Raw genomic sequence first — 43,474 nt, 5'->3', positions numbered from 1 at the left:
TTAGCCGCGCATAATTTACTGGAAGGGCGTAACTACACCACTGGTGCCGGCCTTAATAAGAAGTTCAGCGACGGTAACTTCCTGGATCAGAAAGTGGTTATTGACGGTAACTTTATCAGTGGTAAAGGTTTAGGAGTGAGCTTCGAGTTTGCTGTTACTGTGGCTAAAATGCTCCTGTCTGACAATCAAGAGAAAGTCGACTGGCAGGCGGATCATATCTATTTTGATCACTGGCCACTGTAGTCACTGCTAGTATAAATTATATCGAGAAGCCCTGTTTACAGGGTTTTTTTAGTGCAGCTAAGTTTTTTGCCTGGTTAATAAATCGAACTGTTATGGTGAACTTCAGGCGCCTCTTTCAGGAAACGGCTTTCCGCTAAGATCCGCCTTATGCTTAGATATCGCTTCAAGCAGAAAACGCATGCATATTCGCACACGTTCTGTTTCTGGGCTGCCGTATCGCATTTAAAGATATGGAGGACAGCGGGGTATTGATGGGTTTCATAATGCTGCAGAGCAGTGAATATGCTGATCAATTGTACAGCTTAAAAGGCAATGACCACTTACAGATTTATTTAGACTGGTACTTTTGAACTTAAAGGACCAGGCCGCAGTAATATCAGGGGAGTTATTGACACTGATCTGGTTTTAGGCTGTTGTTAACAGGACAAAAAGTTTAACGGAAGGCATCAATGCCTTCCGTTAATTTTTAAGCAGATTTAAATCGCTACAGGAGTCTGGTGATCTAATATTTCACCGTTAGTATCTTTTAAAAGAGGATAGTAGCCGTCTTTAAACAGCCAGTTGTCTTCTGACCAGTTGAGTATAACTTTATACCAGTCCGACGTTTTGAGATCGTCAGATGATACGCTGTCAGCCGGCTCTCCTACTATGTCACCATGATGTTTTTTATCCTCATTGTAATAACTGTTAAAATTACTGTATTTTGAAAGAGGCAGTGCTCTGTCTGCTCTCATATTGATGGATGAAAAGCTGCTTTCAAAAACTGCGCTTGATATTGAATAGGTAGCAAGGCCGCCCGCAATATTTTTATCACTGTCCGGACTGCCTGTGATAGTTCCTGCCGCGTAAGAGTTTGACGCCGCCACATTGTCATTCAGGTTTATAGTGCCTATTAAGCCTGAACCCCGCGCATTTTGGCGGATGTTAATAGTGATTTGGCCTGCATAGGTATTTTCTATTCTCGGGCTGAATGAAATTCCGACTAAACCAGCTGCTGTGGAAGCTTGTGTATCTGTAGGAGTTAACAGCATCCTTGTGCTGAATGAGTTGATTACACTGCTGTTTTCACTTGCCTGACCGACTAGTCCGCCTATTGACTGAGCGTTTTTAATTTCACCGGTTGCACTGCTGTTTATTATATTGCCTTTTAGTGAGCCGACTAACCCGCCTGCCTGTGATCCTGCACCTGCACTAATTTTTATATCTGCATGACTATTAGCGATAGTTCCTTCTAATTGACCTGCTATGCCTCCGTATGGTGCTACATCACCTTCATGATTATGAGCTGTTAATATGCCGGAAACTTCTGCCTTAATTATTTTCCCATCCGCACTTGGAGTGAGTATTCCAGATAAAAAATAGGCCTCTATCTGCGCACTGTTTATGGTTAAATTTTTGATTATTGAATCTTTGTGCAGTCGATAGAAAATCCCGCCTTCCCACTCAGATCTTTGATATAAATTGTTAATAGAGTAGCCGTTACCGTCTAATGTTCCGCTGAATTCTTCCTGTTCATCTTTGATACTGTCAAAGCCGTTTTCTCCATAAGTTGTTTCCAGGCTGCTACCGTGATCTTCATGGTCTGGGTTGGTTGCTGAACAGTCAATATCATTTTTTAGGCGGTAATTTTCATTTAACGGCCATGTGTCGCTGTGAGATGCTCCCGGGTAGTCTGCACCTTTACCGATACTTTCTAAATCTTTACAGGATGTTATTTCAATAACCGGCTCTGTAATCACGCAGCTTGTTCCATCATAAGAATATTGATTAACGCCTGTAAATGTTACGTTTTCTGCACATATTAAGTATTTTTGTCTTTCTATGTCGAATACTCCCACTTTAGAAATAAGATCTCCCTCTTGAATATTTACGGAGCTGGATTGAAGGTATCCATCCTCCGATGTGTAATTATGAAACAGTCCGCTGGCTATAGCTGGATTGACACTGTCAGCTGCTATACCGCTCATTATTTCTGATTGAAAGGCACCATGAATAAGAGAGGTACTGTTATTTACAATATGGATGCTTGAATCTGTTTCCGCGGCTGCAGGAAAGGAAAGTAAAGGGGCTGCGAACATAGTGATAAATAGTATTTTTTTCATGTTTTTCCTATTATTTATGTTGTGAATACGGATCTAAATCCAGATATTAAAACTCCCGGGAAAATTTATTTTATTCAAAGCTTTGAAATCATTTATAAACAGCCTGTAAAATACACAGTAACTGTTCATAAACTAAGCGCATAATACAAAGCAGGATAAGAAATAAAAGTGAAAAAAAGTGAAAAAAAAGTGAAATTTAATGAAAAAATATGATTTTCAAGGATGATGGTTAAGGCATAAGTGCTTGAAATGTAATGTTTTTAAGCTTTTGTCCTGGCTTAATTCTCTGTCCAGCACCTAAAATACAGGGGGCCAGCCGAACGTGCAGTAAGCCATAACTACGGCGAAACACATTGTGGGAATGATTCAGATTTTTTTAGTGTGCAGATCAGTCACACACCATTTCAGTGCTTGATCAACAATATCTGGACCCTCTGAAGACTTAACAATAACCTGCGGATAAGCCGCCAGATCGTTTTCAGTCACATTTTCAGTACTTTTTAAAGGTAGCTGTTTAGAAATAAGCTGCGAAATACTAATGCTGTCGATCTGTTTATAATCAATCGCTTTGCTGCGGCTGGGCGCTTGGAAATTCCTGTTTTAAGGGGATTAATAAGGCGGTAATTTTATCTAACGGAAAACTTGAGCTTACACCCAGCCTTAGCCTTTTTTCATTTACTCCTTTCATTTTATTAACAAAAGCTTCAAATTCACCGGCCTGCTTTAACAGACGGCGGATCTGTATGATAAAAGTGTTGGCGGTCAATACCAGTAAGGATAAACCTGATTATCTTGTCGCTATATTGTAAATGTATAGTGGCAGTACAGCGCGGCAGGTTGAGGTCTTTATTCAGTCAGCAGTCTCTGCCTGCCGCCTAAAATACAGGGTTTCCAGCCGAACAGGCTGTAAGCCATAATAACGGCATAACACACTGCGGGAATGATTAAGGAAATAACCAGACTGCTGCTGTCGGCCAGCAGCGCCTGCATAATCGGCAGAACGGCGCCGCCGACACCAGCCATCACCAGCATACCGGAAGCTTGAGCAGTACTTTCCCCGAGCTTGTCCAGAGCAATAGAAAATATCACCGGATACATAATTGAGTTACACAGACCCACTGCAATCAGTGCCCAGCCGCCAGAGATACCCGGAGAAACAACAGCATAAAGTATCAGACCTGCAGCGGTAAGTGCATTAATAAACAGTACTTTACGGGAGCAGATATAGCGAAACAGCAGCGGGCCCAGCAGCCGTCCGGTCATTGCTCCTGCCCAGTATAATGCCACCATTTTAGCACCTGTCTGCGTCGTATAATTACTCTGTTCATTGAGGTAACTAAGCAGGAAACTGCCTATGCTGACCTCTGCACCGGTATAGCAGAAGATGGTCAGCATACCGAGCAGCAGATGACGGTAGCGCCATGCCGGAACTGTTTTTTGTTTCTGTTTTACTGATATCTGCTGCGGCTCCGGCAAAAAGCTTATTTTCATAATAATTATCAGCAGTATTATAACGGCTGCCGTTACCAGATAGGGACCTTGTACCAGTTCAGCTTTTACCTGTGCAGACAGATCTACTGCTGAAAACAGTACCAGGGCACCTATATAGGGGGCTATGGTTGTTCCCAGAGAATTGATACCGGAAGCCATGGTCAGCCGGGAAGATGCTGTTCGCCTGTCTCCCAGCGCCACTGCATAGGGGGTAGCAACAACCTGCAGAGCGGCGACGCCCATCGCGGTGATCAGCACAGCCAGCAGCACCAGCGGGTAGGAAAAAGCGGCTGCTGCCGGATAAAAAGCCAGTGCACCGGCTGCTGTTAAGGTCAGTCCGAAAAGCAGGGTGTTTTTATAACCTATTGAGTGCATTAGTTTTACGGTGGGCAGGCTGATCAGCAGAGGACTTGATGAGAATACTGCCTGAATAAGCATAGATTCGGTGTAGCTAAGCTGAAATACCTGCTGCAGATGAGGGATTAAAACGCTGTTCAGTGAGGTCAGAAATCCCCAGATAAAAAAGACTGAGCTTAATAGTGTCAGGGCGGCTGTCGTCCGGCTCTGCGGATGATATGAATTAGACGAAGGCATTTTAAGCTTCCTTTGATAGTGATTGATTATCTGTATTAGGGGCGGCTTGAAGCAAGGATAGGAATAAAATATAGAGCCTGAATGACGACTGAATAAATTTCAGCCGTCACTATTTTTTGTGTTTATTCTTTTGTTAAATCAGAGAGCTTCTGCTGTATCTGCTGCGTATTTCTCTTCCAGATTCTGCTGAACTTTATCTAACTCGTGATCATTAAGGAGGTAGAATTTGATATAGATAAAGTAAGAGATTAGACAAAGTAAAGCGGGGGCCAGATATATCAGTTGTAGAGATTGTACTGTATCCGCTGTCTGCTCCTGGTTGGGTATATAGCTGATCATGGTCAGACTGATGCCGATCAGAAAACCGGTTAAAGCGCCGGAACATTTACTGATCAGAGTATGTACAGAGTAAGAGACGCTTTCAGAGCGGATACCCATTTTCATATCACCATAATCAACGGTGTCGGCAACCATCAGCAGTATCATCAGCCAGTAAATCGCATTAGAAATTCCGCCGCTTATGCCTGCCATTGACACAAGAATTTTAGATTCAGGCGCATAATTGGCGACCAGGTAGAGCATGGCTGCGGAGATAACCGGCAGCAGCAGAGAGACAGAAAATACAAATTTTCTGCCGAACTGCTCCATCAGTTTTGGGAAAACCAGTAGGGAACCTGTGCCGAAGATACCAGCCCAAAGCATATAGGTAGTAAACAGGCTCTGGTCTCCCAGCACATAAGTGTAGAAGTACAGATTCAGCCCGCCGGTCATATTAGCGGCAATGTTGTAAAGCAGGGCAAGTGAAAGCAGTACAATAAACTGATCATTTTTGAAAATTAATCTAAGGGCATCTTTTATCTTTAACGGTTTAGCTGTTTTGCTGTTTTCTTCAAAGGACTGTTCAGTCCAGATACAGGTAACGGTGGCGCTGATAATAGCCAGTACGCCGCTGATTACTGCAAACAGCATGAAACCTTGACCGTCATCACCAGCTCCAAGCTTACTGACCGCCATAACACCTACGCCGCTGGCAATATAATTTGCTAATGAAGCTAACAGTCTCGGGTAAGGCATCAGTCTTTCGCGTTCGCCTTTATCCAGGGTTATGGTCGGAATCAATGACCAGAAAGGGGCGTCCAGCAGTGTATAAGTCATACCCCAGCCGACATAGGTGATAACAATAAAAATAAGCTGTTCTGTGCCGGAGAATAGGTGTGCTGAAAACAGCGCAACAATAAACAGTGCATTAAGAATATTACCGATAAAAATCCAGGGTTTATATTTGCCCCAGCGTGATTTCGTTTTAGTAACCAGATAACCCAGCAGCGGATCGTTTATTGTGTCCCAGATCCGCGCACCAAGGAAAACAGAACCTATAAATGCCGCTGAAACGCCAACAACATCTGTGTAGTAAAAAAACAGAAACGTATTGACTACCACTAAGCCGAAATCTTTACCAAACCCGCCGAAACCAAAGGCCAGCTTTGTCGGCATGGCAACTTTATCTTTTCTAATCATTGCACTCATTACTATTCTCCAGATCATATTTACCCAGCTGATAAATATGTTTGATTTAAAATCATTAATTTTAAAAGCCGGATAAGTACTCTTAATTTATCTGGCTTTACTGCGGGCAGAATTATTTACGCAGCACGATATAACCGGATTTGGGCATTTCAATTTCATTGAGCCCTTTATCCAGATTCAAAGCTTGCTCTCTAACCATATTACCCAGGCAGTCATAGGTAAGTGCCCCGGCAGAAACCGCCTGTGGCAGTTTGACAAACAGGCTGTTTTCCATGGCGCCGTTTATCAGAATAACTTCCTGTTCATCACTGTTGAAAATTTCACTGACCATACGGGCGTGTACCGTCACTACTTTTCTATTACCCAGCTGGCTTTCAATAAGCGGATACTGCATTTCCGGATAAGAAGATTTCAGTTTACCTTTAAGCAGCAGATCTCGGTTGTTTCGCCAGAATCCAAGCCAGTGTCTGCTCATATGCAGATGCTCAGAAGACAGCTCTTTCATATCTAGAGAGAGCTGCGGCACCGAAAACAGAGTGTTAATAAAATGCAGACTGGCACTTTCAGCTGAGTCTTCATTTGACCAGATAAACATATCGGAATGTACGGCGGTATTCCCCGAGAACATACGCAGATCCATAATACTCATACGGTTCATGATGGAATCATTCGGGCAGTCATGTACACGGAAGATATTGCCGTACTTACGGATCATCGGACCGATGTAAGTCTGACGAAACTCAATCATAATTTCCGGGTTAATGCGGGTCAGAGACTCCCGTATACCCATCATCAAAAGGTCTACAGCCTGCGGCAGCGATTCGGTATCACGCGCCGGATCGGGACTAAGTGCTGTCCCTTCGGCCATCGACATATTAAATTCATCAATAAAATCAAGTTTCAGGCCATCGAGGTTATAATCTGCCACAACACGTCGATAGGTATCAATCAGATACCTGCGTGCTTCAGGGTAACGGGGGTCTAGAGTACCGCATTCATGCTCTTCGGTGTAAAACAGCAGATTATCTTTGAATTCATCCCAGATTCTGCTGCCCTTGCCTATAAACGGCACACTTAACCACAGGATATATTTCATGCCCATTGCCTGAACACGCTCTACGTGGCCGCGCATATCCGGGAAACGGCTTTCTGCGACCTGCCAGTCACCGCAGAATTTATAGCCGCGGTTGTTATCATCTGTCTGCCAGCCGTCATCAAGAATAATTGTTTTACAGCCGATTTCTGAGGAAAGACGGCACTGATCTTCAATCTCCTGCTGTGATAAATTCTGGTGGAAGCTGTACCAGCTGGAGTAGGCCGGTTCAAGTGCCGCTTGTGGAACAGCCATCTGCTGATTATTAAACAGCTGTTCATACCAGCTGGACATATCTTCAATCGCTTCATAATAGGGAACTGCTCTTAGATCCAGGCGAAGCGTCCCCTTATATTCTGTGCGCTGCACCGAAGGGCTGCTGAATAAACGCATGCGGATGCGTCCTACACGTTCCTCTTCATAGGCTCCAGCATGAATTTTTACGGATTCATTGGCATCGGACAGGGCATAAGAAAGACGGTTTTCACCATCCTGACTGTAGAAACTGCCCACGGGAGCCGCCTTGCTGATCAGGCTGTCATAATGAGGCCACCATTCAGGTATGCCCTTATTACGAATAGATTTCGGATTGCCGTTCGGGCAGGGAGTCCAGCAGGAATGCATATTCACAAACGGAAAATGCACATCAAGAACAGCTTCTGGAAAAGTAACCGCCTCTGTTGAGGTGATTGTGAAGTCAATAAACACAACTTCATTCTCTCTGCGCTCGCTGAGTGTTACCTCTAGAGGGGTCTCTGCCGTTCCGGCCTGCAGATGAACGGATAACTGACCGGTATTGAGTAATTGTTTCATATGTAACATCCTTTGCGTTTAATTTGATTAGTGATGTTTGTTCGTTCAGGGAAGAATATTCGGCACTCACGAACAGCTGTTCGCCATAATACCCCCGAACAGCTGTTCGGGGCGACCTCTGTTTACCTGAAATGACAATATAATTAACAAACTGCGACGCCGGTCAAATATTAGCCGGGATGCTTTTGTGGAAGTGCTTAATAGGCGGTTTAGAGAGAGTAGAGAAAGGCCTGTGCTGAATTTAAAATGTATTTTTATGAAAAAGCATGACTTCTTCTTTTATGTTCTTCAGGTAAGTATTTTAACCAATAGTTCATGAGTTTATATAGTGCAGGCGTTGTTGAGGCGGGATGTTGTTTCGCTTTATCCGATGGTAGAATAAATTTTTACTCCTTTTGCAGATACTTTTTATGACTAACCCGAAAACGATCAACAGCGCTCAAATTGCTAAACTGGCTGGTGTCTCGAGAAGCACTGTCTCTAAAGTTGTTAATAACTATCCGGATATCCCGGAAGAAACCAAGAACAAAGTGCGTTCGGTAATGGATAAACACGGTTATACACCGAATGCAGCCGCTCAGGTACTTAAGGGCAAAGCGCAAAGTGTAGTGGCGCTTTATATCTATGCTTCCGAAACCGATACAGAAACGGATTCTTTATGCCGTCTTGGTTCTCCCTATGTGATGGGGGTTATTTCCAACTTCATTATGGCGGCCAGTCAGTGTGGATATCGTATGATGGTCGAGCTGCTGGTGCATGGAGAGGATGAGCAGGAAATTAAAGGCAGTATTAAGAAGTCATTCGAATCCAAAAGTATCACAGCCGCTGTTTTTCTAGGGCTGCCGGATACGGTTACTTTTATCGACCAGCTGGTTGCGGAGAATTTTCCCGTTGCCGTTATTGACCGGGATGTTGATCAAAGCCGAACGGCTGTAAATATATATACAAACGACAGTCAGGGCGCTTATCAAGCAGCGCATCATCTGCATAAACAAGGTTTTGAATCTATCTGTTTTATCGGCGGTGATCCGGATAAACGCTCTGCGCGTATGAGAGAAGAGGGCTACTGCCGGGCAATGCAGGAGTGCGGCGCTGTACCTTTTGTAATACCCGGACATTTTTCCGAGCTGTCCGGTGCTCATGCAGCTGAGCAGATTGCTGATATGTCTCCCAGACCGGAAGCCGTTGTCTGTGCCTCCGATGCCGTGGCCTACGGCCTTATCAGAAGACTGCGTGAAATCGATGCGCAGTATCTGGATATGCTTGGTATTGTCGGCTTTGATGACACCTATTTTAATGACTTCCAGCATCCGCCTTTATCTTCCTTAAAAGTGGATTTTGCAGCTATGGCCCGCAGTACGATAAGTGCACTGCTGGATCCGGAACATAATAAATCTGTTCCGGTGCCTGTCGAACTGGTGGTCAGAGCTTCGAGTTTGTGCAGACATTAAATTCAGCCGAAGTTTCAGGCAGCATAAACTACCGGGTAATCGGCCTGCGGGTGTTTAGAGACTAAGGTCTGCTGACCGTATACGGCTTTGATCATAGTTTCATTAAGCGCCTGCCAGGGGGTACCGTCCGCCTGAATTTTTCCTTCATTAAGTACAATGATGCGGTCTGAATACTGGGCCGCCAGATTTAAATCATGCAGTACCACTATCACAGCCGCTCCGGCATCGGCCATTTCCCGGGCAATATTTAAAGTATTATGCTGGTGACAGAGATCCAGTGCCGAAGTCGGTTCATCGAGCATTAAAATAGTCTGCTTAGACTGACTGATCTGGGTTAATACCCGCGCTAGATGCACGCGCTGTTTCTCACCGCCGGAAAGCGACGGGTATAAACGTTCACTAAGATGACTGATCCCGGTTTTATCCATTTTTTCAGACAGAACTGACTGCGCCTGCTGCGGAGCCAGACCCAGAGGCAGTAAACCTAATGCCGCTACTTCTTTTACGGTAAAGGCAAAACTTAAAGTGCTCTGCTGCGGCAGTACTCCTAAATATCCGGCCAGTTTCTGTTTCGGCCACTCTCTCTGTGCTGTGCCGAAATAATGGATACTGCTCTGCGGGCTTTTATCATAAGCTGTTTCGCCGCATAATATTTTTAACAAGCTGCTCTTACCGGCACCGTTGGGGCCTAATAAGGTGGTTACCTGACCTGTGTGTATGGTTAATGACAGATCATCTAATAACTGTTTTCCACCGAGGTTTAAGAAAAGATGTTCACAGGAAACGGCTGCTGAGCTGCTGTTGATGGTTGTCATAATTACATTCTTCCGCGTTGAGTAAACAGTAAATAGATGAAAAATGGCGCGCCGATCATAGCGGTTACAATGCCTACCGGCAGTTCGGCCGGAGTGACAACAACCCGTGCGACCATGTCGGCGGCGGTTAATAACAGCGCGCCCAGTAGAGCGGCCAGCGGCAGCAGGCGGCGATGATCCGGCCCGCATAACATTCTGCCGAGGTGAGGGATAATTAAACCGATAAAACCGATCACTCCGGAGATACTGACCGTAATACCGACACCGGCAGCCGCCAGTATGATCATGGTTCTTTTTAATTTCTGAGTATCAATGCCTAAATGTCCAGCTTCTGCCTCGCCTAACAGCAGGGCGTTTAAACCTTTGGCGTGATACATAAAAATAATGAACAGCAGCAGCAGAGTGACGGCTGCCAGCAGGATACTTGGCCAGGTAGCACCGGCTAAGGAGCCCATGGACCACAGGGATAAATCACGAAGCATCTGATCATCGGCAATAAAGCTTAAGTAACCGATAGCCGCCCCGGAGAGTGCACTGACTGCCACACCGGCGAGCAGCATTACCGAAACAGATGTACCAAATTTGCTGGTGCCCAGTGAATACACCAGAATAGTGGTTAATGCGCCGCCGAGAAAAGCAAAGAAAGGCACTGCTGCAATATTCATTAATAACGGGTAAGACGCGCCGATACCGGCAAAAGCGACAATTGCTAAGGATGCGCCTAATGCGGCACCCGCGGAAACACCGATAATTCCAGGCTCTGCAAGGGGGTTACGGAATAAGCCCTGCATTACCGCACCGCTTAAGGCGAGAATAGCTCCGACTATCATACACAATAAGGTGCGCGGCAGGCGTATCTGATGGATAACCATCTGAATATGCTCCGGCAGATCCGATGCCCAGGGAGATAAACCGGTAAAGCTGTCGCGCATTGAAATCGCCATCGGGCCGATCACAATGGAGGAGGCCGCTGTGAGGGTTAATATAACCAGGCCCAGTATGATTAACAAAGATAAAGGTAAACGACGTAACAGCATAAAATACTCAGTCAAAGAAAGTGAATGTAAAAACTACGGGTATAAAAACGCATTTAGACGTTTTGCTTCATCCAGGCTTAATAAACCTAAACCGCCGATCAGCGCGCTGCCGTTAATGGTCATCACTGCTCTATTTTTACCCGCCGGAGTCGCCGCTAGCATCGGCACTGCCGCAATAATCGCATCAATATCACCAATCTGCTCGGCACTGCGCTGACTAACGATAACAGCATCGGGCTGCATCTTGACCAGGGATTCCATCGCTAAGGGTTTATATGCATTAAGCTGCTCAGATGCCGGATTAATCGCGCCTGCCAGAGCGATAATTTCGTCGGGGGTTGTTTCACTGCCGGCGACATTTGCAGGTCTGCCTTCATGAATCAGCAGAAACAGTACCTTCTTTTTATCCTGCTCTTGTGGTTGATTAGCCTGAAGCGATGCAACCGTTTGATTTATTTCTTCTTTAAGCTGTGTACTGCGATCTTCGCTGCTGGTGATCTGAGCCAGCTGATCGACACGTTTTAATAACCCGGCAACCGTGGCTTCGGTATTAATAATATCTACACTGATACCGGACTGCTTTAACAGGCGCAGCGTTGACTCCGGCCCCATCTCATCGGAGCCGATTAAGCGTGTTGGTTTCAGGCTGATTAAACCTTCGGCGGAAAGCTGGCGGTGATAACCGACTTTCGGTAGGGCTTGCCCCTCTGGAAGATGACTGGTGACATCAACAGCAACTAAACTTTTCTGTGCATCCAGTGCATAAATCAGTTCCGTGACTGAACCGCCCGCGCTGATAATACGCTGCTGTGCGTAGGAAAAAGGGCTGCTGAAAGCGAGTATCGTACCCAGCAGCAGCGTAAATGCTTTAATTGTTGTCATGATCTGTTTTCCTCTTCAATTAATATTTGTGTTGCTTGAATGTTGTTTTCCTGCAGAAAAGCGAATAATTTCACCATATGCTGAATGTGTGCCGTTTTGTCGGAAGCAATCACAATATCCGGCTGCTTCTTATCTTTAACTGCTGTTAATAATGCGCGGGTGAACTCCGGCCACTGTGCAAATGATTCGCCCTGTACGGCCCAGTAGGGCGGCTGCGAGAGAATATTAATACTGACCGAGTTATCACTGAGTGCCGTGTCGGCCTGTACATCAGAAGTCGGCAGCTGTACCTCTAATGACTGTAGTTTAATGCTCGCGGTCAGCAGCAGAAACACCATGACAATAAAAATAATATCCAGCAGCGGGGTGAGATCTGGTTTAATTTCATCTTCTGTATAGGAAGGAGTAATGCGGATCATAACTGTGACCCTGCCTGTTCTCCGCACACGGTCGGCTGCAGCACGTTTTTTTTATCAGCGGCTGTTTCTGTGAGGGTGATGCCTTCCATCCATAAATTACAATAATTAAGTGAGTGTTCTAATTTACTGATAACTTTATCTGCCCATAACCCCAGAAGCTGTGCGCCGGAGATAGCCGGTAAGGCGACAATTAATCCAGCGGCTGTAGTACGCATAGCAATACCGAGGCCGTCGGCAAGATCATTAGGGGTTATTGAACCACTGCTCTGAGCAACCGCCTTAAACATTTCGATTAAACCAATAACAGTACCCAATAAACCAATTAACGGGCTTAATACGCCGATTAGGGCTAATAGTTTTAAACCGGTGCGAAGCTGCTGACGTTTCTGCTGCAGCCACATACCGGCTGCATCTTCGCGCAGCGGTTTCTGGAAACGACGATGTCTGATCAGCATCAATACACCGCGGCTCATTAATGCACGGCGCCCGCTTAAGTCAGCCGCCAGTTTATTTAACTGCTGTTCATCGGCCGCATTTGTTTCGCCCAGCAGCTGGTGAATGTTCTGCGGCCCGAGGCGGGTAAAGAGCAGAAGCTGCACAAAACGCTCCAGCAGCAGGGTAAGGGTAATTGCGGAGCATATTAATAACGGCCAGCTCATTAATCCGAGCTGTTGTTGTAGATTAGTGATAGTTTCCATGGTTAATCCAGTTTAAATCTAATAGGAACAAAAACGCGCTGAGCAATGGCTTGACCATTGATCTTATGTGGTGAAAACTTCCATTTTTCAATGGCTTGTAAAGCCGCTGCATCAAGCATTTTGGTGCCCGATGAATCCTTTAGGGTTAATTTAATCTGTCTGCCTTTTTCATCTAACCACACCTCATAGGTGACTGTGCCTTCGATACCTTTACGTTTAGCCAGACGCGGATAGCGCGGCGCAGAAGGTGGGGACTGAAAACGCGGCTTTTCTACCAGCAGTGGTTTATCCGTGGCGCCGGAAGGTGCCGGCTCACTTGCCTGTTTAGTCTGCTGAAGTTTCTCTTCAGGTTCAGCTTTGACTGTTTCGACAGGCTGTGCTTTTTCTTTGTTTTTAACGGGCTTTGCTGCAGGTTCCGCTGTTTTCTGCTTAGCTGCTTTTTGTTTGGTTTTTTTCTTTTCAACGGCTTTTTTCCTGGTCACTTTTTTTTCTGAAACTTTTTTCTGCGGTTTTTCGACTGCCGGTTTTTTATCTGACGTTTGAGCTGTTTTAGTTTCGGTGCTTGCTGGTTTCAGCGCTGTAAAATTTACAGACACTGCTGTTGAAGTTGTGCCGAGAGGCATTGCATAAGCTTTGTTTTCTGCAGCCGACCAGAACATTGCTGTGTGCACAATCAGCGACAAAGTTCCGGCAATAAAATAGCGTTGAAGATTCATAATCGGCTTCCTATGAGTATTATGTCTAAATCGCAGTGATTATCACTTAGTTTTCCAATGATATCAATTATCATTTGCATTCTCTTTTTCCTGTCGCTATGATTTGCCTCGAAAATCACATCAAAAGAAGTGACAACATGAAAAATAAACTCAACATTAAGCACTTCAATGAAGACATAACAGGTATCAGTACACCGTCTCCATTACAGTTTGCTTTCTGCAGAAAAAAATCAGCACATGCAGGAGGCCGTGCTGCAGTAATTCCCAAGGAAGAGCAGATCAGTCGTTTTGAACAAGCGTTAAAGCGGCCTGCGGATAAAGCGCAGCAGAGATGTTTATATATCCATATTCCGTTTTGCCGTGTGCGCTGTACCTATTGTAATTTTTTCCAGCATGCCGCCAGCAAAACTATGATTGCAGATTATTTTGCAGCCCTGCTTAAAGAAATCAAATGGAAAGCGCAGCAGCCATGGACACAGTCAGCTCCTTTTCAGGCTGTTTATGTAGGCGGCGGCACCCCGACCGACTTGTCTGCTGAGCAGCTGCTTATTCTAGGCAAAACCGTGCGCAGTTATTTCCCGTTAACTCCGGATTGTGAAATCACTTTAGAAGGGCGCATTAACCGTTTTGATGACCGCCTCTTTGAGAATGCATTGGAAGGCGGATTTAACCGTTTTTCATTTGGTGTACAGAGTTTTAATACTAAGGTGCGCCGTTCCGCAAAACGCTTAGATGATCGTGAGCCTTTAATGTCTCGTCTGCAGGAGTTAAGTGCGCTTAATGCCACGCCGATCGTTATTGATCTGTTATACGGTTTACCCTATCAGACTATGGATATCTGGAAGCAGGATCTTGAGGATTTTCTAGAATCCGGCGTGCATGGCGTGGATCTTTATCAGCTGGTGGAGCTTGGCGGTATGCCGATGCAGAGCATGGTTGAAAAAGGCACCTTACCAGCGCCGGCTGATACCGCAGCGAAAGCAAAAATGTTTGAGTACGGCGTGCATTTTATGCGTAAACACCATATTAAACGCCTGAGTGTCGGGCACTGGGCGACCAGCAACCGTGAACGCAGCATTTATAACAGTCTGGCTAAAACGACAGCCGCTGTACTGCCGCTCGGCTGCGGTGCCGGTGGTAATGTTAACGGCCTTGCTGTTATGCAGGACCGCACCCTGGAAAATTACCTTAAATCGATTGAAAGGCAGCAGCACTCAGTGGCTATGTTGAGTCTGCAGTCAGCGGATAGCGCTGTGCATAAAGAGATAACTGCCGCTTTTGATCGCGGTGTTGTATCCCGTGCTGCACTGCTGCAGGTGAGTGGCTCAGATCTCTTTGAATACTGCCTGCCGCTGTTTGAGGAGTGGCAGAGTAAAGGCCTTGTGGAAATTCAGCAGGACTATCTAACCCTGACGTTAGCGGGGCAGTTCTGGGCGGTGACACTGGCGCAGAATTTAATCACGGTACTATCCAATAATACTAATAATAAACAGCAGCATGCGGCTGCTTAAAGCGGAGAATAAAATGTCTACAGCAATGTTAAAAGAGCAGGTACAAGCGGTACTGGAACGTGAGCCGGCTTTGTTACCCAGTGCGGTTGCGGCTGAACTGCAGGTAAGCGAAGCACAAGTCGTTTTTGCTTTGCCGAAAGCAATGGCGGTTAGAGTTGACGGATCTTTTTGTGAGCAGCTGTTAACTGAGCTTGCCGGCTGGGGACCTGTGACGACAATTGTGCACTCATGCGCCTCTATTTTTGAGGTGAAAGCGCCTTTTCCAAAGGGTAAAAACGCACGTGGTTATTACAACCTGATGGGCAGAGAAGGACAGCTTCACGGTCATTTACGTATTGATCTAGTGACCGATATTGCGCTGGTCAGCAAACCTTTTATGGGCAGTGAAAGTCATTACCTGGGATTCTTTACCGAACAGGGCGAATCGATTTTCAAAGTTTACCTGGGGCGTGACGAAAAACGTCAGCTTTTCCCTGAGCAGCTTGAAAAATTTGCACAGTTAAAAACACAATACGGAGAATAATAATAATGAATGCTGAAATCAAAAAAGAGCGCCTGCAGAACCGTTTAGGGCCTGAAATTAAAGAGTTTCGTGAAAGTAAAAAAACACTGCAGCTGGCAACAGTATGTAAAGACGGCAAGCCGAATGTGAGTTATGCGCCGTTTATTGCTTTAGAAGATGGTTATTACGTACTGATTTCTGAAATTGCACGTCATACCCGTAACCTGCAGGAAAATCCGCAGGCTTCACTAATGCTGATTGAAGATGAAGAAAACGCCAAAACTATTTTTGCACGTACACGTTTAACTTTTGATGTTGATGCGCAGATGATCGACCGTGAATCAGCTAAGTGGAACCAGGCAATTCCGATAATGAAAGAGTCTCTAGGTGAAATTATTGACAGTTTAAGCGGATTAGAAGATTTTAAACTGATTCAGCTGAAACCAAAGAATGGTTTATTTGTTAAAGGTTTTGGCAAGGCTTATCAGGTAAGCGACAATGATTTAGTAGACTTTGTACATCTTGATAAAGGCCATACAAAAGTTGATAAGAAAACAGCATAAATAGATAAACTGATCACCTGCCTCTGCCGGTTTTATCTGCCGGCAGTTTATTTCCCTGCTTAGTTTTCTGCGCACCTGGAAATACCCTGCTCCTGCTTTCAAGGCTTTTATTTAGAGAAGAAATGGAGGAATTAACAGCCTTTCGCTAGACTTAATGTAACGGGCTGTCTGCATTAATTAGCCGTTCATAAATTATGCCGGGGTAAAGGATTAAAAATCCCTGAAAGTGCTGTTTCTTTTCTTCTCAGTGACCCTATTAATTCTGACAGATGCTTCTCTTAACTCCTCTAGAGCAGATGAGTCGAGCCCTGCCGTTAAGCTGGTATTCAGCATGCCGGATAACGACGGCATTTTGATCTCTTATATGGATGAGGTCTTTATAGAACTGAGCAGACGAACAGGAAAAGTGCTGCCGAAGAAAAGGGCGCTTCATGATGCCAATCGAAGCGTATTAGACGGTGTCGGTATTAGGATAAAAGGTCTGTAGTCAAAATTCCCTAACTTAGCCATGGTTGCTGTACCGGTAATTACCGTACAGCACACTCTTTTTGCCAAAGATCCCGAAATTATCAGTTCTGTCTCGGATCTGGACACGCTTATAAAGCATGCTCAGTTAAAAGGTTATACCGTTGCATATCTGCACGGCAGTAAGAAGGCTGAGCAGGAAATATCAACACTGCCTGCCGAAAACAAACGATACTTTCATCAGCCGCAGAGAATATTTCGCCTGATAGAGTTAGGGAAAGTCGGCGTGTATGTTGCCGGCCCCGCAATCAGCAATCGTGTTATTCTCAACAGACTATTTGCAGATACAGGCATACAGGAAGTGGCGGTGATTTCTGAGTTTGAATTATTTCCCTATGTACATAAGAAAAACATCGCTTATATTCCGCAGCTGGATCAGGCTTTGCGCTCAATGACAGAAGATGGAACACTGCAGAGAATCAGGCAGATTATAGAAATGGAATAATCTGCTGAACAGATCATGTATCTGAAACGGATATGAGTTGATGTAGGACATTTTCTCCAGCTGGATAAAAGAAAGCACCGGCGTGTCTACGTTCAGTGCTTTGTATATAGAGTCGTAATCAGCTTAGTTAGAGCATGCCTAAGCAGCATTAAGCTCGTTGATTAGAGTTATTAATCAATATGAGCCTCTATAGCCCATCAGATTTTTATTTCCAATTTGCGAAGCTATAGGCTCTTAATTCGTTATATTAATTTGAATGCATCATTCTCTGTTGAGCTTAATAAGATGGAAACTCTCCTATTCGCAAATGAGTACAGCCAAATGGAACGAGCTTTAAGTTTTGTTCGTTCTCTTCTGTTTCTGGATTATGAGGGACAGGAGCCGCTGCAGCTCCCTGCATTTGCCACTGAGGAACTATTTTTCCTTTTACCTTTAATATTACAGGAGGGTGCAGACTACTAAATGGAGTATTCTGATCAATCATCTTTTCAGTTGTATCAAAAATGCTCTGAGTAGAAATAGCATAGTTCCATGGTGAGAGTGCTGTTATTTCATAGTCACAATGAGGAAACTCTCGATAAGGCTTATCTTGGTTTATCTGCTCTCTTTTTTCTTTAATAGGGAGAGCGTAAACCAGAGGACCGTGTTCAAAACTGACTGCGCCGTTAAGTCTGTCTTTAACATTTACTTTACTTGTAAACTTAACTGCAACAACGCACTCTAGATGCCACTCTTGCTCTATTTTAAAGTACTCACCAACTACGATATTTTCTGCAGGCTCCCCATTAATAGTAACTGCAGCTTCTTGTACCCATTCAGGTATGCGTAGATAAAAAGGAAATTGATTCGGCTTTTCACTGCTAATCTTAAAATGAAGGTCATGCTTAAATGGGTAGTCAGTGATTAATTCGACAGATGTATGAACACCTCCCACCTCTGAGCTTAGCGCTGAAGGTGCAAAAGCAACGGCAGCTAAACCACCATCTTCAGTAGCCATCCATAAGTTTGCTGCAAATTTAGGCCAGCCTTGATGATAGTTAGAAGTACAACAGCCGAAATGTGGCTCTAAGCCGTATATATTTGCATCGGGATCATTCGTGCACCACGGCATAGATTCATCAACCTTGCAGGCAACCTGGTTGACTTGTTGATCATACTGATGTGCCCACATGTCTCGAGTAAAGGCTGCCGGTAATGCATTAAAGGCAATTTTCTCTAATCTATCAGAGTATTTTACGTCTCCATAAACTTGTACAAGGTGCTCAAGAGAATACATATATTCAACTATTGCACATAGCTCCGTACCTCGAGTCGGTTCTTTACCTGCTAAACACTCATCGCCGCTAAATGTACCGACAGCCGTGCCGTGATACTTGTCAAGTAAAGATATCATGTGGTCGACAGTTTCTTGGTTTGAAGACTGGCTAGAGTTTCTTGATGTAAGAGCATAAGCTTTAACTGCCATTGCATTATTTACAACATGACTCATGAAGTTCCAGCCATTTTTTTTCGTTGCTTTGGTCATTGGCCATGATTTGAAAAATTTATCCCAGCCAAACCCTTGAGCTTCTAACTTTGTGGCAAGATCCAACAGCCAAGACTCGGGTTGTTTTTCATACAACCAGAAGATAGGAATGAGAGCCTCAAACCACCTTGCTTGACCCCAGTCAAATAGCGGAACCCAGTTGATCGATTCGTCAATCTTGCGCAGCCCTTTTTTAACTGCTATAACAGCTCTTGGATCTGCAGTTATCTGATGGTACTGCACAAGCATTTTTAGCGCTAAAAATTGAGCCCAGATATCATAACCTTCTTTTGCTTCTGGATTAGAAACGTTAGACTCTTTAGGGCCAAGCCAGCCGTCTTCATGCTGGTTTTCAATAATATAGCCCATATATTTTCTGACTTTTTCGCATAAAACTTCTGATTTTAGTAAATAAGCCAGCGGCATTATACCATCAAGCCAGTACGGGCCTCGCTCCCAGCCTTCTGCGTCACCGCCAAACCATGCGCTGTCTTTTATATCTGGCCAGAATTCATCTAAATGGCCGCTTAATCCTGATGCTTGAATTTCCAGCTGTCTGTTTAACCAACCTTTAGGTGTGATGTTCTGTAAAGGAAACGGGGTAAATTTTAATGTTTGAACTTGTTTCATCGTATTATTTCCTCTTAGACAGTTTGCGTAGTCATGCTGTTTGTTTGCTTTTTTTCATCTTTGAACAAGACAATAAATAACACTGTTACAACAGCGCTGTAAGCTGCGAATGACAGCATAATACCCTGCCAGTCTCTCACCCCATTATGAGTGAAGAAATTATCAATCAACCAGCCGCTGGCAACGCTGCCGATAATGGCACCTAAACCTACGACCATCACCTGGAATAAGCCCTGGGCACTTGAGCGTATAGCCGGATCGGCTTCTTTTTCGATAAACAGGGAGCCGGAAAGATTAAAGAAATCAAAGGCCATGCCCCAGATAATCATAGAGCCAATAATTAGAAATAAGCCGTCTGCTGGATTGCCGTAAGCAAGAAGTAGCCAGCGGAATACCCATGCCACCATACTTATGATCATTACTTTTCTAATACCCCATTTTTTCAATACAAATGGAATTACCAGAATAAAGAGCATTTCAGACATCTGTCCTAAAGAAACTATAACTGCAGGGAATTTAAGAATGATTGAGTCTGCATATTCTTCTATACGGCCAAAATCATGAATATAAGCGGCAGCATACGCGTTACTAAGCTGCATACACACACCTAGCAACATAGCAAATATAAGAAATACTCCAGTACGATATTCCTTGAACAGCTTCAGTGCATCCAGACCTAATATGCTTCCTACGGTTAGTTTTGCTGAGGAGTTTAGCGGGGTGCATTTAGGCAGGGTTAAAGCTAAGAGTGCCGCCATTAATGACGAAAATGCCGAAATATAAAATTGCCATGCCGACGTTTCCAGTCCCGATAGACTAGTACACCACATACCAGCCGCGAAGCCGATGGTTCCCCATACACGCAATGGTGGATATTCCTTAATGATATCCATACCGGCATCTTCCATCGTTCTATAGGAGATAGAGTAAGCTAGCGAAATAGTGGGCATATAGAAACACATATTGACCAGCATCACCCAAAAAAGCATATCAGCGCTGTCAATCATAGGCACTGCCAGCATACACAATGCACACGCCAAATGCAGCAGGCTGTAAAGACGTTCAGCATTAATCCATCTATCGGCTATAGCCCCTATTAATGGAGGCATAAATAATGCGGAAATGCCTATTGTTGAAAATACGGCAGAAAACTCAGATGCCGACCAGCCTTTTGTATTAAAAGCGTAAGCCCCGATAGTGATTAACCATGAACCCCAGGCAATAAACTGCAGAAACTGCATCTGCCCTATTTTTAACTTCAATTTCATCGTGTTTTTCCTCAAAGTTGATAAGTGATATGTTGTACGTACAAAGATGCTTGTTAATTTATTAGTAATATTATTAGTAAATAAATTATTGGGCAATCAGCTTAGTTCACATATATGGCACTGCTCACAATAATTGCCAGCTTACTGAGGTCGCCGTTGAGTTAGATAATTGAGTTTATTCGCATGTTTTTGTTTGATATCAATAGGATAGTAGGTTGTTATTGGAAGCCACTTAGTTATAGGGAAAGTGGTATGAAATAATATGTACGCTGATGCTGTTGGGGTAGGATAATACTAAGCTAATAAAAAAGGAGCCGGGTACGGCAGGAGCTTTGGTTGTCTTAATAGCGCAAGATCAGCTGTTTGATGACTGCTAGTCAGCTGATCATTTATTAGGATAGGTTCTGATTTGTGCGCGCCTGAGTTCTGCTTCGTTAGGTATCGGTATGATTTTTAATCGAAGAACGACGCACAATCAACTCACCTTCAACCTTACGTTTCATTGAAAGTAACGGCTGATTTTCTAGCAATGTTAATAATGATTCGACTGCCTGCCTGCCCATTTCTAAGTAAGGCGAATCAACAGATGTTAAATCTGGAGAGACTTCTAAGGCGAGCTCTTTATTATCATATCCGACTACTGCAATGTCGTTTGGGATATGGAGCCCTCGTTCGATAACTGCTTGATAGCATCCCAGTGCCATATAATCACTACTGCAAAATATCGCTTTTGGAGGTGTGTTTAAATCAAGAAGCTTAAGAGTTTGCTGGTAAGCCTCCTTTAATGACCAGTTTGCTTCGAGTACATACTCATCATTTAAGGAAATATCAGCATCCAATAGTGCTTGCCGGTAGCCCTTGATACGCTGTTCGGTTGCCCACATCCAGCTTTCGCCTGTTAATATAGCAATACGACGATAACCTTGTTCAATAAGATGTTTTGTCGCTTTGTAGGCTCCAATTATATCTGCTGGCAGTATACTTGGAGCCTGCAGGTTACTTTCATTGGTGCAATTAAGCAGTACACATGGGAGGTGAGTGTTAACCCTTTGCTGTTCTAAAATACGAGTCATGCTCGACGCATAAATTAAGCCTACATATTCGTTATTATTAATTTCTTCTTCTATTTTACTCGCCAGCATTTTGTCATGGCCGTAATTAAAGATCACTAAAACGTAGTCATTTGCCCAGGCTTCCTCTCGACATGCATTAATCGCACTAATAAACGGGTCATAACCAATAACCCAGTTAACCACCATTGCAATTTTCTTTGTTCCACTGCTTGCATGAATTACTTTTTTATTTCGGTAACCTAGTGACTCCGCAGTATCTAGCACTTTCTTTCGTGTCACATCTGTTATTTTGATTGAAGTTGATCCGTTTAGAACTAACGAAACTGTTGACTGGGAAACCCCAACAGCAGCCGCTATATCACTCATTGTAACTTTTTTACTCATGATAAAACCTTGTTTAACAGTTCGCTCCAAAATAAGTATTTGCGTGCATATAATAGAATTATTTCTATGTAAGGGAAAATACCAAAATTCACAGCCTTAAGAATTTTTAAGCTGACAATGTTAACTAAAATTAAAGGTGAAATCATCTGATAAGTACTAACAATTACGTATTCTCCTTTAAATCGTTTTTAGCAGTGATTTACAGCGAGCATAGCGATATAACGATCTGAAATTATGCTGCCTGCATGAGTTCACAGGTATTATGATATTGTGTGGTTGATGCAGGTTAGTTCTTCGGTTTGCGGAGGAAACGAGTACTGAAAAAAGTATCAACACCAATCCGTTTTTTAGTCTCCTCAAACAACCGAAGCATTTAACTTGTAGCTAAATTAAAACTCAAACAGGTAACTTGTCTGGTGCTGGTAGATCTCCCCTGCGTTAAGTATACCGCTGTTTTTTTTCCACTCAGGGTGGTTTGGTCCATCAGGAAGGAATTGCGTTTCCAGCGCCAGCCCGTCATAGCGCTGATACTCTTTTGATGCCCCTGGAGTATCAACTAGGAAATTTCCTGAGTAAAACTGAATGGCTGGTTTGGTTGTTTTAACTTTCATAACTATGTCTTTATCTGGTGATATAAGAACCGCTGCATCTTGTTGACCGTCAGTTACTTCCTTGCTAAACATAAAGGCGTGGTCATAGCCTCCAGCAATCTCTTGATCCGGTTCAGAAAGAAAATCACGGCCGATAGATTTTGCTTGCCTAAAATCAAAGCTGGTGGACGTTACGCTGCGTAATTCACCAGTCGGAATTAAACTTTCATTGGTCGGTAAGTAATAATCAGCGTTAAGTATTAAAGTGTGATCGGTACTTTTGGCAGTACTGCTTTCACCGGCCAAGTTAAAGTAAGCATGATTGGTAAGATTCAGTGGAGTCGCCTTATCTGTTTCCGCATAGTAAGTAATTTCAACTGAGTTCTGTTCAGTTAAAGTGTAAGTCACTACCACTGTCACTCGGCCCGGATATCCTTGGTCACCATCATTCGATTCTAATGTAAACATAACATGATTATTTGACTGTGATTTGATCGTCCATCGGCGTTTATCATACCCTTGAAAACCGCCATGCAGAGAGTTTTTGCCGTTATTGATATCCAGCTGGTAACTATGCCCTTCAAGTGTAAATTGACCATTGGCAATACGGTTAGCATATCGTCCAACGATAGAGCCAAAGTACGCGTTCTGCTTCATATGCTCCGTCATATTAGTAGAACGAAGTAGTACTTCACGCTGCTCACCTTTGACAGGTAAACAGGTACTTAGCCAGGATGCTCCTATATCCATGAATGAAACTGTCATTCCATTAGCATTTTCCAGAGTGATGAGTCGGGCTGATTGTCCGTCAAAAGACGGTTCGTGCGTTATACTCTCTTTAAGTAAAGCTAAATTAGTTTTAATCATATTTGGTCCAGCAAGAAATAAAAGGTTTCTAATAAAATGCCAGCCTAATCCTCAATGGTCAATAACTTTATTAATATTATTAGTCATAATATTAATTGGTGTGTGTTAATTCAACATATTAAATTTTCATCAGCCACAGGAAACATTCCGTTGCTGGAGCAAGCGTTGCACTCAATGACAGAATACGTGGCACTGCAGAAAATTCGACGGGAGATAGAGATGGAATAATCTGCTATTTTTCAGTATATATTGATCAGCCATATAATCTCTGATGCTGTTAAAAATAGGGTATTAAATATTATTACTTTATTCCTTCCCCTGCAGTGTGCTGAAAAATAAAACAGGAATTATTTAAGCGTCAAATTGGCTCTAGCTACTGAGTTTGATATTAATGTGATTTAATCAATGAAACTGCTTGCCGATTAATCTATACTTGGGTACACATAAAAAGTAGGAAATAATCAAATCCCCCTCCCTTAAAATTGAAAAAATGGTTAGTTATATCAAATGCATGAGCAGTGTTTTAAGCACAGTCTATGCAGTTTTCTGCTGAAATGCGTAAGAAAAAGGAATGATAAATTATGGACAATAAACTTGTAGTCAAAAACCTGCCCGCAGTAGTGACTCTAGCTGTACTGTTTGCTCTAAGCGGTTGTCAGAGTACATCAGAAGCACCGCGCGAAACCGTCACATCTAATCAAGAGCAGACTGATGTTAGTGCCTTTTCTATGTATGAGCAGTCTAAAGCACAATATGAAACATGGTTAGGGACATTAAAAGAATCACAGAAACTAAAAATTTATTCTGCAGATTTATATTCTGATCTGCAGGAAACCTGGGGTGAGACAGAAGAAATTTATCAAGTCATTGCGCTTGATCCGGCTAAGGCTTCGGAAAACTATTCGCTATTTTCGTCCGGTACCTATGCACAAGTATTTACTGAGCATTTAGTTAAAGTTGAAAAGCAGTTTGCTGCTCTTATTAAGCTCAAAGAGCAGGCGGATCAGGTATTGTCTGACTCTCGGGCGCAGATGCAGTATTTAACAGAAATTGATGCGGCGGCTGTTTATGCCAATGACTATCGTGCTGTTTATCGTGACTACAGTGAGTTGTTTGAATATGTTGCCGAAGGAGAGCTTGCCGATGCTCAGGCTGAGCAGGTAACTTTCCTCAAAAAAGCTAAAACGTTAGAAGTTAAAGTTGTCTTGAAAAAGTTTGTGGCTCCTCTGCAGACAAAATTGAAAATGTTTAAGAGTGAAGGTTTTCATCGGGAAGCTGCTATCAGTTATGCAAAAGCACAAGCTGAAATTAGTAACGTTGAAAATATCGTCATAGTTAATACACGTGATTTAAAGGCGATAGAAAAAAGCGTAGTGGATGCTGAATTTGAACTGTCACACGTTGCTAATATTGCTAATGAAGTTAAATTATTGTCCAGCGTGGAAGATGAAAAATTTGAGCCGCTGGTATTAGAGTTTGAAAGGAAGCTGCTAAGCGTTTCAAAAGCACTCAATGGTTCAGACTATAGAGATAAGCCGATAAGAGAACAGAGTAAGCTGATTGTTGATGCTGTTAATATGCTCCACGAAAACAAAGCCAAAGAGCAGTTAGAAAAGCGCATCACACAGCTTGATAGTAGTATTGAGGTATTAACATCAGCTTATGATAAACAGGAGGTCTTAATTCTTGAAACTCAAAAGCAAAACAGTGTACTGGCTAAGCAGTTAGAGCGCAGTGATTTTCAGATAATTAATTTACAGACTTTGATTAATTCTTATAAGCAGCAGTTGGAAGCGCAGCTTGTACAGAGGACGCCACTAAATGAACCGAAGTTAAAACCCAAAAGTGAACCACTATCTACAGCATCTCCTCAGCCTGAACCTGCGGTTGGAGCCGTACCTGCACCAGTAACAGAAGCTGTACCTCTTGTAGAAACACCGCCGGTTGTTGAAGCTGCTCCAGTTGTCGAAGCTGCTCCGGTTGTCGAAGCTGCGCCGGTTGTTGAAGCTGCGCCGGTTGTTGAAGCTGCGCCGGTTGTCGAAGCTGCGCCGGTTGTTGAAGCTGCGCCGGTTGTTGAAGCTGCACCGGTTGTCGAAGCTGCACCGGTTGTCGAAGCTGCACCGGTTGTCGAAGCTGCACCGGTTGTTGAAGGCGCGCCGGTTGTCGAAGCAGCGCCGTTTGTTGAAGCCGCGTCAATTGTAGAAGCCACACCTGCTGCAGTTGAGGTTGCGCCCGCAGCTGAGACTATACCTGCCGCATAATTTAACCGGGCAGAGCTAATGATTTTCTATGTATTGTTAACTCTGCCCATTAAACTGGGTATAAAGGTTAAATACCCGCTTTTCTAAAACGATTAAGCTGTTAAATAACTATTATTATTTTTTAACGACTCGTGCATAATTTCATCAAACTCTTCCACAACTGATTTTTTCACATAATCCTGGTTAATTAATAATGCAGATAAAGCCTGCAGCCTGGGCATGTCAGCTAATAAATCAAAATTAAAAAAGCGTTTAACCAGATCTAAACGGGTTAATACCGGTGCAAACGCGCTGTCTACTAACGAGAATTCCGAGCCGTTAAAAAAGCCGTCTGCGCTGACTGTATTTTCTAAGCGCAGCAGTTTTTCAGTTAATGATATTTTATGTGTTTCAAAGGCTTCCTGGCTATCAGCTGTCATCAGCATATATTGATTCATGGTGACCTGGCTGAGATATTCAATCCAGCCGCGGTCTTTGGCTTTTTGTAACGGATCCTGCGGCATAATCTGCTCTGGGGTGATTTCATCTAAAAACTCATTAATAACCGCGGATTCAAACAGCACATCATCACCATATTTTACGACCGGCACTTTACCTAGCGGGGATATTTTTAAAAACCAGTCCGGTTTATCCGCTAAATCAATATAGGTGATTTTGTAGTCGATGCCTTTTTTATTCAGGGTGATTACTGAACGCTGTACAAAAGGGCAAAGTTTAAAGCTGATTAATTCAATTGGTCGCATTGCTGATGACATTGTTTATTTCCTTATGGAGTAATTACTAATGACACTTAGTATATTCTTAGTATACTTAGGTAACTATAGAGACGGCTTGTTGAATAAACAAGTAGTCACCAATTTGTTAGCTAGTTCCCTAAAGGTGCCTAATGACAGTTTCAGCGCGGTTACAGACAGAAAATAATTTAAAAAAAGACGCCAAGGCTGATGTCTCTTCAGATTTTACAGGCTGTCCGGTATCCACTGCGATTGATAAAATAGGCGGTAAATGGAAGGTGATTATTCTTTATCAGCTTCGTGGTCAGACGTTACGTTTTGGTGAGCTGAAAAAAATTATCCCGGGTATTACTCAGAAAAGCCTTACTCAGCAGCTGCGCGCTTTAGAGCAGGATAAACTGGTAAGTCGTAAAGTTTATGCGGAAATCCCGCCGCGTGTGGAATACAGCTCTACTGAGCTGGCGGCAAAGTTGAACCCTGCCTTGGATTTATTATGTGACTGGGGAAAAGAGTATCAGCAGGTACACCGTTAATTGATAAAGCCTGTGCCATTGTTTTTTTCCCGATAGGGGCGCAGACAATACCTGCTCCTAAAAGCTTTATTAAAGTTTAAATAACTTCATAAACTCTCCGTTTCCGGAGTATCGACACTTTGTTTACCTTTTATGTTTGTTATTAGTGCGCCGGCTAAAATCAATCCGACTGCAGTGACTATATTGAAAGACCAGGTATTTAATCCGGCTACGTATAAAGCAAAAGAAGAGATAAGCGGTGCACTAAAGCTTAGCGAAGCAAGCAGTTGTTTATTGCCGTGTTTCAAGCCGATATCCCACAAATAAAATGAACCGCCTACAGGCCCTAAGCCAAGCAGAATAATACCTGTCCATTGGCTTAGCGTGAAATCCCAGCTGCTCGGTTCAAGCTGCAGATGAGCAATGAATGAAAGTAATGCGACAGCCGCTGATAACCAGGCGATATCTTCGACATCATTGTTTGATTTAGATAAATACCAGGAATAGCTTGACCAGATAATTGCGCAGGCGGCTGCCAGTAAATAACCTGAAAGGTAGTTGTGATTCAGTGACAAATCACCGTCGCCGATAATAATAAAACTGATACCGATAAAACCAGCACAGCCTCCTGATAAAGCTTTTAAAAGTGACTGTTTTGTCGCGATAAATACTGCCAGCAGCAGAGGCCATATGTATACAATTAAACTAACTTCAATGGCTGGTGCGTATTTCATTGCCATGAAGTAGCAGAAATGAAATCCAAATAATCCTGCTGTGCCGAAAAGCCATTGGTTAACGGTCAGTGAAGGTTTTTTGAAAACGGATTTTCTGATGATAATGCGTTTTATTACGATAATTAATGCTGATATACAGAAGCATAAGGAGAGTAATTGAAATGCAGGTATTTCCACTGTAACAGTGCCAAGGAGTGCAAGCATTCCCCATAAAATTACAGCGCCAAGACCATAGATAGTTGCCATAATGTAATTTCCTAAAGTGTATTAAAGGCAGTAATAGTAACAATGAAATTAATTTATCAGTTTGCCAAAAGGACGCTTTTGTTGGCCGGGAAGGGGTTGTTGTTAATGAGTGAATGCTTTTGGTGATTGCCCAAAGTAACTTGAAAAACGGCGGCTGAATGCAGACAGATCATTATATCCCACCTGTTCCGCTACGATACGAACAGGAAGATCAGTATGAGCCAGCAATGCTTTCGCTTTCTCCATCCTAAGCTGGGTGATGTATTTTTGTGTGCTGGTCCCCATACATTTTTTAAAGACTTTTTTATATTGGGTTGTACTTAGGCACGCTGTTCTGGCAAGCATTTTAATATAGTATGCTTGACTGAGATCTTCATTGATCATTTCGATAACACGTTCAATTCGGTGATCGATTTTGAGTGAGAATTCCTGCTGTTTTAAAAGTTGATAAAAGAGATCGAAGCTCATCGATTCGAGGGATTGATGAACCTGATATTCAAGCTGTTTCTCGATGAAGTGAATATATGCAAGTAAAGGGGCATTGATAGGGAACTTTGTGGCGGTATAGTTTATTATATTGTCAGGTAAGTCACCCATGTCTGCGACAATAAAACGAGCCGCTTCATTTGCTCTAAAGTCATGCCTTTGACCAGCCTTGATGATAACGCAGTCACCTAAACTCACTATACCTGTGTAGTCTCCCACCTTGATTTCAATTGAACCATGTAAAGGCAGTACCAGCTGATGGTAGCCATGAAAATGACTACGTATTTGACTGGTATAAGAACGGATTGATAGACGATTAAGCATTACTGATGCCGAGCTCCTTTCCTGCCGTGAGAATCGAGATTCAAAAAGTGCTAACCTAAAGTTAAAACAAAAGTTCTTAGATATCCACTTTTCTCAAGGAATAGGGGCTGGCTTCCCCTATGCTTTGCTGTTATTACCTGGTCACTTTTTTAGAACAGTATTATTTGTTCTGTGCTAATTTAAGGTTTTTACAATCTTCGATAGTCTTGATTTTGCCTACAAAACCATTTCGTCCTTGAAGGTTAACTAATAAAGCAAAGCCGGATTGAAGGGCTTTATTTTCACCTGCATTATCGCAGAGCTTTGTTAAGATATCTTCAGTAACGACGGCTAGTGCCTGTTGATGCCATTGCATACGATTATCGGTAAGGCGGATGTCGTAAATAAGAAATATCTTCATCCTTGAATTCAATAATTTTTAGGCGTGGAGAAAATCATTATTCTTAAATATTAAATTAGCCGTCGATAAACTAACATGGCTGTGGAGATATTTACCTCCATAAAAAGACCAATATGACAGTTAAAGCTTTTAAAAATAAATGTGTAAAAGTCATTTCGATTGATGCTGGAGACCTACTCCTTAAATTAAGGTAAAAGTGGTCATCCTGAAACCAGAATATGCAGTGAGGAGCACATTTGATAGTCTAAAATGCGATAAAACGCTTTTTACTAAGATGTGATAGAAGCAATTTTATTTACAATATATCCATCTTGATTTTTATTGCTAATGTATTGAATGAATTCATCTACAAATACTTGGCTTAAACGAGATCGGTATTCTCGATTTGGGTAAGTGATATGCATGTTGGCATCGGGCAGAGGGAAGCAAGGCATTAAATGCAATAACTCCCCTGAATCAATATACGGTTTTGCCATGTTATAAGGTATTACACCGATTAGTTTTCCTGTACGAATAGCTAAATGGATATACATATAGTCATTACTAATAAATTGTGGAAAGATTTTTATAGTTTCACCGGCAAAGTTCAAGCTGTTTCCGTGCTGACTATTGCTTGCCAATGCAGCTATGGGTAAAGATTGAATATCTAACGGTATTTGAGGTTCAGAAAAGGATTTTATAAACTGAGGGTGGCAAACGAGTACGTAGCGAAATTTTCCAACATGTCGAGCAACAATGTTTTCATTCAGTATGGAGCCAATGCGGATAGCTAAGTCAATGTTTTCATCAATAAAATCAACCTGGCTAGTTGAAGATACAATTTCCAATTGTATATTTGGATATTTATTAAAAAACAGATTAAACATCCCGTCTAATATTTGTAAAAAAGGCGGGACAGATATACGTAACTTCCCTTTTAAGGTGTTTTGCCGCTCATTTAAGTGTTCTTCTGCGCGAGAAATAGCATTAAGTTCATTAGTAACGCTTTGATATAACATTTCCCCGGTAGATGTTAATGATAGTTTTCGTGTAGAGCGTATTAATAAACGTTGATTTAATTGTTCTTCTAGCTCTTTTACTCGGCGGCTTACGGTTGCGACAGGTATCTTCATTAGCTTAGAGGCATTGGTAAAAGAACCTTGCTGCACAACTTGAACAAATATATGCAGTGAATTTAAATCCATCATTTGAAAGATAACCTCTATTTACAAATTAAACCTGCTCTTTATATACACTATATAGGAGATGCGATTCAATTAAATTTGCCGATCAATAATGGAAAAGTATTTTTTAAATTATCCTCTAATACTACTGATTTTATTACGTTATTGTTATTAAGAAATGTTGTTCACCTAACCCATAACTCAAAGGATTTATAATATGAAAAAGTTATTGCTTGCTAGCTTACTAACATCTGTTTTCAGTATCAATGTATTTGCGGCTCCCACGTTTGCTACCAGTAATAAAATGCTGCTTGGGCAATCTATTAGCAGTAAAGATGCCGCTTTTCAGGCTGGGCATGAGTTAGTTAGCGATCTTAATGCAATGTCAAAAAAAGAGCTGCGAGAAACACTGGGTGTATCTCGTTTTTCCATGGAAAACCAAAATATCATTATCAATGATACGTTTGTTACGGTAAATGAATTATCAACTGTTCCTAGTGTTATTGAATATCAACCAGTTGTTGGTATTGAATATAAATATCAAGAAAAACTTAACGTTCACCGTTAATTTAATAGCTTCTATTGCATTTTTCATGTGCAGTAATGAGCAGACTGTTGATGTGCTCATCGATATTAATAGAGATGATAACGGTTTGTTTTTGCTTTAAATGGTGCTTATACCAAATCCATTAATTATCTATTCATTTACGCTTGTTAAAATGAATGCTAGCTTCGTTATTGATTTTATAATTAGAACAACTAGTTACTGCAATCAATGCCTTGCTTTCATTCATTTTTCTTACGCCTAAATAGATCATCTAATTAGTGGAATTGGTATTAAAGGGTTGTTTCAACGGCCCTTTCTTGTTTGATATCTTACTATCAAAAATTTTAAACGTACTAGGAAAACAGTTGATTAGTACTTAAATGGTGGTTATTGAGTTTGCAATAGAAAGGTTCCCTACATAACAGAGGGACACTTAAGAAATCAAGTTTTGTGTTCCGTCAATTGGGGGCATTTCTTATTTTTAGCATCAAGGTCATTTTGTATCGGCAGTTGGCTTAGATAAAAATATGGCTCTTGATTATATTTGGCACCAAGAAAAATGATGGACATCAATATTAATTAAAGCTTCAAATGTAGTGTGCCCTAGGCACTTACTGCAGCTATTTGAGAGCGTTACCAAATAAGCCTTCGGTTTTACCGGGGGTAAGTTAATTAAAATAGGGCAATAATGATTAATTTTAAAAATATTAAATATTTATTAAACACTACGACGAGTATTGCACCATTGATCCTTCGTATTCCTTTAGGGATTATTTTAATCGCTCACGGTGCTCAAAAGCTGTTCGGGTGGTTTGGTGGCTATGGCTTGAAAGGAACAGGTCAATGGATGGCAAGTGTTGGTTTTGAACCTGGTATGTTAATGGCTTTATTGGCGGGTAGTGGTGAGTTTTTTGGTGGGATTGCACTAATCTTCGGATTGTTAACACGACCTGCAGCTGCAGTGGCGGCCTTTACTATGCTTGTCGCAATGACCGTACATTGGGAAAATGGTCTTTTCCTTGCCGACAATGGTTATGAATTTGCACTAATTCTACTGTTTGCATCGGTTTCTTTGCTTATACAAGGAGCTGGCCGTTATTCGCTAGATAATCAACTTAATAATCACCTGCTAAAGGAGTCTGTCGCATCTTGAGTATGCTGCATATACTTCGTGGCGAATGGATGTGGCGTATATAAAAGTCAAAGGTAAGCGGTGCAGCTTATGCCGCATCTCATCGATTTTATAACTGGAAAACGAGCTATGCTGTCCAAGCTGGTGCATTAGAAATTATTGAGCGGATTAGAATGAAAAACGTTCGTAATGGCATCCTCTTGCTTACTTCTCTCTTACTGTTGAAAGAGCAGTAAAGTTGCTGTCAGGGCGAAACTCTAACAAAGAAAGTTAATCCATTAGCTAGAAAATAAGCAAATTCACTAGGTGATTTTACCTCGTTTTCATACCCTGCATGGGAATGAAGAAAAATCAGAACATAAAAAAGCCCCAAGTCTGTTTAGACTCAGGGCCTTGTGTTCAAATTAGCTCTAATCCGACAGGCCTTAATTCAATTAAGGACTTAGAAATCCCAGGCGACATTGACACCCCAATTACGGCCTGCCTGTGCTTTACGGTCTACACCTGAATCACCGTTTTCAACACCGCTGATATCATCATATAACCAGTACTGCTTATCAAGGGCGTTAAACAGTCCGCCACGGATAGTGACATCTTCAATGCATCCCCGACTAAGTTTGCTGTCATACGGCTATCCATCGACCAGCCGACTACCTGTCGTGAATACAAATCAATAATTACAGCAAGATAAAGCCAACCCTCACTTATCATCAAGTAGGTGATATCACCTGCCCACTTCTGATTCGGTGCGTTAGCAGTAAAATTTCGTTCCAATAGGTTAGGCGCAACAGGTAAGGAATGATTACTATCTGTTGTGACTTTAAATCTACGCGTGGCTTTTGCAACCAGGCTCTGTCTTTTCATACTACCAGTGATCGTTTTGAGGTTATGCTTGTTTCCTTGCTCTGCTAGCTCTACCTGAATACGTCTTGCACCATCACGGCCTTTGCTCGCTTCGAACGCCTTTTTGACCGCTATATCCCGCTGCGTACGCGCTCTATCGCGTTCACTGCTTTTATGATGATGCTTTAGCCAGTAATAAAACCCACTCCGCGATACAGCAAGAACCTTGGCCATTCTTATTACTGAGAACTGTTCAAGATGCTCTTGCATGAATTCAAAGCTTGCTACTTTAGGTGCTTTGCGAAGTAGGTGGCGGCTTTTTTTACTATTTCAAGTTCCTCCGCTTGCTCGGCGAGGAGGCGCTTCAGACGAGCATTTTCGGCAGCAAGGTCAGCCTCACGCACACTGGCAGAGTCCTTCCTTAAGTTCTTACGCCAGCCGTATATTTGAGAAGCATGTAGATTGAGTTGTCGGGCAGCTTCTGGAACAGATGTTCTTTCAGCTAGCTTAAGAGCCTGCTCCTTAAACTCTTCGGTGTACTTGATATTTTTCATTATTTATCTCGTTAAGTGATTTTACTCGCTTAACGAGGTGTCTGAAACTGCTGGTTCAGATCACTCCCTATGAATCCCATATTAGATTACATAATTAGTGTGATTAATGGTATTAGCTAGTTCCCTAAAGGTGCCTAATAACAGTTTCAGTGCGGTTACAGAGAAAAAATAACTTACAAAAAGGATCTAAGACAGGTGCAGCTTTTAGCTGTTGCCTAGTATCTACTGCGATTGATAAAATAGGCGGTAAATGGAAGGTGATTATCCTTTATCAGCTTAGTGCTTTAGAGCAGGATAAACGGTTTATGCAGAGATCCCGCTGCGTGTTGAATACAGCGCTACTGAGCTGGCAGAAAAATTAAATCCAGCTTTAGATTTATTATGTGACTGGGGAAAAGAGTATCAGCTGGCACATGGCTAATATTAGAAAATAATACCGTAAAATATGTAATTAGGCCCCGATGCACCGGGGCTTTTTTTAGCGGAACAATTATGGCTATTGCCAAGGATTGGTCCCTGAATTATTGCATTCACAGCTCGGCGGACTTGATACTCGGCATAATTCAACACATATGGGAGAGACTGAGCTGTCTGTATCAAAAGGGGGGCGAATATTAGACGTATTCAGCTGCGATATTGTTGCTAAAGCATTAACTCCGTTTTTCTTAACTTCTAAGTCCCCATCTGCAAAAACACCTGCAGAAAATAGAGTAGTAACTAATGCCGTAGTAATTAATATTTTTTTCATAACATATATCCTTAAAATCCGTGTTTATTTGCAGTTGCCTTTATAAGGACACCTGATTCCGTAAATCTTATTTCGTCTCGATAAATAAGTGTGGACATTAAAGCACATTAAAATCGTATATAAAACATAAAATCTATGTCTTTACACTTCTCAATTAATTACCTATATGAGGTTGGGGGTGGGCTAGAGCATAAAATACTCGCTCTCAGGAAGATCGCTGTTCCTTGATGATTTATACCTGGTATAATAACATATGTACGTAAATTCAATTGGTTACGCGTCATGCGTGAACGTTGGGCTATGCCCTTTCGGACAGGGAGTCGAATGGCTGTATTGTTTTGTGCTCAGGAATGTCAAGCATAAAAAATTGAGTGCAACAGGTTGTGGTTTTATATTTTATTGTTTTATATGAGATGTATATTATATGCAATTGCGTAAAAATGACCTTGTGAGCAGCTTTTATTTACATTAAAACAAGATCTGAACCACAAAGTATTTGCTGTCCAAGCCAGTGCGTTAAGAAGTTATTAGGCGGATTAGAATAAAAAACGTTAGGAACGGCATTCCCTTGCTTACTTCTCCTTTGCTGTTGAAAGAACATGACTCCCTCGAACTGCGAAACTACGTTTCGGTTTCTCATCGTCTAGTCAACTACCAGCAATGAAAGTTCAACCAGGCGCTACAGGCGAAAGCCAACCAATAATCAAATCCGCTAAGCAGTTGCTTGTTCCGTTCGAGTATGAAAAAGCAAACAAAAAAGCCCCGAATCTGTTTAGACTCAGGGCTTCTGATTAAATAACTTATTATTTCAACGGGTTAATCTTCAATTCAGAGGATTAGAAATCCCAGGAAGCATTTACTCCCCAGTTACGGCCTGCCTGTGCTTTACGGTCTACACCTGAATCACCGTTTTCAACACCGCTGACATCATCATATAACCAGTACTGCTTATCAAAGGCGTTAAACAGTCCGCCACGGATAGTGACATCTTGATGCGGTCGGTAATAAGCGGTTAAATCAACCACTGTATAACCTGCAACAGACTGAATATTAGGCTCTGACCAGTCGTCTTTACCGGCAACCATATTAATATTTAATAAGGCGCCGCCTTTGCCGTTAGGCGCATCATAACCAAACCCTAGATTAGCTGTTAACGGAGCAACGCTGTCCAGCGCCTGATCTGTGTCTTTATTGTAACCTTCGGTATAAGTCGCGCTGAATTTGCTGTAGGTACCCTGCGGCGCATTAAATGCTTTATCCAGCAGCACCGTTGAGCTGAATTCCACACCGTAAATCTCAGCACTGCCGATATTTTCTTTAGTATAATGGTCTTTTTCCTGACCGTTATCTATAGTTTTTCCCAGGTATTTCTGAGCAATGAAATCTGTGTAGTCATTGTAGAATACTGCTAACTCCACTCGTGCTGCATCAGAGTGTGCACGTATGCCCGTTTCGTAAGCAATGCTCGATTCAGGTTTAAGGTCTGGATTAGGATCAATGACGGCACCGCTGTCATAGAAGTAATAAAGATCATAGATAGTTGGCGCTTTAAAGCCCTGACTGATCTGCGCAAAACCGCTGAAGCTTTCGCTGAAGTGGTAAACTGAGCCTAATTTAGCAGTAAATGCATCACTTTTACTGTCGGGATATTCTGTGCTGAAACCATCATTGGTTTCCGGCGACGCCTCAAAGGAGTCATAACGTAAACCGGCTGTGAGAACCAGCCTTTCTTCTAAGAGGAATGCCTGATCCTGTACAAAGACTCCCCACTGCTGCAGTGTCGCGTCGGGCATATCGGTATGGCCGGGAGCCACGGTGCCCAGGTCGTATTTGTAGTCAACATTGCTTGTGCTGAATTGATTATTCAGGAAACTAGCACCGTAGGTTATCTGGTGATAACTGTTTGAAGCCTCAATTAATTTATCAAACTGTGCATCAAACTGAATGGAGTTATCTTCGGCCCCGCGTTCGCGCAGACGTTTGCCGCTGCCCATCATACCGGTGGAGGTATCGTAATTTTTTGACAAGGATTCAGTCTGCTGCAGGTTAATTTTCCAGTCTAAAGAATCAAACAGTTGATTATCTGCCTGCCACTGATGCTCAAAACCGACACGCAGTCGTGTAGTGGTATCTTCGTTGTAATTGTCCGTGTAGGTGATCAGCGGTGTATTACCAGACATGATTGAAGCACCTTCGTTAGACAGTTCATCTTCATTATATTTCTGCTGATAATATTCAAAGGTTAAACCCAAACGATGCTGCTGATTAAGCTGGTAAAAGGATTTTGCCAGTACATTGCCTATTTCCTGCTCTGCAGGATCTGCCGCGCCGCGCTCTTCGCCAATAATATCTGCACCGTCACTATGAGTCTGATATTCATCACCGTTTTTGTAGGTCAGCATCAGCAGTGTTTCTAATTTATCTTCTCGCATTGCCCAAGAAGCAGTCGTTTTACTGCTGCTGTCTACGCTGTCATAACCGGTTTTTACTGAAAAAGCATGCTCATTACCCTCTGTTTTTAACAGATCTTCCGGGTTTTTAGTGCGCATTAAAACTGCACCGCCAAGTGCATCTGAGCCGTATAAGCTCGAAGAAGGGCCTTTATTTACTTCGATAGCCTGCAGTGTATCTACTTCGATGGTACTCGGGTATTTACGCTGCTCATTAGAGCCTGGATTATAAGGTGCAGGCAGCGATACACCGTCAACCATCATTTTTACCCGGCTGTCATCCATGCCGCGAATATTGATGCCGGACATGCCGAAACGTCCGGAGCCGTTAACATTAACACCCGGAGTATACTGCAGCGCTTCCTTCAGATCGCCGGCCATGGTTTTATCGATAGTTTCAGCTGAAACGGTGCTGATGGAACTGGAAACATCGTTAATACTCTGTTCGGTACGAGTTGCTGAAACAACGACTTCATCAAATGTACTTACCTGCGCCGCGTAACTGTTAGTTGATAAAGCCATTAAGACTGCTGTGCATAATATACTTTTTTTAGCCGACATCTTATTTCCTTAAGCGTCATTGATTAGTGATGCCGTGCAGTATATTTAATGCGAATGATAATTACTATCATTTTCATCAAAAAAGGAAACTTTTTATTTTAACAGCTGTCGAGCTGCTTTTCTGTACGCCTGCTGATTGTCTAGAAAGCCCATATATTAAGGGCTTTCTTATCGGAGATGATATTACTATGCCGCCTGAATTGTTCCGTAGAGAGTCTGGTAGAGACCCTCTGTTTTTACTAAATCAGTATGTTTCCCAGACTGGGTTATCTGTCCGTCTTCTAAAACATAAATAATATCGGCTTGTTTTACCGCTGATAAGCGGTGCGCGACAATCAGTGTGGTTCGTCCGTTTAAGAAAGTATTAAGTGCATGGTGAAGGGCGCTTTCTGTGGCGGTATCCAGTGCCGAGGTGGCTTCATCTAAGATAACAAATTTCGGATCGCTTAAAACCATACGTGCGATAGCAACACGCTGACGCTGTCCGCCGGAGAGACGAATACCTTGACGTCCGAGCTGGGTGTCTAAACCTTCGCTGAGCTGTGCCATTACATCATCAAGCTGTGCCACCTGCAGCGCTTTCCATAACTGCTGATCCGTGTAATCAGCGCCAAGCGCCAGGTTATGACGCAATGTATCATTGAATAATACCGGCTGCTGCAGTACCACAGATATGTTATCGCGGATAATATCAAAACCAATATCCGTGCTTTTTTCACCGTTAAATAAAATTTCCCCGCTGCTGTGCTGATAAACACCGAGCAGGAGCTGGATCAGAGTGGACTTGCCTCCTCCGCTGGAGCCGACCAGCGCAATTTTTTTACCGGCAGGAATGGTTAATGATAAATTATTTAATACTCGATTTTCATTATCGTAGGAAAAGTTAATATTACGTATGCAGACTTCGGCTGCCCGGCTGTTAATAAACGGGTTTACTTTACTTGGCGGGCGCTGTTCCTCCTCCACCTGCAGCAGGGTGTTAACGCGTTTAATAGCGGCAGAGGCGCTGTACCAGGAGAACTGCATGCTTAACAGCTCCTGTACCGGCGATAACATAAACCACAGGTAGCCGAATACGGCAAAGATTTCTCCGATACTTAAATCACTGAATAATACCATCAGCATGGCCGCAGCCCGGAACAATTCAAAACCTAACAGGAATAATAAGAATGAACTGCGGCTGGCCGCTTCACTCTGCCAGGCGTATTTATCTGCACTGCTGCGAATATCATCGGCTTGCTCTTTAAGCTCGTTTAAAAAGTCCTTTTCACGATTCGAAGCACGCAGTTGATAAATGCCGTCTAAGATTTCGATTAAGCGGTTTTGAAACTTTTCAAATGCTTGATTCTCTTTCTTTTTTAGATTTTTTACCCGTGCGCCTAACTTACGTGAAAAGTACACCACAAAGGGGTTAACTAATAAAATAAATAGACCTAAATATAAATCTATCCACAATAAAATGGCCGCAGTACCAATAATTGTTAATAAACTGACAATAAAACGGCTTAAAGTGGTACCGATAAATTTATCTATGGTTTCAATATCCGTGACGATATGCGAGTTAATGCCGCCGCTGCCGCGGGTTTCATACTGACGGATACTGATCCGTCCTAATTTATCGATCATTTTAGTGCGGATCGTGCAGGTAATGGTTTTAGAAACCAGGGTAAATTGACGGCTCTGCAGAATATTCAGCAGCTGGCTGAGCGTACGCATCACAATCACACACAGAAAGATAATCACAATATAATTAGCCGGCTGCTGCAGCTGCTCAGGTAAAAAATGATTAATAAAATTAACACCTGCTGCCGGGTTCTTAAGCAGTATTTCGTCAACCATTAACGGCATTAATAATGGGATCGGTACACTGATTGTGGTGGCAATAAGAGCAATGATATTTGCCCAGAGCAGACGGGTTTTATACTGTTTTGCCTGGTTGACTAACCAATGCCAGTTAATATTTTCGTTGTTATTATTTTTCAAGGTGGGAATGATTCCTATTCGCATGTTTGTCAGCATTGTACTGATAATCAAAGAATAGAGAAGAAAAATTGTGAAAACGGCAGGGAAAAATTGTCAATGATATAGATTTTATCCGTGTTGTTGATTTTGACAAAAAAGCCCCGGCGGATCATCGGAGGATACTGTTAAACTATCTGTTATTCTACAGTGAAGTCTATCCATCTTTGATTATTATCAGCCTCTGCCGTACCACCAGGCTTTGTGGCTGATATCTGTATACAGTGCCGGTTCAGATTCTGCTTGATTTATGGTTATTTTAAACTGAGTTTCTGCAGGCAGGAAATTACGTCCGCCGTCGTCTTTAACCGTGATCTGCGTTTCTCCTGTCTGCCAGATCAGCAGTGAACCTGCACTGCCTATTTTGACAACATCATCGGCATAACCCGGACTCAGTGCATAATTTAACTGTCCTTTAGCGCCGCTGATCTTAACCTGATGAATAATTCCTTCTGCATATGCATAAGCCAGATCGCTACTGGTCAGGGGCTGAGGCTGTGCTTTGCTGACGGTGACAGTCAATGTACTGCGGGCCGGTTTGTACAGGTCGTTACCGCTGTCAGTCACGATCAGCTGAGTTGTGCCGGCATTTAATATGGTCAGACTTTGTGTCTGCGGATTGATTCGCACAACGTCATTAAGTGCACCATCTGCCAGTGCATAATTTATATTGCCCAGCTGTCCGCTGACGGCAGGAGTGATACAACCCTGCGGCGCATAGCTGACTTGAATATTACTGATACTTAGTCCCGGGTGGGGGGACTTCTGCTCTATTTGTGATGCCGTTCCGCCGCATACGCTCAGCAGTAGGAAAGCTATTATTATAAAGTATCTCATCGTGTCTCCCGGCAAATCAAAAAATGGAGTATACGTCAGCGCTTTTGTGACGCAAGTCACGTTTTGTAACATTTTGTTAATGGGCCGGGTAAGGAAATTTTTTGATTATGTTTCATTTTCAGACTTAGCGATGAAGAAGGGCTGGCTAAAAACGGCACCAAAGCATGGTCTTAAAGTTGAAAATCAGGCCCTAGTTCAATTGAATTGAAATTTTATTCCGGGCAGAGGTAAAGTGAAGAAGTGCCCCGCCAGACAAATATTTACCGGCGGAGCTTTGGATTAATTAACGTCTAAGTTTTTGTATATTTCTGTTGTTGAGATGAACTCTTCCTGCACCGCGCTGCTGTCGCCGCCATAGTTTGCATCCCCCCAGGCCACCACAGAGCCGTCAGCCTTAACAGCGGCGACGGCACTAATAGTGGTATATATGCGCTGTACATTGCTAAGATCGCTCTGCACCGCGCTGCTGTCGCCGCCATAGCCTCGATGCCCCCAGGTCACCACAGAGCCGTCAGCCTTAACAGCGGCGAAGACATAGTCATTGCTGGAAATGCTCACCACTCCAGCTTTAAGCTTGTCCTCCACTTGGCTGCTGTCGCCACCACCGAAAGACTGCCCCCAGGTCAGCACAGAGCCGTCAGCCTTAACAGCTGCGAAGGCAAAGCCAGTGCCATAAACGCGCTGCACATCAGTAAGCAGGGCCTGCACTGCGTCGCTGTCGCCGCCAAAGTCTGACCCCCCCCAGGTCACCACAGAGCCGTCAGCCCTAACAGCAGCGAAGGAATTATAAGTGGCGGAAATGCGCTGCACATTGCGAAGATCGCTCTGCACCGCGCTGCTGTTGCCGCCATAGACTGCATCCCCCCAGGTCACCACAGAGCCGTCTGCCTTAACAGCGGCAAAGGCACTCTTATTGCTGACAATGCGCTGCACATTAGTAAGCTTGTCCTGCACTTCTTTGCTGATGCTGCCGCCTTTTTCTGGATCCCCCCAGGCCACCACAGAGCCGTCAGCCTTAACAGCGGCGAAGGCATCGTCATTGCTGACAATGCGCTGCACATCGGTAAGCTTGTCCTGCACTTCTTTGCTGATGCTGCCACCTTTTTCTGCATCCCCCCAGGCCACCACAGAGCCGTCAGTCTTAACAGCGGCGAAGGCCCAGTCATTACTGTAAATGTCCTGCACATCGGTAAGCTCAGGGCTGTCGCCGCCATAGTCTGCATCCCCCCAGGTCACCACAGAGCCGTCAGCCTTAACAGCGGCGAAGGCAGTGTCAGTGCTGACAATGCGCAGCACATTGCTAAGTTCAGTCTGCACCGGGTTGCTGTTGCCGCCATTGTTTGGATGTCCCCAGGTCACCACAGAGCCGTCAGCCTTAACAGCGGCGAAGGCCTTCGCAGTGCCATAAATGTGCTGCACATTGCTAAGCTCGCTATGCACCTCGCTGCTGTCGCCGCCATGCTCTTCCCGTCCCCAGGTCACCACAGAGCCGTCAGACTTAACAGCTGCGAAGGCTCTATTAGTGCTGTAAATGTCCTGCACATAGGCCGGCTTTATCACCATTTCACTCTGGGTGGTCCTGCAGGCATTTCCCCCTGACACGCCGCTATTTTGTGCGGTGCAGTATTGGTTTTTTGCCGTCACCAAAACACCGATGTTATGCTCTTTATCGTTCCCTGCTAATGGATAACTATTGCTGTTAGTGCCTACCAGTACTCCTGCTATATTAAACTGGTAAGCCGTTCTACTGGTGTCGCAATTACTGCAGGTCATGACGGCCGTCACCACCGGGCCGTAATTCAGCTGCAGGTCGGTAATAACCGGGCTGGCCGGCTCATTAAGTGAGACCGTTACCCGCGCTGCAGCATAACGCCCTTCATTATCCGTTACTTCGTAATAGAAGGTGTCCTCACCGTAGCTGATGTTATTCGGCGTATAGGTAAAGGTCAGGGTGCCGGCATCCGCTGTAACGCTGCCCAGCCCTGCACCAAACACCTTACTGATAACCAGCGGCCTGCCGGCTTTGCTGTTGACATAAGCTGATACATCAACTACTTGCGTGGCGGCATCCATATCCATTGCAGGCAGGGCAATGTCATTGGCCTGTAACGCACTTTTCGAGGCTGAAATGATGCTGATGACATTACTGGCACTCTTTTGCCCGTCACTGACGGTATAGCTGATATTCTCTGTACGCAAAGCGCCGTTAGGGGTGTAGGTCAGTATCAGTCCGCTTTGCGTCAGCGTCGCAGGAGACGCCACACTGCCGATCTGAGTGAGCGTCAACGCATCTCCGTCAGGGTCTGAAGTGTAATCTGCCATGTTGATAGACAATGACGGTGTGCTTGAGTCGTACGGGTCAATACTTAGCGCCGCAGGCCGCGCCTCCGGTGCCGCATTGCTGATGTGCACGGTAATGGCACTCAGCGCAAAACCGCCCCGACCATCACTGACCACATAAGTGAACTGATCTATCTCTACCGAGGCCGACGCAGTGTACTTAACCGATAATGGGCCATCAATGCTCACGGGGTTAACCCCGGCATAGACATTCGTCACAGTGAGTGTATCGCCATCAGCATCACTTACCAGCGGGGTGATATCAATGGTGCGCACAGGCTGAGACAGCACTTCCTTAAGTGTCAGGTTAATGCTATGAGGATCTGCCGTCGGCGGCGTATTAACCGGCGCCGCATCTGAAACGGTATACACAATTGTTGCAACCGCATTTCCCCCGCGGCCGTCACTGACCTGGTAGACAACTTCATCGCTGCCGATGAACCCGTTGGGAGTATAAGTGATGACATGACCGGAAACCTTGGCGCGGCCGCCGCCGCTATGCAGCGTCACGCGAAGCGGGTCGTTGTCGGCATCCCCGATAAGCTTCAAAGCACTCAAATCCAACGACACCGATGTATCGCTGTCGGTTGTTTGAGTGTAGCCCTTCGCTGTCGGCGGATTATTAGGCACGGGAGGATTAGCATCCGCCACATTAACCATTATTAATCCCAAACCGTAGCCGCCGCGTTCATTTTCCACCACATAGGTGGCGGAATCAACCCCGATAAAACCTGCCGGGTTGTAGGTTACTTTGCTGCCGGAAAGCACAAAACGTTCATCTGTCTGCAGCAGCTTAGTGACGCGCAGCGAATCGCTGTC

The 43,474-nt window shown here is 43.5% G+C and carries 36 protein-coding genes and 1 pseudogene; 12 read left to right on the top strand and 25 right to left on the bottom strand.

Translation table 11 applies throughout. The features are described 5' to 3' along the window. The coding region (locus G327_RS0117490; RefSeq protein WP_019616102.1) for a DJ-1/PfpI family protein at positions 1–243 on the top strand (243 nt) is incomplete at its 5' end. A 476-nt stretch (positions 244–719) separates the two neighbouring features. On the opposite strand, the gene G327_RS0117480 is transcribed toward G327_RS0117490, so the two are convergent. From G327_RS0117480 to G327_RS0117455, 4 genes are all read right to left on the bottom strand, one after another. Next, positions 720–2,345, bottom strand: a complete 1,626-nt coding sequence (locus G327_RS0117480; protein WP_019616100.1) for a GLUG motif-containing protein — start codon at positions 2,343–2,345, stop codon at positions 720–722. A gap of 846 nt (positions 2,346–3,191) precedes the next feature. Beyond that, positions 3,192–4,430 carry a sugar MFS transporter gene (locus tag G327_RS25025; RefSeq protein ID WP_019616097.1) on the bottom strand — a complete coding sequence of 413 codons (1,239 nt, stop codon included), beginning with the start codon at positions 4,428–4,430 and terminating at the stop codon, positions 3,192–3,194. 138 nt (positions 4,431–4,568) lie between these two features. Continuing rightward, on the bottom strand, positions 4,569–5,957 hold the full coding sequence (melB, locus tag G327_RS25020; protein WP_019616096.1) for a melibiose:sodium transporter MelB: 1,389 nt from the start codon (positions 5,955–5,957) through the stop codon (positions 4,569–4,571). 112 nt (positions 5,958–6,069) lie between these two features. Then, entirely contained in the window at positions 6,070–7,863 is a 1,794-nt protein-coding gene (locus G327_RS0117455; protein WP_019616095.1) for a glycoside hydrolase family 36 protein, read from the bottom strand. 410 nt (positions 7,864–8,273) lie between these two features. Between G327_RS0117455 and G327_RS0117450 the strand changes: the two genes are divergently transcribed. Then, positions 8,274–9,314 (top strand): LacI family DNA-binding transcriptional regulator, encoded by a 1,041-nt coding sequence (locus G327_RS0117450; RefSeq protein ID WP_019616094.1) that lies wholly within the window; start codon positions 8,274–8,276, stop codon positions 9,312–9,314. A 14-nt stretch (positions 9,315–9,328) separates the two neighbouring features. On the opposite strand, the gene G327_RS0117445 is transcribed toward G327_RS0117450, so the two are convergent. From G327_RS0117445 to G327_RS0117420, 6 genes are read right to left on the bottom strand one after another with little or no spacing between them, the layout of a single operon-like run. After that, the gene (locus G327_RS0117445) at positions 9,329–10,129 is read right to left on the bottom strand and encodes a heme ABC transporter ATP-binding protein (protein ID WP_019616093.1); all 801 of its coding nucleotides are present in this window, start codon (positions 10,127–10,129) and stop codon (positions 9,329–9,331) included. Between the two features lie 2 nt (positions 10,130–10,131). Beyond that, positions 10,132–11,166, bottom strand: a complete 1,035-nt coding sequence (locus tag G327_RS0117440) for a FecCD family ABC transporter permease (RefSeq protein WP_019616092.1) — start codon at positions 11,164–11,166, stop codon at positions 10,132–10,134. Between the two features lie 33 nt (positions 11,167–11,199). Then, entirely contained in the window at positions 11,200–12,048 is an 849-nt protein-coding gene (locus G327_RS0117435) for a heme/hemin ABC transporter substrate-binding protein (protein ID WP_019616091.1), read from the bottom strand. Further along, positions 12,045–12,467 carry an ExbD/TolR family protein gene (locus G327_RS0117430; protein ID WP_019616090.1) on the bottom strand — a complete coding sequence of 141 codons (423 nt, stop codon included), beginning with the start codon at positions 12,465–12,467 and terminating at the stop codon, positions 12,045–12,047. Before G327_RS0117430 ends, G327_RS0117435 begins: the two co-directional genes overlap by 4 nt. Then, on the bottom strand, positions 12,464–13,165 hold the full coding sequence (locus G327_RS0117425; protein ID WP_019616089.1) for a MotA/TolQ/ExbB proton channel family protein: 702 nt from the start codon (positions 13,163–13,165) through the stop codon (positions 12,464–12,466). Before G327_RS0117425 ends, G327_RS0117430 begins: the two co-directional genes overlap by 4 nt. Positions 13,166–13,167: 2 nt before the next feature. Next, positions 13,168–13,881 carry an energy transducer TonB gene (locus tag G327_RS0117420; protein ID WP_019616088.1) on the bottom strand — a complete coding sequence of 238 codons (714 nt, stop codon included), beginning with the start codon at positions 13,879–13,881 and terminating at the stop codon, positions 13,168–13,170. A gap of 137 nt (positions 13,882–14,018) precedes the next feature. On the opposite strand from G327_RS0117420, the gene hutW reads away from it, so the two are divergent. The 5 genes from hutW to G327_RS0117390 all read left to right on the top strand — a co-directional run bounded on the left by hutW (position 14,019) and on the right by G327_RS0117390 (position 17,427). Further along, the gene (gene hutW / locus G327_RS0117410) at positions 14,019–15,392 is read left to right on the top strand and encodes a heme anaerobic degradation radical SAM methyltransferase ChuW/HutW (RefSeq protein ID WP_019616087.1); all 1,374 of its coding nucleotides are present in this window, start codon (positions 14,019–14,021) and stop codon (positions 15,390–15,392) included. Positions 15,393–15,405: 13 nt separating this feature from the next. Then, positions 15,406–15,915 (top strand): heme utilization cystosolic carrier protein HutX, encoded by a 510-nt coding sequence (gene hutX, locus G327_RS0117405; RefSeq protein ID WP_026339422.1) that lies wholly within the window; start codon positions 15,406–15,408, stop codon positions 15,913–15,915. Between the two features lie 5 nt (positions 15,916–15,920). Then, positions 15,921–16,457, top strand: coding sequence for a heme utilization protein HutZ (hutZ, locus tag G327_RS0117400; protein WP_019616085.1), 537 nt, complete (start codon positions 15,921–15,923; stop codon positions 16,455–16,457). A gap of 331 nt (positions 16,458–16,788) precedes the next feature. After that, positions 16,789–16,944 (top strand): hypothetical protein, encoded by a 156-nt coding sequence (locus G327_RS26920; RefSeq protein ID WP_019616084.1) that lies wholly within the window; start codon positions 16,789–16,791, stop codon positions 16,942–16,944. 21 nt (positions 16,945–16,965) lie between these two features. After that, positions 16,966–17,427 (top strand): type 2 periplasmic-binding domain-containing protein, encoded by a 462-nt coding sequence (locus tag G327_RS0117390; protein WP_019616083.1) that lies wholly within the window; start codon positions 16,966–16,968, stop codon positions 17,425–17,427. A 277-nt stretch (positions 17,428–17,704) separates the two neighbouring features. Here the strand turns inward: G327_RS0117390 and G327_RS0117385 are convergent, their stop codons facing one another. The 4 genes from G327_RS0117385 to galM all read right to left on the bottom strand — a co-directional run bounded on the left by G327_RS0117385 (position 17,705) and on the right by galM (position 23,764). Beyond that, positions 17,705–19,582, bottom strand: a complete 1,878-nt coding sequence (locus G327_RS0117385; RefSeq protein ID WP_019616082.1) for a beta-L-arabinofuranosidase domain-containing protein — start codon at positions 19,580–19,582, stop codon at positions 17,705–17,707. A gap of 14 nt (positions 19,583–19,596) precedes the next feature. Beyond that, positions 19,597–20,850 (bottom strand): nucleoside permease, encoded by a 1,254-nt coding sequence (locus G327_RS25015; RefSeq protein WP_019616081.1) that lies wholly within the window; start codon positions 20,848–20,850, stop codon positions 19,597–19,599. Positions 20,851–21,284: 434 nt separating this feature from the next. Further along, positions 21,285–22,307: a LacI family DNA-binding transcriptional regulator gene (locus G327_RS0117375; RefSeq protein ID WP_019616080.1), complete on the bottom strand. Its 1,023-nt coding sequence runs from the start codon at positions 22,305–22,307 to the stop codon at positions 21,285–21,287. 389 nt (positions 22,308–22,696) lie between these two features. Continuing rightward, positions 22,697–23,764 (bottom strand): galactose-1-epimerase, encoded by a 1,068-nt coding sequence (galM, locus tag G327_RS0117365; protein WP_019616078.1) that lies wholly within the window; start codon positions 23,762–23,764, stop codon positions 22,697–22,699. 581 nt (positions 23,765–24,345) lie between these two features. Between galM and G327_RS26915 the strand changes: the two genes are divergently transcribed. Next, complete coding sequence (locus tag G327_RS26915; RefSeq protein ID WP_019616077.1) at positions 24,346–26,025, top strand: hypothetical protein; 1,680 nt, start codon at positions 24,346–24,348, stop codon at positions 26,023–26,025. A 92-nt stretch (positions 26,026–26,117) separates the two neighbouring features. Here the strand turns inward: G327_RS26915 and G327_RS0117355 are convergent, their stop codons facing one another. Next, a complete protein-coding gene (locus G327_RS0117355; protein ID WP_019616076.1) occupies positions 26,118–26,780 on the bottom strand; it encodes a glutathione S-transferase family protein in 663 nt (220 codons plus the stop codon). A gap of 131 nt (positions 26,781–26,911) precedes the next feature. Between G327_RS0117355 and G327_RS0117350 the strand changes: the two genes are divergently transcribed. Further along, on the top strand, positions 26,912–27,292 hold the full coding sequence (locus G327_RS0117350; RefSeq protein WP_019616075.1) for a winged helix-turn-helix transcriptional regulator: 381 nt from the start codon (positions 26,912–26,914) through the stop codon (positions 27,290–27,292). Positions 27,293–27,378: 86 nt separating this feature from the next. Here the strand turns inward: G327_RS0117350 and G327_RS0117345 are convergent, their stop codons facing one another. The 4 genes from G327_RS0117345 to G327_RS0117330 form a co-directional block, all read right to left on the bottom strand. After that, positions 27,379–28,251 carry a DMT family transporter gene (locus G327_RS0117345; RefSeq protein WP_019616074.1) on the bottom strand — a complete coding sequence of 291 codons (873 nt, stop codon included), beginning with the start codon at positions 28,249–28,251 and terminating at the stop codon, positions 27,379–27,381. A gap of 102 nt (positions 28,252–28,353) precedes the next feature. Beyond that, positions 28,354–29,061 (bottom strand): helix-turn-helix transcriptional regulator, encoded by a 708-nt coding sequence (locus G327_RS0117340; RefSeq protein ID WP_019616073.1) that lies wholly within the window; start codon positions 29,059–29,061, stop codon positions 28,354–28,356. Between the two features lie 160 nt (positions 29,062–29,221). Continuing rightward, complete coding sequence (locus G327_RS0117335) at positions 29,222–29,461, bottom strand: hypothetical protein (protein ID WP_019616072.1); 240 nt, start codon at positions 29,459–29,461, stop codon at positions 29,222–29,224. 269 nt (positions 29,462–29,730) lie between these two features. Then, entirely contained in the window at positions 29,731–30,648 is a 918-nt protein-coding gene (locus G327_RS0117330) for a LysR family transcriptional regulator (RefSeq protein WP_019616071.1), read from the bottom strand. 193 nt (positions 30,649–30,841) lie between these two features. On the opposite strand from G327_RS0117330, the gene G327_RS0117325 reads away from it, so the two are divergent. Together G327_RS0117325 and G327_RS0117320 are read left to right on the top strand one after the other, a co-directional pair. After that, positions 30,842–31,192: a DUF3316 domain-containing protein gene (locus G327_RS0117325; protein ID WP_019616070.1), complete on the top strand. Its 351-nt coding sequence runs from the start codon at positions 30,842–30,844 to the stop codon at positions 31,190–31,192. Positions 31,193–31,859: 667 nt separating this feature from the next. After that, the gene (locus tag G327_RS0117320) at positions 31,860–32,324 is read left to right on the top strand and encodes a DoxX family protein (protein WP_019616069.1); all 465 of its coding nucleotides are present in this window, start codon (positions 31,860–31,862) and stop codon (positions 32,322–32,324) included. 564 nt (positions 32,325–32,888) lie between these two features. Here the strand turns inward: G327_RS0117320 and G327_RS27400 are convergent. Next, positions 32,889–33,700: pseudogene (locus G327_RS27400) on the bottom strand (IS3 family transposase); the annotation flags it as partial. Between the two features lie 313 nt (positions 33,701–34,013). On the opposite strand from G327_RS27400, the gene G327_RS27665 reads away from it, so the two are divergent. Further along, positions 34,014–34,121: a winged helix-turn-helix transcriptional regulator gene (locus G327_RS27665; RefSeq protein WP_425413795.1), complete on the top strand. Its 108-nt coding sequence runs from the start codon at positions 34,014–34,016 to the stop codon at positions 34,119–34,121. Positions 34,122–34,196: 75 nt separating this feature from the next. Here G327_RS27665 and G327_RS0117300 read toward each other — a convergent pair whose 3' ends face one another. From G327_RS0117300 to G327_RS26190, 5 genes are all read right to left on the bottom strand, one after another. Continuing rightward, entirely contained in the window at positions 34,197–34,448 is a 252-nt protein-coding gene (locus G327_RS0117300) for a hypothetical protein (RefSeq protein ID WP_019616065.1), read from the bottom strand. A gap of 836 nt (positions 34,449–35,284) precedes the next feature. Next, positions 35,285–37,459, bottom strand: coding sequence for a TonB-dependent hemoglobin/transferrin/lactoferrin family receptor (locus tag G327_RS0117295; protein ID WP_019616064.1), 2,175 nt, complete (start codon positions 37,457–37,459; stop codon positions 35,285–35,287). A gap of 186 nt (positions 37,460–37,645) precedes the next feature. Continuing rightward, positions 37,646–39,466 (bottom strand): ABC transporter ATP-binding protein, encoded by a 1,821-nt coding sequence (locus G327_RS0117290; protein WP_033298550.1) that lies wholly within the window; start codon positions 39,464–39,466, stop codon positions 37,646–37,648. A 189-nt stretch (positions 39,467–39,655) separates the two neighbouring features. Continuing rightward, complete coding sequence (locus G327_RS0117285; RefSeq protein ID WP_019616062.1) at positions 39,656–40,315, bottom strand: hypothetical protein; 660 nt, start codon at positions 40,313–40,315, stop codon at positions 39,656–39,658. 279 nt (positions 40,316–40,594) lie between these two features. Further along, positions 40,595–43,474 (bottom strand): Ig-like domain-containing protein (locus G327_RS26190; RefSeq protein ID WP_019616060.1); only part of this gene is annotated, 2,880 nt, incomplete at its 5' end.

Origin of the sequence: Psychromonas ossibalaenae ATCC BAA-1528 (genome assembly GCF_000381745.1) — a bacterium.
Classification (GTDB): domain Bacteria; phylum Pseudomonadota; class Gammaproteobacteria; order Enterobacterales; family Psychromonadaceae; genus Psychromonas; species Psychromonas ossibalaenae.
This window is presented reverse-complemented; position numbering and strand designations above follow the sequence as displayed.

Coding starts and splice junctions, on each gene's coding strand:
- G327_RS0117335 (WP_019616072.1), bottom strand. CDS start 29,461: ATGAAGATATTTCTTATTTACGACATCCGCCTTACCGATAATCGTATG.
- hutZ (WP_019616085.1), top strand. CDS start 15,921: ATGAATGCTGAAATCAAAAAAGAGCGCCTGCAGAACCGTTTAGGGCCT.
- G327_RS0117390 (WP_019616083.1), top strand. CDS start 16,966: ATGGTTGCTGTACCGGTAATTACCGTACAGCACACTCTTTTTGCCAAA.
- G327_RS0117290 (WP_033298550.1), bottom strand. CDS start 39,466: ATGCGAATAGGAATCATTCCCACCTTGAAAAATAATAACAACGAAAAT.
- G327_RS0117320 (WP_019616069.1), top strand. CDS start 31,860: ATGATTAATTTTAAAAATATTAAATATTTATTAAACACTACGACGAGT.
- G327_RS0117440 (WP_019616092.1), bottom strand. CDS start 11,166: ATGCTGTTACGTCGTTTACCTTTATCTTTGTTAATCATACTGGGCCTG.
- G327_RS0117375 (WP_019616080.1), bottom strand. CDS start 22,307: ATGAGTAAAAAAGTTACAATGAGTGATATAGCGGCTGCTGTTGGGGTT.
- G327_RS0117385 (WP_019616082.1), bottom strand. CDS start 19,582: ATGAAACAAGTTCAAACATTAAAATTTACCCCGTTTCCTTTACAGAAC.
- melB (WP_019616096.1), bottom strand. CDS start 5,957: ATGAGTGCAATGATTAGAAAAGATAAAGTTGCCATGCCGACAAAGCTG.
- G327_RS0117295 (WP_019616064.1), bottom strand. CDS start 37,459: ATGTCGGCTAAAAAAAGTATATTATGCACAGCAGTCTTAATGGCTTTA.
- G327_RS0117285 (WP_019616062.1), bottom strand. CDS start 40,315: ATGAGATACTTTATAATAATAGCTTTCCTACTGCTGAGCGTATGCGGC.
- G327_RS0117340 (WP_019616073.1), bottom strand. CDS start 29,061: ATGCTTAATCGTCTATCAATCCGTTCTTATACCAGTCAAATACGTAGT.
- G327_RS0117330 (WP_019616071.1), bottom strand. CDS start 30,648: ATGATGGATTTAAATTCACTGCATATATTTGTTCAAGTTGTGCAGCAA.
- G327_RS25015 (WP_019616081.1), bottom strand. CDS start 20,850: ATGAAATTGAAGTTAAAAATAGGGCAGATGCAGTTTCTGCAGTTTATT.
- G327_RS0117325 (WP_019616070.1), top strand. CDS start 30,842: ATGAAAAAGTTATTGCTTGCTAGCTTACTAACATCTGTTTTCAGTATC.
- G327_RS0117355 (WP_019616076.1), bottom strand. CDS start 26,780: ATGTCATCAGCAATGCGACCAATTGAATTAATCAGCTTTAAACTTTGC.
- G327_RS26915 (WP_019616077.1), top strand. CDS start 24,346: ATGGACAATAAACTTGTAGTCAAAAACCTGCCCGCAGTAGTGACTCTA.
- galM (WP_019616078.1), bottom strand. CDS start 23,764: ATGATTAAAACTAATTTAGCTTTACTTAAAGAGAGTATAACGCACGAA.
- G327_RS0117455 (WP_019616095.1), bottom strand. CDS start 7,863: ATGAAACAATTACTCAATACCGGTCAGTTATCCGTTCATCTGCAGGCC.
- hutW (WP_019616087.1), top strand. CDS start 14,019: ATGAAAAATAAACTCAACATTAAGCACTTCAATGAAGACATAACAGGT.
- G327_RS0117350 (WP_019616075.1), top strand. CDS start 26,912: ATGACAGTTTCAGCGCGGTTACAGACAGAAAATAATTTAAAAAAAGAC.
- G327_RS0117430 (WP_019616090.1), bottom strand. CDS start 12,467: ATGATCCGCATTACTCCTTCCTATACAGAAGATGAAATTAAACCAGAT.
- G327_RS26920 (WP_019616084.1), top strand. CDS start 16,789: ATGCCGGATAACGACGGCATTTTGATCTCTTATATGGATGAGGTCTTT.
- hutX (WP_026339422.1), top strand. CDS start 15,406: ATGTCTACAGCAATGTTAAAAGAGCAGGTACAAGCGGTACTGGAACGT.
- G327_RS0117345 (WP_019616074.1), bottom strand. CDS start 28,251: ATGGCAACTATCTATGGTCTTGGCGCTGTAATTTTATGGGGAATGCTT.
- G327_RS0117480 (WP_019616100.1), bottom strand. CDS start 2,345: ATGAAAAAAATACTATTTATCACTATGTTCGCAGCCCCTTTACTTTCC.
- G327_RS0117420 (WP_019616088.1), bottom strand. CDS start 13,881: ATGAATCTTCAACGCTATTTTATTGCCGGAACTTTGTCGCTGATTGTG.
- G327_RS25025 (WP_019616097.1), bottom strand. CDS start 4,430: ATGCCTTCGTCTAATTCATATCATCCGCAGAGCCGGACGACAGCCGCC.
- G327_RS0117300 (WP_019616065.1), bottom strand. CDS start 34,448: ATGAAAAAAATATTAATTACTACGGCATTAGTTACTACTCTATTTTCT.
- G327_RS0117435 (WP_019616091.1), bottom strand. CDS start 12,048: ATGACAACAATTAAAGCATTTACGCTGCTGCTGGGTACGATACTCGCT.
- G327_RS0117425 (WP_019616089.1), bottom strand. CDS start 13,165: ATGGAAACTATCACTAATCTACAACAACAGCTCGGATTAATGAGCTGG.
- G327_RS0117450 (WP_019616094.1), top strand. CDS start 8,274: ATGACTAACCCGAAAACGATCAACAGCGCTCAAATTGCTAAACTGGCT.
- G327_RS0117445 (WP_019616093.1), bottom strand. CDS start 10,129: ATGACAACCATCAACAGCAGCTCAGCAGCCGTTTCCTGTGAACATCTT.